This is a genomic window from uncultured Rikenella sp., assembly GCF_947628055.1.
Classification (GTDB): Bacteria; Bacteroidota; Bacteroidia; order Bacteroidales; family Rikenellaceae; genus Rikenella.
Map to the genome: position 1 here is coordinate 1 of NZ_CANQYJ010000006.1, position 40607 is coordinate 40607.

Consider the following 40607-nt stretch of genomic DNA (forward strand, 5'->3'; position numbering starts at 1 on the left):
AAATTTAAATTTAATAAAAATGTTAACGTTGGTATTTATAAATTGTAAAAAACTAATTGAAAATATTAAGAAAGAAGATGATTAAAATAGAAAATATTAAAAGGAGGTGAATAATAATGAAGAATAAAACTTACGATGTCTTAAAATACATTGCACAAGTTTTTTTACCAGCATTAACCGTATTTGTTGGCGTAGTGCTAAAATGTTTTAATTGTAGTTTTACTGATATTGTAATTACAATTATGACAGCTTTCGACGCATTTTTAGGCTCAGCATTGATGATATCAAATGCTAATTATAATAAGAAAGAAGGTAATTAATAATGGAAGAAATTAAAAATATAGAAACAGAAGAAATTGAACTTACAGAAGAACAAGAAAAAGAATTTTCAAATGGTAAAGGTGATGAAACAGAAGTTTTGGAGGTGGAATCTAATGAGTAATTCAAGTTTAGCAACAGTAAAAGTTCCAGCAAGCACTTCTAATTATACAAAAGGAAGAAGCGGAAGAAAGATAGAAATGATTGCTATTCATCATATGGCTGGTGTTTTAACCGCTCAACAATGCGGTAATATTTTTAAACAAGTTAATAGAGGAGCTTCTACCCATTATGGAGTTGGGAAAAATGGTGAAATAGGTCAATACGTAGATGAAAGTGATACAGCATGGGCAAATTCAAACTGGGATAGTAATTGTAAATCAGTAACAATTGAAACATCAAATTCTCAAACTGGTGGTAATTGGCCTGTATCAGATGTAACATTAAAATCATTAATTAAATTAGTGGCTGATATTGCTAAAAGAAATAATATTACTTTAGTTAAAGGAAAGACTTTAGTATGGCATAGAATGTATGCAGCAACTACTTGTCCAGGAGACTACTTATTATCTAAAATAGATTATATTATTTCTGAAGCAAATAAAATTAATAATGGTGGAAGTGTTCCACAACCTACACCAACTCCAACACCACAACCAAGTAGTCAAACTGTAAATGTTACATATCGAGTAAAAACTAAAAAACACGGTTGGTTACCAGAAGTTAAAAACTTAACTGACTATGCTGGATATGAAAATAGCCCTGTTACTGATGTTGCTATTAAAGTAGATAAAGGCTCTATTAAATATAGAGTTCATGTTAGAGGTGGTAATTGGTTACCATATGTAACAGGATACAATATAAACGATATTCAAAATGGTTATGCTGGAAATGGACGTGAAATAGACGCAATTCAAGTTTACTATTACACACCAGATGATATAAGACCATTCAAGAAAGCAAAATACAAAGTCAACAATTATTCATTTCAAAAAGATACTGAAACAACTAATGGACAAGATGGTTACGCAGGCGTTTATGGTGTAAATGTTACTAAATTCCAAATAGTAATAGAATAAGACTTTTTTATAAAGTCTTTTTTTTTATTCTTAAAAAGTATAAAAAATATATAAAAAAAGTATTTACAAAATATAAAAAAAGTAGTATAATCTTATAAACGGAGGTGATTAAAATGAATGATAAGAAATTGAGAATAGTCAGTCGAAAAATTGAAAAACTTAATTTTAAAATCAAGTTATACAAAAACAAAATTGACTATTTAAAATTCAAGAAATATCAAATACAAAGTGAAATTGACATTGAAAAAATGCAAAAAAACAAAAAGTAAAGGAGGAAGAAATGATACATATTAAATTGCCTGATGAATTAATTTTAGAATTAAGAAAAGAAGCAAATGAAAAAGGTTTATCATTAAACGCTTATGTAAGAATGCTATTAATTGAAAGACCGAAAAAATGACAAAAGAAGAATATTTAAAAAAACTAGAGGTATTTAATTATACTGTCTATATGCACAAAAACAAAATAAATGGTAAAGTTTATATTGGTATTACAAAAAGAAATCCTAAATACAGATGGAATAATGGTAAAGGGTATTACAATCAAGTATTTAAAAAAGCAATTGATATTTATGGATGGGATAATTTTGAACATATTATATTATTTACTAATTTATCTAAAGAAGAAGCAGAACAAAAAGAAATTGAATTAATAAAAAAATATAATTCTTCAAATAGCAAATATGGTTATAATATTTCAAAAGGTGGATTAGTTAATAATGGTGTTCCTTGTAAAGAAGAAACAAAAAGAAAAATAAGTGTTTCTAATAAAGGAGAAAAAAATGGTATGTATCATAAAAAACATACTGAAAACTCTTTGATAAAAATATCAAATGCTAGTAAAAAGCTATGGCAAAATGAAGAACATAAAAAGAAAATGTCTGAAAAAATGAAAGGAAATGCTTATAGATTTAAAAAAGGAAATATTCCATGGAACAAAGGAAAAAAATGTAAACCAGCAATAAATAGAAAAAAAGTTCAATGTATTGAAACAGGAGAAATATTTAATTCTATTGCAGAAGCAGAAAAAATAAAAAATACAAATAATATAAGTTGTTGTTGTAGTGGAAAAAGAAAATCAACAAAAGGTTATCATTGGAGATATTATGAAGAATAAGATAATAGAACAATTAAAATATTTCAATGGTGTTAGTTTTAATGAAAAAAATCATACTTATAAATTAAAAGATTATCAATTTGGAATATCAGTAACTCAACTTATAGAAAGTTATGCAAACGAATTTAACGTAGAAGAAGTTGCTTCTAGAATTGCTATAAGAGATAATACGACTACATTTGAAATTTTAAAAAAATGGAAAATTGAAAATCAAGAAGCGTGTCTAAAGGGTTCTAAAATACACGTAGAGGCTCAAAATATATGGAAAGGTATAAATATACCTTTAAATATAAAAAAATGCCATACGGGGCTTAAAAATGCTATTAATAGTGGTGTTAAACAAGCAAAACAATTTTATCAAGATTATAAAAATGTTTATGATATGTTATATGATGAATTTATAGTGTGGTCTAAAGAATATGATATAGCAGGTTCAATTGATGGAATTATGTATAATAAATTAACACAACAATGTTGCATTTTGGATTTTAAAACTAATAAAAAATTAGAATTTATTTCAAAATATAAAAAAAAGATGAAAATACCATTACAAAAATTAGATGATTGCAATGGACAACATTATTTTATACAATTAAGTATTTATAAATTTTTGATTGAAAAATATACCAACATAAAAGTTGATGAATTATTTATTGTTTATTTTGATACAAATATTGATAATTATCAAATTATCGAAGTACCTTATTTAAAAAAAGAGGTAGAAAAAATATTAAATTTAAGGAGGGCTAACAAAATGGCAAAAATGATTTTGGTTATGGGAGAACCAGCAAGTGGTAAAACTGTATCACTTAGAAATATCCCAAAAAATGAACTTTATTACATTGACTGTGATAAAAAAGGATTAAACTACAAAGGTTGGAGAAATGACTTTAATGAAGAAAAGAAAAACTTTTGTAGAACTAATAATGGAGAAGATGTAAAAAAAATATTAGAGGGCATATCAAATTCAAGAGATGATATTAAATATATTGCTGTTGATACTATTAATTCTATAATGATTGCCGATGAAATGGTTAGAATGAAAGGCAAAAATTATAACGAATGGCAAGATTTAGCAAAATGTATTTTTGAATTAATTGATGTAGTTCCAGGATTAAGAGATGACTTAACCGTTATATTTTTAGGACACACGCAAACTGATGATGAGGGCTTTACTAGATTATTGACTAATGGACGTAAACTTAACAAAATAGGACTTGAAAAATATTTTGACACAGTTTTAATTGCTAAAAATATTGATGGAAAATATCAATTTGAAACTACTTCATCAACATCTACTGCTAGAGTACCAATGGGAAGTTTTGAAGGACAACAATATGTTGATAATGATTTATATGAAGTTATTAAAGAATTAAAAGAATTTTAGAAAGTGAGGAAAAAGAAAATGGAAAGAATTAATAATTGGGAAGAAATTGAAGAAAAGGGAACAAGTGATTTTATAAGACTAAGTGCAGGAGGATATATTGGCATTATTAAAAGTGCTGAAGAACATACAAGTGAAAGTGGAAATAAATCTTTGAAAATTGAATGTGATATTGCCGAGGGAAATTTTAAAGACTATTTTCAAAAAAGTTATGATAACAACCCTAATGCTGATAAAAAATGGGATAATAATAGCACTAGATATTTAGGATTAGGTGAAAGTTCATTACCATTTTTAAAAGGTTTTATTACAAGTGTTGAAAAGTCTAATACAGGCTATACTTGGAATTGGGATGAAAAAAGTTTAGTTGGCAAAAAAGTTGGAATTGTTTATCAATACGAAGAATATGAAAAACAAGATGGTTCAACAGCTATTAAAACAAAATTAAATCAATTTAGAAGTCTTGATAAACTTGATGAAGTAAATAAAAATGAAAGAATTACTAAAAATGTTAAATTACTAAATGGAAATTATATTCCTATTGATAATTATAATGGAAATCAAAGTCAAGCAAGTCAAGAAAATTCCGAATTAAGAATTGCTGATGATGAATTACCTTTTTAAATTAGAATATTTTTAATATTCTTTTTTAAAAACTATTTACAATGAGGTACAATTATGGTACACTGATATTACAGTAGATAGGAGGTGAACAATGAAAAACAAGCAACATTTGATATTTCAAAAAAATGCTGATAAAACAAGAAATCGTGTTATTATTCCACAATTCTTTATTAATAAATATGGTAGAAGATTTTATATGGAAATTAACGAAGACGAAATTATTTTAAGACCAGTTGGAAAGAAAGAAGGGAAATAATGACAGAGAAACAATTATTTGCTAAAGAAACATTTGTTGACCTTTTTTCTAAAAGTGGTGTTGACCGAATATCAAGAGAAGATGAATTATTTATTGAAGCAAAAAAACTTGGCATTGAAAAAAGATTTAAGGAAAGCTTAAAAAAATATGAGACATTGCTTAAAGATAAGATATCTTTAGACGACAATATAAAACTTCCAAAATGCAAATATGATATTGAAAGTTACAATATGTTAAATTACACTTGCAACATTCATGGCATAACAGATGGAAGCAATTATAAATTCTCATATATTCCAGTTTTACCAGTTGAAAGGTATATCAATAAAGAAACTGAAAAGGAAAAAGTTAAAATAATATTTTACAAAGAAAATGAATGGAAAGAACTTATCGTTGACCGAAGTCAACTTGCAATTAGTCAAAAAATACTTTTATTAAGTGATTATGGGCTTGATGTTAATAGTGAAAATGTAAAATATTATATACGTTATTTCAATGATATACTTAATACTAACGACATAAAAAAAATGGATAGTGTATCTCATATTGGTTGGAAAGAAAGCTTATTTATTCCTTACGACAGTTATGGAATATTTGACGGAGTTGAAGATTTTAAAAAAATCTATCAAGCAATATCAACTAAAGGAAACTATGAAAAATGGAAAGATGTTATAAAAGACTTAAGGAAAAACAAAATAATAAAATTGCTTATGGCTGTAACACTTGCAAGCCCTTTACTTGAAAAATTAAGCTTGCAACCATATATAGTCAACTTGTGGAGTTCTTTAAGTGGAAATGGTAAGACTTTATCTTGCATGGTAGCAATGAGTATTTGGGGAAACCCAGAAATAGGAGCTTTAAGAATGTCAAGCAATAACACACAAAATTATTATATAACCATAGCTTCATTTATGAGAAATATGACTTGTTATTTTGATGAATTACAAATAGTTAAAAATTCAAAATATCTTGATATGGAAAGCCTAGTCATGGACTTATGCAACGGAACTGAAAAAGGTCGATTAAATAAGAATAGTCAAGTAAAAGAAGTTAAGACGTGGTTTAATAATTTCTTATTTACTAGCAACAACCGTATTGTAGATGAAAACGCAGGAGAACAATTATATAACAGAGTTATTGATTTAGAAATTGGAGAAAAAATAATCGAAAATGGGCAAGAAATAGCTAGAATTATAAAAAATAATTATGGTTTTGCTGGTAAGGAATATATTAAATATATTCAAACAACAGGATTTGATGAAATATCAAAAAGATTTAACGAGATATATAGTGAAATAATGGAAAATACTAATTCAACAAGTAAGCAAGCTAGTTCACTAGCAAGCATATTACTAGCTAATGAATTAGGGAATAAATGTATATTCCAAGATGATTACATTTTACAACCAAAAGACATATATGAATATATCAATGATGAAAAAGAAATTAAAACTTCTATTAAGGCAAGAAATTATATTGTTAACGTAATAAATGCTAACGAAAAAAGATTTGCCGACCAAAATTATGGCGAGTCTTGGGGAATTATTACTGAAACTAATATATGTTGTATTAATTCTGAAATTCTATTTAGGGAATTAAAAAAAGGTGGATTTGAATTTAATACGGTAAAAAAAGAATGGGCTGAAATGGGTTTTTTAGAAAGGAATTCACAAGGAAGATATATTCATAATACACAAGTTAGAAGCAGAAAAGGTACATTTGTTCGATTAAATTTATAAAAAAACTAACGATGTTAGGGGAAAAATAACGTAAAAATAGGGCTTAAACCCAGTGTTTTAGGGAAAAACTAACAAACTAACAAAAAAATGGGGTATACACTATATATATAAAATAAAAAAATGCGTATTCTATATAATAGTGTATATGTTAAAAAGTGTTAGAGGCGTTAGAGTATTAGTATTTAAGGGAAAAATATGTTAGTTCTATGTTAGTTATATGTTAGTTATTAATAAAAAATGTTAGTTTTTTATATAATATATACTATTTACTATATATTTATATTAATAAAAAGGAGGATAAATGAAAGTAAAATTAACTAATAAACTAAATAATAATATTATTTATTGTGAATTAACTAATAATAATATTTCAATTTTAAATTCATATAAAATAAAAAGTAAAAAAGAAATGAAAATATTTTTAGAAGTTTTACCATTATATACAATAAAAAGAAATATTAATTCTTGCTTAAATGAATGGGTGGCTCATAATAGATTATATAAATTAGGTTTATTTAAAGAACATACTATAAATACTGATTTATCTAAAAATGAAAGTATTTTAAGAAGAATTGGATATTATTTATTAAGTAGAGGAGGCAAAAAATGATAACTTATTTTTTAATAAAATATTTATTAATTGACAATATAATACTTGAAATTAAAAAGGGAAATTATTTTAATAAAATATTTAGTATAATTTGCTTTCCAATAACATTAATTTTAATTGTATTAGGAATTGTGGCAGATTTAATTATACTTCCGTTTTATTTAATAATGATGTTTATAATTATTATTTTAAATGTGAAAGGAAATGATGAAGATGGAAAATAAAATAATAACAATTTATGAATTAATGGGGCTTATTAAAGATGGTAAAGCACCTAAAAAAAGTTTTTTACAATGGTTCTGAATATAAATTTTGCAAAGATATTGGAGATTATAGAAGATTAGGTTGGGAACATTGTTTAATTATTAAAGATATTTTTAAATATGATAGTCATTTTCATAATTCTTTATACAATATTATAAATGATACAGTTGAAATTCTACCAGAAGAAAATGATGAGTGGGAAGATATAGAAGAATTAGCGGAATATACTTACACAGAAAACTATACTAAAGAATCAATAGAATACAATAGAAAAGTAATTAATCAACTTATCAAAAATCAAAAATACTTAAAAGAAAGACTTGATAATGTAAAAGATGATGTTGTGTTTGATTATTGGAAAGATAAGGTAGTTGGTAAAGATGAATAATGATGGTATAAATATTTATGAAGATAAATGGGTGAATAGTGAAATAACTTGGCTGAAAATAGATAGACCTGAAAGTCCCAAAGATATTAAAGCATTTTTAAAACTAGCAAATATTACAATAGGAATCACTAAAAAAATTAATTGGTTTCAAAGGTTAATGTATAAATTATTCTTTGGAATTGAAGCAGAAAAGTTGGAGAGTAAAGATGAAAAATGATTTTATTCAATGGTTTGATGATAGCTATAAAGATTATTTACAATCTTATGAAGATGATGATATAAAACAAGCATATTCTAAAGAAGATTATAGATTTATATTTTTAAGTAGTTATATTTTTAATGTTATTACTTATGATGATGAATTAGATTTACAATTTGGTAAAAAAATATATGAAGTAATGAAGGCAATACAAGATAGAACTACATTTGAATATATAACAGAACCTGATAATTATAGAAATTATATATTAGTTTGCAATTTATTAAATAGATTTGAACTGATTGATTGGGGAACTAGCATAAGAGGTGCTTGGTTTAGTAAAAATGAGATAGAAAAAGTTGCAGGTTGTTGGGAATTAGATGGTAAAGTTGTTTATAAAAATCCTGTTATCTCTATAAAAGAACTTATTAAATGGTTAGAAATAGAAAAGTTGGAGGAAAAATAAAATGAAATTAGCAATAATTATATTTGCAATTAGTGCATTAATATTTTTTAGAAAAATTAATCTTGATTTATCAGATGTGTTTAATGGTGTATACAAATTTTGGAGAATAGCAAAAATGATTTCACTTTTTGCAATGATAGGCAGTTTTATTGCTATTGTAGTTATGTGGTAGAAAGGAAAAAATAAAATGGAAAATAATGATTATTATGAACCTACAATTAAAACATCAAGAGTTGACGAAATAACAAAAGAACAAGCATTAAAATTATTAGATACAATAACTAAAGATAGAAATAATTTAAAAAATGAAAAACAACAACTTATTTCTTTTTTGAAGAGTGAAATAGCCACTAAAAATGAAATACTAGATAAAAAGCAAAAGTATGATAATAATTATTATATTATTTGTGGCGAAAGAAGTGAATGTCATAGAATATTAGATTTTGTTAATAAAGGTGGTAAAGATGAGTGAAATAAGATTAATAAATAAAGAATTAGGAGAAATAAAAATAGATGATAAAGGTTATTTTGCTATTCCTGATGATATTTATAATGCTATTGAACAATTACAACAAGAAAATGAAGAATTAAAAATGAATTTATTTAGTCCTGACCAAGTTGAATTTAATTGTCCTAAATGCGGTGAAAAATTTACTACCAATTATTCTAGGGAAGTATATGACTTAAAATATATTTTAACTGAATTTGAAAAGTGGCTTGAAGAAAATTATTGTTTGTATATTCCTGAAATTAAGCAAAATTCGGCAATAGGAAAAGTTTATGACAAATTACAAGAATTAAAAAATAAAAAAATTGATTAATTTTAAAAAATATGTTATAATTAATATGTCGAGATAGATTAAAAGCATTTAATGATGTCTAGGACTATCTCGACAATAAACCCTAGATGTCATTAAGTGCTTTTATTTTATCTCTAGGAAAAGGAGATATGTATATGCAAGAAATATGGAAAGATGTAAAAGGATTTGAAGGACTTTATCAAGTTAGTAATATGGGAAATGTTAAATCTTTAGGTAGAAAAGTTTATAATTATTTTCAAAAAGAAAGAATTTTACAACCTGCTAAAATAAATGGGTATTTACGAGTTGCTCTATTTAAAGATAGCCATTGTAAAAATTATTTAGTTCATAGGTTAGTAGCAGAACATTTTATTACTAATCCTGATAATAAGCCACAAATTAATCATAAAGACGGAAACAAAGAAAATAATGTGTGGACTAATTTAGAGTGGACAACGGCTAGTGAAAATCAAAAACACGCATTTAAAAATGGCTTAGGAAAACCATTATGGACAAATAAATTTGGTGGTAATCACCCAACATCTAAAAAAGTAATACAATATTCAAAAGATATGAAATTTATTAAATTATGGAATTCTGTAATAGAAGCAGAAAAAGAATTAAAAATCGGCAGTTCTTCTATATCAAATTGTTGTAGTGGAAGATATAAAACTGCTGGTGGATATATATGGAAATATGAAATATTAGAAAGAGGTAAAAATTAATATGGTAGAAAAATTAGAAAAATTAACAGATAAGTATCCAATTTTAAATTATATATTAGATTTATTTACAATAATACTAATTGCTATTATTATTGGTATTTTATTTATTATTCCATTTTTTATAGAGTACATACTAAAAGCAGGTAAATATGAATATGTAGATATAAATAATAATAGAGGTTATGCTGAAATATGTTATTACGGTAATGCACAGTTAACTTGCCGTACAAATGACGGTAAAATTATCACAGTTTTAGAATTTAAAAAAATATATTAGAAAGAGGTAAAAATGGAAATGCTTAAAGTTTTAGAATTATTTGGAGGAATTGGTGCTTGTAGTAATGCTTTAAAAAGACTTAATATACCATTTGAAATAGTTGATTATGTAGAAATAGATAAATATACAGTTAAATCATTTAATGCTATATATGGTACTAATTTTGAACCACAAGACATAACTACTTGGGATAAAGATATTGAAGTTGATTTAATTATGCACGGAAGCCCTTGTCAAGATTTCTCATTAGCAGGTAAACAAGCAGGTGGAGATGAAGGAAGTGGGACAAGAAGTTCTTTGATGTATGAAACATTAAGAATAGTTGAAAAGTTAAGACCAAAATACGTTGTTTGGGAAAACGTAAAGAATGTTTTAAGTGAAAAACATAGACACAATTTTGATAATTATTTAGCAAAAATGGAATGCTTAGGATATACAAATTATTATCAAGTGCTTAATGCTAAAGACTATGGTATTCCGCAAAATCGTGAAAGAGTATTTACAGTTAGTATTTTAGGTAATGAAAGTTTTGAATTTCCACCAAAGCAAGAACTTAAATTAAAACTTAAAGATATGCTTGAAGATGAAGTTGATGAAAAATATTACTTAAGTGATGAAATAACTAATAGAATTAAATATAAATTTAATAATGAGAATGATATTTTAGGCGGTATGCAAGAACACCAAAGTATTAAAAAAGATGGAATATGTACTACTCTAACAAGTTCTATGGGTACAGGTGGGGGATATGTTCCGATGGTATCAAGAAAGTATGGCATATTCGATACTGAAAAATCAACTCATCAAGCAGGAAGCGTATATGATGATAACGGCTTAAGTCCTACGCTTGATACTATGCAAGGTGGTTGGAGGCAACCATGTATTGAAAATAATTTAAAAATTAGGAAATTAACACCTAAGGAATGTTGGAGATTAATGGGTTTTGATGATGAAGATTTTGAAAAAGCAGAACAAGTCAATAGTGACACTCAATTATATAAGCAGGCTGGAAATAGTATTGTTGTAAATGTACTTGTAGAAATATTTAAAAATTTATTTGATAAGGAAGGTGAAATAAAATGAAAGATAATAAAATAAGATTTTGGTTAGACGGATGTGATATATCATTTATTGCAGAAGCTCCTAAAGATATTACTTTAGAACAATTATTAAAACAATGTGATAGGATAAAGCCAAATTGGTGTGCTTGTGGAATTAGAAGTATTGATGATGATGAAATCAAATTAGATACGGAAATTATTATTGATTATAATAATATTTATAAAGTAAATGATGATGTTAGTTGTGAAATAAAGGAAGTGAAAGATAATGAAATATGATGAAAAAGATATTGAAGAGCTTTTAAATACTGAGGAAAATAAATTGCAAATAGAAACACAGTCAAATCTTGCAACAATAATTCAATTATTGTGTCAAAAGAAAATTATTGCTGAAGAAGAATTTATCGAAACGAACAATAAAATGAAAGAAATTATAAAGACAAATATAAAAGAAAAAATAAAACAAATATTGGAAAAAATGGAGGAATAGTATGGTTAAAAAACAAAAATGTTATATTGTAATTGATGAAAATGATGAAGTAAAAGGCGTTTTAAGTACATTTGAAAAAGCAAAAATGTGTGCTGGTACTTACGGGTTAAATGAGCATTATATTAAAATTGGTTATTTTTTAGGGTGAAATATGCAATACTATTACGATTTAGAAATTAATTTACTTGCTTGCTTATTACTTAAACCAGAACTAATGGATAAAATAAGAGTTGAAGATAAGCATTTTATAAAACATCAAAGACTTTGGAAATTTATGAAAGCATTTTATGAAAAATACAAAACTTTCAATACTGTACTAATGCATCAAGTTTGCAAAGATAAATATCAAATAATGAAATATATTGAATGGCTTCTTGACGTGCCTGTAATGTCATTTGACTTTGAAAAATATCAAGATGAATTAATTCGACAATATAACCAAAATAAAAAAGATAAATGGCTAATTGATAAAATATATGATTTAGCAAATAATTTATATGTTGGAAATATTTCTATTGAAGAATTCAAAAATGAGGTGCAAAAAGCCGAAGAAAATGCTATAATAATATTTAAAGAGGAGGAATGAAAAATGTATTTAAAATTAGACTTTGAACAATTAAAACAAATTGAAAAAGCAACTGAGATAACATGCACTGATTATGATTTATATGGCAACTTTTTGCCAGTAGAAAGTGTCATGTCAATTGTGGAAGATTTACTTTGGGAAATTGACCGCTTGCAAGAAGAATACGACGATTTACAAGAAGACATGAAAAATAATTATAGACCACTTGAGACATTAAGCCTTGATGACGTTTATGAATGAAGATATTTTGATATATCTTTTTTTTATGCTATAATTTATCTAGGTGATAAAAATGGAAATAACCAGAGGGGATACTAAATATTTTAAGTTTCAACGCAAAAGAAAACATGATAGCGAAGTAATAGAAGATTTACCCAATAAATTATATTTTACAATTAAATATAGTAACACTGATGAAAATATATTAATTCAAAAAACACTTAAAAATGGAATAAAATATAACACAAATGATAAATATTATTATATAACTATAAATCCAGAAGATACAAATAACTTGCCGTATGGCAAATACTACTATGACATTGAAGTTATTAAAGACAACAACTACAAACAAACAATTGCAATTGGTGAAATAAATATCACAAGTGAAGTTACTTTTTATGGAAATGAGGGTTGAAAATGGAAGACAAATGTATTGAAGAAATAACTACTCTTGAAGAAGTTGAAGTTATTGACAACACGGTCGATACAAGTCAATTTATTACAAAAGACGTTGATAATTTAACACACTATACCACTACAACTGATTTGGAAAATAATTACGTAAAAAATGAGAATATTGAGGACTTCATTAAAAAAGATGTCAATGACTTGCAAAATTACACTAAAACTACTGACTTAAAACAGGAATATGCTAAAAAGAGTGAAATACCTAGTTTAGAAAACTACTATAAAAAAACAGAAACTTATTCTAATACAGAAATTGATGAAAAAATAAGTGATGAAACAAGTGATTTATTGCAAGGACTATCAAGAGAATTAAAACCTGACGAAGAAAATGGTGGCTTTAGTTCTCAAACAACTGTTAGTATTAAAAATAAAAGTGGTGCTACTGAATTAATTATGGAGATTGATAACTTAGACATCACAACTGATGTTGCTACTAACTCTGTATTGGGAACATTAAAAGGGCAAGATTTGGAAGATAGAGTTAAAAAATTAGAAGAAAAACCAATTAAAGTAATAGAAATTAGTTCGAAAATGACAAAAGATAATAAAGAAAATCATGTTTATCCTGATTTAGAATTAAACGAAGACCAATTTCAAATTGTTTTAAACAACAATATTTCAATTCTAAAAGTAAATTACAACATAACTAACCCAAGCAATGGAACTGAAACCGATACATTAGTTTTTTATACAACAATAGATGATGAAAAGGTGGTTAGTGGAAGAAATACCGTTGACACAATTAAAATAAATGCTATTAGAAGAAATAACGAAGGCATTTTGGTATATCATGGTGAAATGATTGGAGATGGCATTAATTATTATAAAAAAGTGACGTTACAAGCAACATATATTCCAAATACGCCAGTTGCGTCAGCCTCTAATTTATGGGGCTAATGAATGAATAACATATTAATACTGGCAGATAGCCGACAACAAAAGGATAAATATATAACAGATCATTTCAATAAAAATTTAATTATGTGGGTTCGCGCGGGTTTACCAAGTGGCGATTATATGGCCGTGAGATATAATGATGGGTTTGTAAAAGATTACTCGATAATAATAGACACAAAAAAAGACGTTGAAGAAATGGCACATAATTTATGCAATACAACAGAACACGAAAGAATTAAAAGAGAAATATCTAAGGCTAGAGAATTAGGCTGTGAAAGATTTATATTTCTTATATGTGACAATAAAATAAAAGGCATTAATGATTTAATTAATTGGCAAAGCAATAAAACTAAAGTAAAAGGCATAACACTTGCTAAAATAATGCAAACAATGGCTAAAAAATACAAAATTGAATTTATTTTTACTTCTAAAGAAATGGCTGGCTCTAGGATATTTGAAATTTTAAACAAAAAGTGATATAATTTAATTGACATAAGTAATAAAAAGGGAAAAACCATGTTTCTAACAATTTTTTTCATTCACCTTAACTTTACTTACCTTATGTCAGCTCCCTTTTTAGATAGGCTTTTATACCCTATCTTTTTTATTGAAAAAATATTAAAAAAATGGTAATATATTTAAAAAGTTGAAAAAGGGTGATACAAATGAAACAAAATATTTTAACAACTTCTAGGCTAACCGATTTATAGGACGGTTTGCCTTTTTTTACTTTTTTGAACGGAGGTGAAAAATGGAAACTGATTTTAGTGAATGCTCATTTATAGAAAACGAAATGAAGTATTACACATACGAGGATTTTTGCAAATACAGATATGCTATAAAAAGACTTTTTAATTTATTATCTAAAAATGGAAAGATTTTCTATAAATATTATGTATATGCTAATATTCATATGAATACAACTTGCAAGGATAGAATTTGGGATTTTCTTAATGGATATGATGAAACTGGGTATGAATTAATGCGTATTGCAAGATTTTATAAATCTATGTGATTTTATTAAAAACAAAAAATATGCTATAATTTAAATAGTCTTAAAAAAAGTAGGTGATTAAATGGCAAAAAGCAAGGCTAATGAATGGCTTGAGCAAGACAAACTGACCTTGCTTGAAGCATGGGCTAGAGACGGGCTTACTAACGAACAAATTGCAAATAATATGGGAATAAACGCTTCTACATTGTATGATTATATAAACAAATACGACAAGATTTCCAATGCCTTAAAAAAAGGTAAAGAAGTTGTAGACATTGAAGTTGAAAATGCTTTATATAAAAATGCAACTGGTTTTTGGTATGATGATGTTGTTGTATCAACAAAAAAAGAAGTATTATACGAAAATGGCAAGAGAATAAAAGAAATAAGTGAACCAGTTAGCGTTACTATTAGAAAGTTTAAACCAGCGGAAACTACTGCACAAATATTTTGGCTAAAGAATAGAAAGCCTAAAGAATGGCGAGACAAGGTTGTTTATGAAGGAGAAACAAAAACTGATGGTGTTATAAAAGATTTAGTGGAGGCTTTAAACAATGTCAAAAACTCTAAATGAGATGTTAAATCCAAAACAAATAGATTTTATGTTAGCAGATGATAAAGTTATCAATTTGTTAACTGGCTCAGTTCGTAGTGGCAAAACTTATGTTTCTTTATTAAAATGGGCAATATTCGTTGCTAGTATGCCAATAAATAGCGAGTTTCTTATGACTGGTAAGACTATCACTTCATTAAAGCGTAATTGTCTTGGTTTGTTACAAGATTTAGTAGGTAAGAATTTTACTTATTCTACTTCACAAAAAATGGGTGTATTATTTGGACGTAAAGTATGGCTAGAGGGTGCTAATGATGAAAGAGCCGAAAGCAAAATACGTGGTATGACATTGGCAGGTGCTTATGTTGACGAATTGACGCAAATACCTTTTGAATTTTATTCTATGTTACTTTCTCGTTTGTCTGTTAAGGGTGCGAAGTTATATGCAACGACTAACCCTGATAGTCCAACGCACTGGGTTAAGGAACTTATCATTGATAATGACGAAATAGAAAAGGCTATTTGGAATTTTAGTTTTGATGATAATGAGATACTTAAAAGAGAAAATGAGGATTATTTTAATAACTTAAAACAACAATACCAATCAATGGGTGGTGTGTTTTATGAACGATTTATTCTTGGCTTATGGGTTATGGCTGAAGGTATTATATATAAGCAATTTGCCAATAATCCTGAAATGTTTATAAGAGATGAGGCTGTAGATAAAAATGGAAATAAACTTAATTTCTTAATTGTGTCAATAGGTATAGACTATGGGGCAACAAGAGGACAAACTACATTTAAAGCAACAGGAATAACACCATATTTCAAAGAGGTGTGGTGTTTAGATGAAGTAAATCTTGAAGGACTTTATACACCCGAAGAAATATATGAAGAATTTGATAAATTTTATTATAAAATTGTAAAAGAATATGGAAAATGTACGCACGCATGGGGTGATTGGGGCTCGTTGGGCGAAGTGCTTTCTTTTGGCTTAAATAGGCATTTACAACAGAAAGGAATACCATTAAAAATAGAAAATTGTATTAAATTACAAATTAACGATAGAATATATTTAGACTGTTATTTATTTGCGAATTCTCGTATGTTTATATTAAGAAAATGCGAATATTTAATTAATTCATATAAACAAGCGGTTTGGGACGAAAAACATGAAGATTGTCGGCTCGACGATGGTAGTTTTGATGTGGACTCGCTTGATGCTCATGAGTATAGTATATCGGCTTGGTATGATAAGTTAATGACTAATATTAACCCATTTTGATAGATTTTAATTTTAATGCTATAATTTAATAAAAGGAGAATTGCTATGAAAGATAAAAAAGTTTTAGATTGGCTTGAAAAAAATATGAATAAGCAACATTTATTTTATTTTAGAGATAATGATAACGATGAAAATATTATCGATTGTTATTTTAAAAAAAATAATAAACATTTTTGTATTTTTTATCGTCAAGTAATTTTAAAATGTATTGACGAAAATATAGAAATTTCTAATTAGGAGGCTAAAATATGAAATTAGAAATAAAAATAGATAGATATGGAACTTGCGAATATTTTAAAATAGATGGCAAAAAATATGGAAAAGGTATAATTGGTTATCAAGTGTTTCATAATGCTGGAGAAAAACCACTTGTTATTATTCAAGCAAGAGTTGATGAATGCATTATAGATAGTGAAGATAATAGACTTTATTTAGATAATTTAAACAAAAAAGGCTTGTTTAAAAAATTAATTGATAAGATAAGAGGTGTAAAATGAAATTAGAAAAGTTTTTACAAGATAATTATAATTACAATCCTGAAATAAAAGACCAAGTACAAAGTTATTATGAAACATGGAAATCGTGGTATCAAGGCGATACGAAGTTTCATCATTATTTTATTTATAATGGTAAAAATAAAATACCACAAACACGATATACAATGAACATGGCTAAGCAAATAAGTGAAGATTGGTCAGATATTTTATGGAGTGAAAAATGTAAAATATCAATGACAAATGATAATTCGCAAGACCAATTTGATGACTTAACTAATAAATTAGATTTATATACAGTTATTAATCAAGCTTTAGAAAAATCAGGAGCTTTAGGCACAGTTGCTACAGTTACAAGCGTTTATGATATCATTCAAAATGAAGACGCCATGACTTTAGACGTTAGTGAGGCCAAGACTAGAGTTGATATAGTAGATTTTGACTGGATTTTTCCACTTACTTGGAATAATAAAGAAGTAACAGAATGCGCTTTCGGTAGTGTGGAATATATTAAAGGACAAAAATATGTTGTATTATCAGTTCATAAATTAAATGACCAAGGAAATTATGTTATTTACAATCATTTATTTAGAGATAATAACCAAACATTGACGGAAGTTGAAATGGACGATACAGCTAAAGAGTTTGATACAATGAGCAATGTTAAATGGTTTAGTATATTTAAACCTTTACTTACTAACAATTTATTCAGCAATTCACCTTTTGGAATACCTCATTTTGCAAATGCTATTGATAATTTAAAAGCAGTTGACCTTTGTTTTGATGCTATTAAAAATGAAATTAATGATGGACGTAAAAGAATATTTGCACGTGCCGATATGTTTAATTATGATGATGGCAAGCAAAAATTAGTATTTGACCCTAACGATACAAGTATTTATCAATTACCTAATGGAGCAAGTAAAGATGATTTAATACAATCAGACAGTGATACATTAAGAACTGATAGTCAAATAGGAGCATTAAATACTGAATTGAATTTATTAGGAAATCAGGTTGGGTTTGGAGAAAATCATTACCATTTTGATGGAACTAATTTAAGTACAGCAACAGCAGTTATTAGTAGTAATTCTAAATTATTTAGAAGAAAGAAAAAACTTGAAATTGGTTATGAAAGTTCTATTTATGATTTGGTAAATGCTATTTGTTATGCTTCTAGTAAATTTGGACAATATAATATTGATACTGCTGATATGGTTATTCAATTTGACGATAGCATTATTGAAGATAAAGAAGCAGAAAGCGCAAGAGCCAAAGGGGAAGTTACTCTTGGTTTAATTTCTAAAGTAGAATATCGTATGCGTATCTTTGGGGAAACCGAGGAGATTGCAAAACAAAAAATTGCTGATATTCAAGAAGAAACTTTAGACATACAAGATATGCTTGGATTAAATGAAGAAGAAGAAAATCAAGATAATCAGCAAAATGATAATAAAAATGGTGGTGAGCAATAATGGGTAGATGGGTTACAATAAATGGTGCTCACGTTTGGCTTGAAGAAGGTCAAAGTCCTATGGACGCTTTTATTAGGCAAAAAGGTGGAATAAACCCTCAAAGAAAAAAAATGGACGAAGAGTTAGAATTATTAGAAGCATATTATCAAGACGCTGAAACAGAAGAAGAAAGACAAAAATATAAAGAAAAAATTGATAAGTTAAAAGATAAAATGTACGAAGAAGATATGAAAAACTGGGACAAAAATTTGGGGAATGAAATTGTTAGTAATGTAACTTCTAATATTGGGCAAGATAATCCTAATATAAGAACTTTTAGTGATAAAATTGCAAATCAAAGCAAAGAAAGTGCTATTGTATTTGATGATAATGGTAAAGAGATTATGTTTAAAGATGGAGAACAATACAAAGTACAATTTAGAGGGCAAGAATTAAATCAATTAAAAGATATGAATTTTACGCATAATCATCCTACAACTCATATGTACGATACAATGTTTTCTAAACAAGATTTAATTTTTATGTATGATAATGATTTAAAATCAATGTCAGCAATAAATAAAAATGGTACAATAATTACTTTAACAAGAGATAAAAGTATTATAACTGATGACCAACATAAACCAGGATTTTTGGCAGGAGATTTTCAAAGGCAAAAAGAAAGTTTGGGAAGACAAGCAGGAGGAAGTTTAGAAAAATTAGATGAAGCAGGTGAACAAATGAGTAATTGGCTTGAACAAAATGCTGAAAAATATGGTTTTAGATATAAAAGGCAAAACCGATAGGAGGTGTTCCTATTGATAGATGAACAACAAATAGAGCAATTAATTGAAAGATTAGTTGATAGAATAGAACAAGCCAATCTTGCCTTTTTAGAAGAAATTGGAAAATCAATAAAACAACTAGGTAAGTTAATGCCTAGTAAAGCTCAACAGTTAATAAATATTTTGAAATATGGTTCAAATTATAATGATATTGTTTATAAAATATCACAAATAACTAATTTAAATATAAAAGATATTGATGAGATATTTCATGCTTTTGCAGAAAAAGATAGATTATTTTATAAACAATTTTATGAATACAGAAATTTATCGTTTACCACTTATAGGGAAAACCGTGCTTTAGTAACACAAGTTCAAGCATTGGCTAATATAACTAAAAACGAGTTAGCAAACTTTATGAATACTCGGGCATTGGGCTATTCTGTAAGAGATTTAAATGGTAATGTCGTTTTTAAAGGTTTAAGAGAAGTCTATACGCAAGTTTTAGATGAAGCAATATTGAATGTTGGACAGGGAAAAAGCACCTTTGATACTGCTATGCGAAATACTTTAAAGCAACTTGGAGGTAGTGGACTTAAAACAGTTGATTACAAAGGACGTTCAATGCGATTAGACAGTGCAATTCGTATGAATATGCAAGGTGCATTAAGAAATTTACATAATGAGACGCAAAAAATATATGGTGCTGAATTTGACTCTGATGGTATAGAAATTAGTGTACACTTAAATCCAGCACCAGACCATGCTGAAGTACAAGGACGGCAATTTAGTAATGAAGAATTTAATAAATTTCAAAATGATATTGATGCTGTTGATTATAAAGGGAAATTATTTACTTCTGAATTTGAAGGCAAAGACAGGCGTGCTATTAGTGAATATAATTGTTACCATTATATATTTAGTATTATACTAGGTGTATCACAGCCACAATATAGTAACGAACAATTGCAAAATATTATTAATGAGAATAACAAAACTATTAATATTGATGGAAAAGAATACACCAAATATGAATGTACACAACTTCAAAGAAAATATGAAACAGCCATTCGTAAGCAAAAAGATATACAAATACTAGCCAAAGCAAGTGGTAATGATAATTTAGTTTTAGAAAGCCAACAAAATATTACGCAATTAACTAATAAATATCGTGAAATAAGCAAAAAGGCTAATTTACCTACTAAAGTAGATAGACTGAGAGTCAGTGGATATAAAAGAGTTGCAATTAAAAAATAAATATTATATAATTTATATAGCCTTTTGGCAATGATATTATTTCTTTAGGAAATAATTAAAAGAACTATTTAATTTAGTTCTTTTTTTAATTTAAAAAAATATAAAAAAAATATAAAAAAAATATAAAAAAAGTATTTACATTATATTTTTTTTGTGTTATTATTAATACATAGAAAGAGAGAGATGAAAAAATGAAAAATGAAAGAATTTGCGCATTAGTTAAAAATGTAATTGGGGGTAAAATAATAAGCTATAGCTTATGTAATACTATTTATGATAATGAAGAAGATTTTCTATATTATGGAAGAGAAACTTATGAAACAGTGAATAAATTTGATGCTGAAGAGTTTGAAGAATTGCTAAAAAATAATGATTATGATTATTTAAAAACTGTTAATGATTTGCATTATGAAAAAGTTGATAAATTATTAAAAGGCTTTTAGAAAGGAGTAAAATTATGTACGAAGTTGAATGCTTAGATTTAGAAACTAAGAAAGAATTTAAAAAGACTTTTTGGAATTATCATTTATTTAATAAATTTATAAATAAATGTAAACGTTCTAAAAAGATTAAAATTATAAGTATAATTAATAATGAAAAAATGTATGATTAATAGGAGGAAAAAATGAAAAAGTTAAGATTAAAAAGTTGGGTTAAAAATTTATTAATAATGGTATTATTTTATTCTACAATTATTTTAGGGGTTTTATCTATTAGTTGGCGAGCTAATCAAATAGATAATATTAATAATATTCAAGAGGTAAGATAACATGGCAAAAGAATTTGAAGAAATGATAAAGTGTCCACATTGTGGATATAACAATAAAAAATACAATGCTTATAAATACGGCACTTGTACTGGTTGTAAAAAAACCTTTAGATAATAGAGTTAGATTTCATTACGAAATGTATAAAAAATTGATGATGTGGAGGAAGAAATGAAAAAGAAAAAGTTAAGATTAAAAGATGATATTAAAATTTATATTATAGAATTTATAATGATATTTAGCTTGGCAACATTAATTTACATAACAGTAATTGCAAAAACAATTGAATGTGATACTAGTTGTTATAGTGAGGAGGCTTTAAGATGAAAATATACATAATTAAAGGCAATAATAATGAAGTTTATGAAGATTATTATGAATGGATACAAAGTGTTTATTTGAATAAAGAAAATGCTGAAAAGGAAATTGAAGTATTAAAAAAGAAATATGAAGAAAATAATTATTATATAGAAGAATACGAAATTAAAGATAGAATGGAGAATATAAATGAAAATAACAAACAAAAATAAATTATTAAAAGAATGCTGTAATTTTTTTGAAAAAGGCAATGGGCAAGATGCTGGTATATTTTTAAGTAAACTATGTTTTGCATATTTAACTTTATATAAAGTTACTAAAGAAGAATTTTTAAAATCTTTAAGTAATTCGATTGATATTATTAATAAGGAGATACAAGATGGTAATAACAATAATAATTAGTTTACTAATCGGTTACTTTATAGGAATGATTAGTTGCATAATGCAAGTTATGTATATGGAAAAGAGAGAAAATAAAAATATAAAGGAGATATTAGATAATGAGTGATGAAGAAATAAAGAAATTTTTTAATAAAATGGAAGATAAAATAATACTTTTAGCAACACCAGATTATGATTACAAAGAAGATTGGGCTTATTTTAAAATAGGGGATATTGAAAAATTAGTTGATATATGTAGAAATTTGTTATTTAAAATAGAAGATCTGAATGCAAACAAAAACAGCTAATTTTGAAAAATTTAAAATCTATGCTATAATTTCTTTAGATAGGAAAGAGGTTATAATATGGACTGGAATAGCATATTGACAATTGGTTTGGCAGTTATAACCATACTGAATTTCGCTTTTGGAAGAGGGGACAAATCGAAAAGTGATACAGCCGATAGAAACTATAGGCAAGGAATACTAGACCAACAGCTTAAAGACATAAAGGAAGATTTGGAAGACATTAAAAGCACGCTCGGAAAGTTAGATGACCAGATAAGTAATAAGATTAAAGAAGCTATTTCCAACCACATAAAAGAGTATCACAAGGGAGGTAGAAGAAATGAATCTTGAAAAAAAAGTAAATAAGATAGAGAAGAGAGTCGAAAATGAAGTTAGCGTTGCCATGGATATATTAAATGATTATAAAAAGCAGAATAAAAGATTGTTTATTATAATCTTAGTGTTATGTGCAATGTTAACGGCGGTTACTTGTTATACAATTTATTTATTAAATGATATTGAAGTTGTTGAGACAACTGAAACAATAGAAGATTATGATGTTAGTCAAAATAGTGGCGATGGTGGTAACAATAATTTTATAAATGGTAATGAAAACGAGGTTAATAATTAATGGCAAGACAACGTATAAAATATACAAAAACTACAAAAACCACTAAAAGAAAAACAAGAAAATCAAAACAAAAGAGATGTAAATCTTGTGGTCGCTACATGTGAGGTGCTTTATGTTTGATTTTACAAAAGAAGAATATGAACGTATTAAAGAAAAAGCAATGCTTAACGATGAGTTATCTAAAATCTTAGAAATGAAAATAAAAAAATGTTCTAATGTTGAAATAGCACTAGCAATTCCAATGAGTGAACGAACATTAAGTAGAAGAATAAAATTATTAATAAAAAAAATAAAAAAAGTCTTATGACTTCTTTTTTTGGCAAAAAAGTGGCAAAAAAGTGGCAAAAAAGTGGCAAAAAAGCGGCAATTTATTATTGAAAAAATATAATAAAATTTAATCATGAAAGGAGATAAAAGGCATTTATTAAAACATTTGTCATTTATCTTCTTTTATTATTTTGGAGATGATAAAAATGTATAATAATCAGTTTGGTTATAACCCTTATATGCAACCATTTAATAACAACTTTAATCAACCTCTGCAAAATTCTGCAGTGAATACACAGAGTTCTGCAGTCAATTCTGCAGTGTCTAGCAGACAAGTACTAAATGGAAAATTAGTTGACAGTATAGACGTTGTCAAAGCTATTGATATTCCTTTAGATGGCTCAGTAAGTTATTTTCCATTAACAAATAACAGTGCTATTGTTACTAAGCAATTATTAACTGACGGTACAAGTAAGACAACTATTTATAAACCTATTGAAGAAAAAGAAACACCAAAAGTTCAATATGTTACTATGGACGATTTAAAGAAATCTATTAAAGAGATTGATTTAAGTGAAATAGACGATTTAAAAGATGAAATAAAAGACTTAAAAGCAGAAATAAAAAAGATAAAAAAAGGTGATTAATATGAACAACCCATTACAAATATTAAAAGCAATTAAAAATCCTAAACAATTTGCTATGAATATGATAAAAAAAAGTGGAAACCCTATTTTTAACAATTTAACCGATATGGCTGAAAAAGGAGATACACAAGGTTTACAAAACTTTGCTAGAAATATCTTTAAAGAACATGGAGCTGATTTTGACAAAGAGTTCCAAGAATTTATGAGTACTTTTAAAAATTAGTTTTTATGGTTTTATAAATAATTTGCAACCCCATAATCTAATTTAAGAAAGGAGAAATAAATTATGCGTGGAGAAGGTTATTCTTTAGCTGATATTGCAGCTGCTACTGGAAACAGTGGAAACAATGGTGGCAATAATGGTTTTGGCAATGGTGAAGGAGCATGGTAGAAATCTGCCATGGGTAAATCGAGGTATTAAACGGGAAGGCTGAAATGCTAATCCGAACCGAAGGCTATACAAAGTATAGTCAGGGGCAGAGCATAGGTAGTGAAAAGATATAATCTACCCACGAGACCTCGACAAGTGTTGATTATTATCCCCTAATATGTTACAATATTGTTAGGTGATAATATGAAAAAAGGAAAGTTTTATACATTAGAAGATTATGAAATAACAAAAGATGGACAAATTATAAATAAACATAATAATCATATACTTAAACCTCAACCAAATGGGAAAGGATATTTAAGAGTTATTATAGGACACAAAAGATATTTTGTTCATAGACTTGTTGCTGAAAAATATTTAGAAAATAAAGACAATAAACCACAAATAAACCATAAAGATGGTAATAAATTAAATAATTCTATTTATAATCTTGAATTTGTAACAAATCAAGAAAATAGAAATCATGCAATAAAAAATGGATTGCATTTATGTGGTGAAAAATGTTCTTATTCTAAGTTAAAAGAAAAAGAAGTTATTTATATTTTAAATAATTTACAAAAAACAAATAGTGAATTATCTAAAATGTTTAATGTATCAAGAGCAACAATAAACGATATAAGAAAAGGTAAAACTTGGAAACATTTGAAAAGATATGCCGAACTATAACGAATAAGTAAGTTATAGAAGTATGAGATAAAAAACTTATACGATAACATAATGGGATTATTATTTTCTTAATCTTTGCGTTTCTTGGCTGGGGTCGTAACGGCTTTGGTGGAAACAACGGAAGTGGAACAGATGGGAGTGGTGCTGCTATGAATTATGTTTTATCTAGCGACTTCGCAACACTTCAAAGACTACTATCTGATGGATTTAATACTGTAAATAGCGGTATAAACCAAGTAAATCAAGGTATTTGTAACTTAGGTTATAGTACACTTGAAAACTTTAATACTACAAACATGGGTGTTGCTACTGGCTTTGCTAATCTAAACAATGCTTTATGTAACCAGTCATTCCAAATTGAAAGAGGAATTACTGGACTTGGAACGCAATTACAAGGTTGTTGCTGTGATTTAAGACAACAAATTGCTGATACATCTTGCGCTACTTTAGGAGCAATTAAAGATGTAAATTATGGTATTGCAATGCAAACAAACGCATTACAACAAACATTATGCAATAGTACACGTGATATAATTGATAATCAAAATGCTAATTATCGTGCTTTACATGACGAAATTACTGCAAATAGAATCGAAGATAAGAACGCTCAAATCACTGCTCAACAAAATGAGATTAATGCTCTTAGATTATCTGCAAGCCAAGCACAACAAAATGAATACTTATTAAATCAATTGCGTACTGGATGCCCAGTAAATGCACAATTGGTTTGTGGAAACACACCTATTCCAGTTCAATATATTGGTGCTGGTTGTGGCTGTAACAACGGTTGTGGTTCATATTATTAGACCATATTGCTGAAATTAGCAAAATGGTAGTAAGACCTATTTTATAGGAACTCATAACGAGAACTTGCAAAAATGTGAGAAATCACGTAAAAAATCATGCAAAAGTGTGATTTTAGGGTATAGCAAGTCTATACCCTTTTTATTTAGACAAAAAATGCAAAAATTGTCTTAATAATTTAAAAACATGACAAAATGTCTAATAAAAAAGTAAAAAATACATAAAAAATGTTAAAATTGACTATTTTATGTGAAAAAATCACATTAAATGGTTAAAAAAAGAAAGGAATGATAAAAAAATGATACAAAGTTATATTAATACTTTAACAACTTTACCTACAAATTCATCTTCTGTTACATTTCAAACTGACTGTATAAGAACAAATAGTTGTGGTTGTAATAATTGTCGTAGTTGGCTATGTCATAATTCAGGTAGTGCTGGATATAATATTGTTGAAGGTGGGCTTTATGAAATTGATTTCAATGCAACTGTTTCGAGTGCTACTGCTGGCGTTGTTGCTTTTGGATTATTTAATAACGGTGAATTAATACCAGGCACGTTGATGGCAGAGACTCTAGGAGCAGCTAACGATTATGTTAATATTGGAATTGATAAAAAAATTCGTGTATGTTGCAAAGGCAATGCTAATATAACTGTTCAAGCTATTCCAACTGTTCCAACTGCTGATACACCAACTACACCAATAACTACTCAAGTTCCTATTATCTTATCAGCTAATTTTAGCTTAACAAGATTAAATGGATAATGATTATAAATACAATAATTTTATCATTGATTTAATAAATGTTTTATCGTTTGCTGTTGGGTTACAAAACATTGAACTTAATAATAAGCAAATACAAGATTTACAAGAACATTTAAATAATCAAGATAAACAGTATGAAAAAATTATTGCACTTTTAGAAGAAAATAAAACGACCGAAAGGAGTTAGTTATGGAAGATAAAAATAGTGAAAAAGATTTAATTTGTAAAGTAAATGAACAAGTTGAAAAATCAATTGAAGAAATAATTGACAGTGGAGTTACACCAACTAATTTAGATAATTTAGGTAAATTGGTTGATATCCACAAAGACTTAAAAAATGAAGAATATTGGAAAGCAAAGGAGGAAAATTTTATGAGATATGGAAATTATGGTAGAGATAGCTATGGAGAATATGGTGAAGATAGCTATGGAAGAAGAAGTCGTGACAGTAGAGGAAGATATATGGACAGCTATGGACGCAGAGGTGTAAAAGGCACTGGTAGAGGACGTTATCGTGGTGAAGAATTAATGGACGAAATGTATGACGCTTATAATGACTATATGGACAGCAATGAATATGGAAACTATGGAACTAGTGAAAATATGCAAAAAATAGAAATTATGGCGGATAGTTTAATGGACTTCATTCATCACATTAAAAAAGAAGCTAAGACACCTGAAGAAAAACAACTTATTGATGAAAAATTAAAAGAAATTGGTAGAATGTAATGGCTTATAGATATTATAATGCCAATGCTGTTGGAAATATAGCAATGGACTGTACTATAAGAGCGATTTCATGTGCCACTGGAAAATCATGGGATTATGTTTACGAACATCTTAGTGATTTAGCCCAAGAACGTGGAACAATGATGGATAATTCCGAGTTTATAATTAATTATTTAGATAGAAGGTACGAAAAAATACCTGTCTATGGTGAAACGGTTGGAGAATTATCCGAAATGTATCCTAACAATATTTTACTTATCACAATGGAAGGACATATCACCTGTTCAAAATATGGGACGATATATGATATTTGGGATTGCAGACGTAGACAAGCAGAGTATGCTTGGCTTATAAATTAGAAAAATGCACAATTAAAATGAAAAATTTGCATAAAAATTGCAAAAATGCACAATAAATTGTAAAAAATTGTGTATTTTTTATGTTTTTGACATTTTTTAAATTTTACAATATAATTTACTTAAGGTTTAAAAAACCATATATCAATTCACACGGCGTTCGTGACGTCGATATATAATAACGATAGGAGGAGATATTTATATGCGTGAATTTTTAAAGGATTTAAATTTAGACCAAGAAGTAATTGATAAAATTATGAAAGAAATGGGAACTAAAATTGAAGATAGTAAAGGAAAAGATGAAAAAATTACGGATTTAGAAGCCGAAATTATTCAATTAAAAAAAGATAAAAAAGCTTTGAAAACTGAAAATGATAAACTTAACTTAACTATTGAAGAAAATAATAAATCTTTGGAAAATTTACAAACAATAACAAATGAAAATAAAAACCTTAAAGCAGAAATTCAAATGAGTGGAAGCGAAGTTAAAAAGGAATTTAGCAAATTTGTTATGAGTGAAGTTATGTCTAAAGTTGATGATAAGACAGACTTTGAAACTGCACTTGAAAATTACAAAAAAGAATGTCCGCAATACTTCGGAGAGACTGTAGTTAAAAAAGTGCAAAGTTCACCTAGTGTAGGTACTGGTGAAAATCATCAAACTACTACAAATGATATTATGAATAATATCTTGCGTGGTAAATAATAATTAGAAAAGGAGATAAGATTAAAAATGGCTGTAAAAGGAATTGAAAGAGCAGACGTTGAAAAATTAATTGAACCTCAAGTAGCAAATGAAATCTTTGAAGGTACAATTAGAGACAGTAAACTATTACCCCTTATGACTAAGTTGCCAAACATGACTAGTGATAAGACAAAATTACGTATTTTAGACACTCTTCCTATTGTTTCATTTGTTGACGAAACAAATAAAAATGGTCGTAAAAGTGTTACTAAAATGGCTTGGAAAGATAAATATATTAATGCTGCCGAATTAGCAGTTATCGTTCCAATTAAAGAAAACTTATTAAATGATGCCTCAGTTGATATTTGGGCACAAGTTAGACCTAGAATTACTGAAGCATTTGCAAGCAAAATTGATAATGCAATTTTAAATGGTACTAACAAACCAACCGATTGGGAACAAGGTATTGCACAACAAATAGAAACTGCTAATGCTTATGCTGAAGAAACTGACAATTTCTATAAAGATATTGATGGCGCTATGACCAAGGTTGAAACAAGTGGTTATAATGTTACTGGTATTTTAGGAGGCCTTGAATTAAAGAGCAAATTTAGAAATATGCTTGATAATACTGGACAACCTATTCAAAATACTGAAATTGGTGCTTTACCAAGAAATTATGTAGATAATGGTGCTTGGGATAAAAAAAATCTTGATTTAATCTTAGGTGATTTCAAACAAGCAGTATATTCTATTAGACAAGATGTTACATTTAAAGTATTAGATCAAGCAGTTATTCAAGATCCAGATACTGATGCAATTGTTTACAATTTAGCACAAGATGATATGGTAGCATTACGTGTTACAATGAGATTAGGTTGGGCATTACCTAACCCTGTAAACATTGAAAACACTACTGAAACACGTTTCCCATTTGCAAGTGTTAAAAAAAAAGTAGATTAGACATTAGCACTATTGTAAAAGTTATTGATGGCGACACTAATTTGTTAAATAAAGATGTAAAAGATTTACAAGAAAATGTTGCTATTGATAGTGAAGGAAATGTTACAGGAACATTAAAATATGTTGATAGTTACCCTAATTTTTCAAGTGTTGAAAGTGAACAAAAAGGGAACTACTTAGCAATAAAATTTGAAGAAGCAACGCAAGGCAAGACAGTTAAAGTTAAATTAACTAAAGAAAGTACTTTAGATAGTGATGGACAATTAGTTTTATTGGTTACTGATACAAGTAAAAATAAGCCATTAGTTGTTACTGTTGATAATGAAGAAAGTTATCAACTTAACTTAAGTAAATTAACTTTAAGCCCTGCACCTATTGTTTATTCAAGTAGAAAAACTAAAATAAAATCATTTAATGAATAGATAGGAGGGCATTTATGAAATTTGAAAACCAATATCTAACTTACAACGAGTATAGATTACTAGGTGGGAAAATGGAACAAATGCCTTTTAATCTATTAGAATTTGAAGCTAGAAAAATAATTGATGGAAGAACTCAAAAAAGATTAATTGGTGTCGAAGAGATACCACAAGAAGTTAAATTGTGTGTGAATAAAATGGTTAATACTATCGAAAGTTACATTAGTGCCACTAACATAGATACTTCCGACGGTATTAATAAATGCAATATTGCAAGTGAAAATATTGATGGTTATAGTGTTAGTTATGTTACTGCAGACCAAGTATTAGCAAATACACAAACAATAATTAAATCTAAACAAGTTGAACTAGAAGATATTATGATGAATTATTTAATAGGGTGCGTTGTAAATAACGAACATATTATGTATAATGGGGTATCTTAATGCTAGTTAATAGTGGTTTAACGGTTTATCATAAATATTATGATGAAACTGAAAAATTAGAAAAATGGGAAAGATTTAATTATGATAATGTTTGGTGGTTTGGTGGTAAGGGTGCTGGTATTAATAAAGGATACGAAAATGCTAACGACGTTCAAATTAGGATATTTTATGAAACTAATAAAAATCTTGATATTGAAAACTTTAGTATTGGTGATATATTGATACAAGGCTTAATATTTAAAGACATAAACACTCAACAAGAATTAGACCAAGAAAACATTTACAATATTACTTCTTTAAACAATAATACGTTTGGCAACAACCCACATATACACATCGGTGGCAAATAATGGGTTATGTAAAACTTAATTCTATTGATAAAATAAAAAAAAGATTAGGATTAGAAATAAATGGGCCAGTACAAGCATTCTTTACAGAAACTTGTTATAATCATATGGATAAATATGTTCCAATGGATAAAGGTAATTTAAGAACTATTGTTGATTTAGAAGATAGTAGTATTACTTATGAAAGCCCTTATGCACGTTATCAATATTATGGAGAACGTGAAGATGGAAGCCATAAAGTAAGGAATTATACTACACCAGGAACAGGTCCTTATTGGGATAGACGTATGGTAAGTGCTGAAATAGGTCAAGTTGTTAAAGAAGTACAAGATTATGTTAATCAAGGAGGCAAATAATGGATATTGATTATAAAGAAACTAGAATATCAAAATTAAGAGATTATTTATTTCAAGTTATTGATAATATAGCTAAAGATAAAAAATATCAAATAAATGCTGATATGCTTGGAAAAGATGTTGAAAGTTATTCTTTAGATAAAATACCAAATGCTAGTACAGTCGAGAGATGGATAACAGGGCTTGAGATACACAGAGATGTATTTTCATTTAGAAGTCGTAAGGCTTATTCACAAGACACAATTAATAATCTTACTAACATAGGTTTTTTTGAAATATTTGAAGCTTCAATTAAAAAAAATAATGATAATAAAATTCTACCAGATATAAAAGGTATAGAAAGTGTTAGTTGTTTAAATTGTGGAACAATGAACAATGCAAATACTAACACAGCTGAATTTGATATACAAATTCAAATAACATATAGAGAGGAGAAATAATTATGAATGATACTGGTTATATTAAAATGAACCGTGATGAGTGGGTCACTTATCTTGATACTACTCCATATAAAACTGAAACTTGGGAAAAACTTGGAGTTGGAATCACCGAACTAGCCATCGAACAAAATCCAAGTATAGAGTCTGAAAAATGGATAATCGAGCGTACGTCTCGCCACATTCACGAAAGTAATGAAAAAACTAGTAGTGTATCGCAAAGTATTTACACTAACGACCCTTGTTATAAATTTATCGAGGCTGGTCGTGATAAATTAAATTATCGTACACACATTCTTGACATTGATATGACAAGAAAAAGTGAAAGTGGTGATAAATTCTATGCAGAGAAAAGTGATGGGTTAATTGCTGTTACATCATGGATGGGTGAAAACGCCACTGTGGAATTTGACCTTTATTGGGAAGGAGATAAAGAAGTCGGCTATGTAACATTAGAAGCTGGAAAACCAACATTTACAAAAGGTGATTACAGCGCCCCCTAGTAGAGCCGTAATTGCTTCAAATGTTTCTAGAAAAAGTGTTACTAAAAAATGGGATACACAAGAAACAGAAACCGAAGAAAATAACGACGGCTTAGATAATAAAGAAAACGAGATGTAAAACCTTAAAGGGTGGGTAGGATAAACCCACTCTTTTATTATTAAATAGAAAGAAGGAGGATTAAACACTATGGCAGATGTTAATCAAAAAGAAGAAAATTTTATTCAATTAAAGAAAGATAATATTTTAAAAATAAGAATTAAAGATAGTGAGGGAAATGACACAGGAGAACATTTAGAGTTTGATTTAGAAGACATTGAACTTCCTTTAAAATTAAATCAATGTGACGCTAAACATAAAAAAAATTTAGTTGACTTACAAAATAGATATAAAATAATTGATAATCAAGAAGATAAAAAAGGCAAATTTATTTTATCTTGGAAAGAAGAAGAAAAAATAAAGGCATTAAAAGAGTTTTATGAAAAAGAAATGGAAGCCCTTGATTTGTTTTTAGGAAAAGGTGGAACTAAAAAATTATTAAACGGTAGAAATCCGTACATTTCAATGTATAATGATATTGCTGAAATAATTGAACCTATTTTACCTAAATTAAAAGTAAGAAGTGAGGATATTAAAAATAAAATAGTAAGTAAATATGGAAAAGCTCAAGAAGAAAATAATGTATTGAAATAATGAACTATCCTGAATATGTAGAAATTGATGGGCAACGTTTTAAAATTAATACTGATTTTAGAGTTGCCTTAAAATGCAATAAAATTGCACAAGATGACACAATTCAAGATTATGAAAGAGCCTTAGCTATTATTTATTTATTATTTGGTGAAGTTGTTTTTGAAAAAACAGAATACCAAGAAAAATTTTTAGAACTTGCTCAAAAATATTTATCTTGTGGAAAAGAAATAAAGCCAACAAATGAAGAACCTGATTTTGATTTTGAACAAGATATGGAACTTGTTAGAATTAGCTTTATAAGTGATTACGGTGGTTTAGATATAAAAAATACAACTATGCACTTTTGGGAATTTATGGACAGAATAAATGGACTCTCTAATAGTGAAATGGGCAATTGTTGTATTTTAAATAGAGTAAGAAATTTAAGAAATTTTAATACTAAAAATATCAAAGACCCTAAAGAAAAGAAAAAAATTATTGAAGCTAAAAAACAAGTTGCATTAAAGAAAAAAGAAAAGAAAAGAATTTTAACTGAAGAAGAAAAAAATAATATCAATGACTTTATGAAAATGGCTGGCATAGAGAGGGAGTGATAATTTGAATACAGATGGAAAAATTGTAATAGGAACTGGATTAGATAATAAACAATTTGAAAAAGACGTACAAAATTTAGAAAAAAAGTTAAATGAAACAGAGAAAAAAAATAAACCAACAATAGATTTAAAATTATCTACTGAAACATTCAAAAAAAATTTAAAAAATATTAAAGATAAAATAAAAACTGAATTTGAAAAAATAAATCCAGAAATTAAACCAGAAGTAAAAGAACCTAAAGAAAAAAATATATGGGCTGATTATGAACCTCCAGAATTTACAGATGAAATAAGTTTTGATGAACAAATTGAACATTTAAAAGGAAAAATTGAAGAAATAAGAGTTATGCTTCAAAAACCTACTAATTTTAACCTAACCATGGAAGATGTTGAAAAATTAGGTGTAGAAGAAGAAAAACTAACAAATCAACTTATTCAATTAGAAAAAAAACAACAAAAATTTAATCAAGAAATAAATAACGGTAAAAAAAATACTGATAGTTTATCAAATTCAATGGGTGGAGTATTAAAAAAAGTTGCAAAATGGACTTTAGCAATTTTTAGTGTTAGAAGTGCTTATATGTTTGTTAGACAGGCTGTTAGTACAATTTCACAATATAACGAAGATTTGGCTAATGATTTAGAATATATAAGATATGCACTTGCTAGCGTTTTAGAACCAGTAATTAGGGCTATTGTAAATCTGGTAGCAAGACTATTGCAATATGTTAATTATTTGTGGAAATCATGGTTTGGTAAAGATTTATTTAAAAGTGCAAAAGACTTTGAAAGCATGAAAAATTCATCATCGGCTGTTGCTAAAAATACAAAAGAAATAAAGAAAAATTTAGCTGGATTTGATGAAATGAATATATTGGAAGATACAAGCACAACAGATAATAATGCAGCAAGTAATGTTGCTAGTCCAACTTTTGATTTAACATCTATGGAAAATTTTGAACCTCCAGCATGGTTAGAAACAATAAAAAATTGGGGTCAATGGATAATTGACCATTGGAAATTAGTATTAGGAATTATAGCTGGAACTGGTGCTGTTTTCTTAGGTATAAAACTTGCTAAATTTTTAAGTCAAGCAAAAGGAGTTAATAAAGAGGTTGGAGGTTGGAGTTCAACGTTTAAAGGCTTTTTTGATGGCTTAGGCAAAGCTGCTGAGTCAATAGCAATTTTAGGTGGCTTAACATTAGTAATTGACTCTATAACAAAATTAATTGATACTTTTAGCCAAAGTGGTTTAACTTTAGGAGAAGTTGCTGGTTTATTAGGTATTGTTCTAGGTGAATTAACTGTAACTTTTGGTTTATTACTAGGTGCTATGACATTAATGACACCTAGTTGGCAAAGCATTGCGGCAGCAGCAGTTATTTTTGGAGGTTTTGCTTTAGTAATAAATCAAGTTACTCATTTACTTGAAGTATTTTCAAAAAGTGGTTTAGAGTTGGGTGACGTAATAGATTTATTATCAGGTATAATGCTAACCATTATTGGTTTAATGGGTTCAATTGTTTTACTAGGGCCAGCAATGACTGCAGGGTTAGTTCCATTTTTAGGTGTTGTTGGAGGAATATCAGCTATTTTATTAGTTATGGCTGCTACATTGCCAATAATATTGGAAGCATGTGCTAAATTTATTAATGATATAGGGCCATTTGTTATAAAACTTATAAAAACAATAAATCAATCTATAAATGCAACTATTGAAGTTTTAGGAAAAGTTTTGCCACCTATTATTCAATCTGTTGGAAATTTATTTACTACAATATTTAGTGGAGTGTCAAAAGTAATAGAAACTATTGGTGGAATGATAATTGGAATATTATCATCAGCACAACAACTTGTTGTTACAGTTTTATCTTCAATTCTGTATTTCATAAATGAATTAGGTCCAGCAACTAATAATTTTGTAGATAACATAATAACTGCTACAACTAAATTAATTAATTTTATAATTAGTGGTATTGAATATTTAGTAAATACTGTTGTTATAGGAGGTATTAATAAAATAATACAAGGTGTAAATGCACTTTCTGGAATTATAGGAATTTCAATACCTTTAGTTCCTGAACTTCAAATACCTAGATTTGTTCCTAGATTGGCAAAAGGTGGAGTCATTTCACAACCTGGCAGAGGTGTACCAGTAGGTTATGGACAGGCAATAGCTGGAGAAGGTGGAACAAGTGGTTCCCGTGAAGGTGTCATACCATTAACAGACGCACAACAAATGGCTTTACTTGGTGAGTCAATAGGCAAATATGTTAATATTAATTTAACTAATATAACTAAATTAGATAATAGACAAATTGCAAAAGAACAAAAAAGAATTAGTGTGCAAAATGATTTTGCTTTTAATAGATAGGAGATGATGAAATGCTCATAAATAAAGATAGCCTTAAAGTTAGAGGTATAGATAATTTTACAAGTTATATAACCGAAGTTGAATATGGCTATAATAAACTATGGGGTTCCGATAGTGGACGTAATTTAGCTGGAACAAATTCTGGTACTCTTGTCGGAATATTTCCTAAAATTAAAGTTAGTTTTAGAAAATTATCACAACAAGAATTAGAAGCTATTGCTCCTATTTTGGATAATGCTACACAATGGGTTACTTATTATGACCCTGTATTAAAAAGACTTTATGAAATGGATACATATACAGGAGACTGGGCTACTGCTAATAGAAATACATTTTCAAATGTTGCACACGCAAACGAAAGCTTTGATATAAGTTTTATAGCTAATAGAAAGAGGCCAAGTAGATGAGAAAACATAGTGAAGAATTTAAAAATAAAATTAATTTAATAGGTAGAGAATTAGATAGCAAATTAACTTTTGGTGAAACAGAATTAGGTAACGAGCAATTAAATGCCGTTACCCCTGTTTTACAAAGTTCATTATTAAAATCAGTAATGAAAGAACTTGATATTGATAGTAATATAGATATACCTGTAGGAACTATTGTTAATTATAAATTTGGCGTTTTATTGGACAGTGGAGATTATGAATATCTTGACTATGGAAATTATCAAATTTATTCTAGTGAAAAGCAAGAAGATAATAACGCATATAACATTGTGGCTTATGATAAAATGCTAAATTCTATGGTTGAATACACTAAGTTAAAAAAAGAAAATGTTAAATTTCCCATTTCTATACGTGATTATATAACATATCTTTGTGAAGATATAGGTTTAGAATTTAAAAATAAAGAAGATGAGTTTGCAAATTATAATAGAATGATAGAAAGTGACTTATATGCTGGCTTAGGTTATACATATAGAGACATATTTGATGAATTGGCACAAGTTACGGCTAGTAATATTATCATTAATGAAAATGACGAAGTTGAAATAAAATATATAACTAGTACGGGTGAAATTGAAACTACTAGTTCAAATAATAACAATATTATTGAAGTTGATAACATACCAAAGCAAAATGCTAGAAGTCTAATTGTGTATGGCAACAGTTTCCAAGAAACAGGAAATTTGAAAAATTTATTTAATTATAGAGATACTAATTATGTTGAAGAAGGATATACTATAAATTCTAATGGTTGGATTACAATAAAAAAATTTAATCCTATTCTTGAATATTATGATTTTTCTACGCATGATTTAAATATAAAACAAGACACTGATTATTTAATTGTATTAGAAGTAAAATCAGTTTCTGGTACAGGACGAATTTATCCTGTTAGTACTAATATTAATGCACAATTTGATACAGAAGTATATTATGATTTTAGTGAATTAAAAGAAGGCGACGTTAAAGTTAATCTTATACATAGTAACAAAGATTATAAACCTGGAGATTTAGATCATCAATACGGTTTAAGAACTCATACTGATTTTAATGAAGAACAAGATGGAGAATTGATATTTAGACTATCTGTATTAGAAGATACTTCAATAACACCAGAGCAATTTATGTATGAACCATATGGAGCAATGCCAAGTCCTGAATTTCCAAGTGAAATAAAATGCGTTCAAGGTAATTTACAATTAGTAGACATTGGTAAGAATATATTTAATGATAAACAAGCAACAGTTGTTCTATCAAGTGGTGCTGATGCTTCGACTTTACCTACAGGAGTAAAATTAACAGCAAATAAGACAAATTTAGAAATTTCATGTATTGCATATAAATTAGATGATTTAACCAATTTTGTTGGAAAAACTGTAAGAATGAAAGCAAATTTTTCTTATACAAAAAATATTCATCCAAGATATAATCTAGGATTATGTGATGCAACAGGCAATATCAGACAATCTATTGTATATTCAGATAATAGTGGTGAAACAATTTCTCTTGTTGTCCCAGATGATTTAGGTGAAACAAAATATTTATGTGTATGGCTATATCTTAATTTTAATAGGGATAGAGAATATGATATTGGTGATACATGTGAATTTAATGAATTAATTGTTACAATAGATAATGAAGATATGACTTATGAACCATACCAAAAAACCGAAACATATATAGATATTGGTAACAATAAATTAAATTCAATAAATGATGTTGCTGATGAACATGATTTAATTAGCGGTAAAGGTATTAAAAGAATAGGCGAATGTGTTCTTACTGGTGATGAAAGTATAATTTTTGAAAAAGATGGCTATATTAGAGCAAGAATTAAAATAGATAATTCTAGCAAAGAGGGCTCAAGAAAACCAATAATATCTAATTATTTTAAATATGCTTTAGCGGTTAATGATGAGGGAACTGGATTTATGGCTAGTGGATGTTTTTACTTTTATTTGCCAAAGGAATATACAACTAAAGCACAATATAAGCAATGGTTAAAAGATAGATACAACGAAGGCAATCCAGTTATATTTAAATGGATATTAGAAACTCCACAAGAATTTACAACAGAACCAGTTAATATCCAATTAAGAAAAGGCTATAATAAAATTGAAATTAATGATAAAAACGAGTTGATAAACAAATTAGATTTAACTTACCGATTAGAAGACGACACTATAGACGAAGAATACCTAAAAGATGTAAATGTTAAATTTGGTGAAAAATATGGTCCAATTAATAGCATTGTTTTAAGCCGAAGTGCTGGAGCTGACAATATTTATTTACAAGACGAACAAAGTGTTGCCGACAATGGTTTGTGTGAATTAAAAATAAGCGATAATCAAATAATGAATTTTAACGACCGAAGTGATTATTTACCTGATATATTAAATAAATTAAATGGCTTAGAATATTACATAAATGACTTTTCTAGCACTGGAATTTGTTATTATGAAATTGCTGATAGATATAATGTTAGCATTGGTGAAAATACCTATCAATGTATTATATTTAATGATGAAATAAATATAACACAAGGCTTAGAAGAAACGATTTATACAGAATTGCCAGAACAGGCAGAAACCGATTATACAAAAGCTGATAAGACCGATAGGAAAATAAACCAAACTTATATAATTGTGGATAAACAAAATCAAACAATAGAAAGTGTTGTATCACAAACTGACACATTTAACGAAAGAATAACTAAAACTGAACAAGATGTCGAAGGTATACGTCAATTAGTTGAAGGAGTTTATGATTATACACGCGAAACAAGTGGGAACAATAAATTAACTGTAGAGCAAGCACAGGAAGGTAATTTATTAGAACTTCATATAACAGGTGAAGTAGAATTATTATATCCACAAGATGATTTATACCCAGAAGATACATTATATCCTTTAGATAGCTATTTAATAGTTGAAAATGATAAAGAAGAAAAAAGAAAATTCCATTTGCCTAATAATGATAGTTATTTATATTTATATACTTATAATGACATAAGTGATGAGTTTGTAATTGAAAATATATACAATGAAAATTCAAAACAATATGAAAGAAAAGCTAAGATAATTAGACGAGTTAAAGTGGAAGATGACGGAACTAGAAGTCGTTTAATAGAACCTGTTGAAGAAGATTATGGTATTGTAAATATAACTTTATTTAAAGGAAAAAATACAATCTATTTAGAAAGTTTTGAAGGACTAAATTATTTTGTTAAATATGCTATTATAAATGAAATTGTTGACGAATACGCAACAAAGATTGAACTTAGTACTGAAATAACACAAACTGAAGAACAAATTCAATCAGTTGCTAGTCTTAAAGTAGATAATTCAATATTTGAAAGTTACAGAACCCAAACAGCAAAATTAATTGAAGATAAAGTTAGCAATGCTGATTTTACAACATATAGGACACAAACGGATACTGAATTATCTAATAAAGTTCAAAAAGGCAATGTTGTATCTGAAGTTAATCAGTCGGCTGATTTAGTGTCAATTAAAGCTAATCGATTTGAACTACAATCAACAAATACTCAAATTACTAAAGAAGGTAGTTTTACAACTAAAAATGGTACTTTCACTAACTGTACCATTGATGGTGGTAGTTTAAAATTATCAAATGGAGCAACAGTTGTTGGAGATAATGGCTTAGCAACAAATTTAATATATCCTGGTTATGTTAGAGGTAGATATACAACTGGTGGTGGCGATTTTGTTCCACTTGGTCATGTTGGTGGTGGAGACGACGCAAATTCACAAAGAAATGCTATGATGTTTACATTTAGACTTCCAGATAACTTTACAATAAAAAGTGCTAAAATTTTACTTTTACATGCACCTATAAGTTGGGTTAATTTTGAAAGTAATCCAATAACGGGATATTCAAGAAATTTGAAATTATATAAATTATCTAGTTTTAATTTAACTTACAATCAAGGAACAGGTGGAATATATTCTAATTCGGTGGGAACTGAAATACCAAATGCGTTTGGTGCAAATGGTTTTACTGGAAGTTCTAGTACTGCAACTTATGCAACTAGTATTGATATAACATCACAAATATCTAAAACAGGATTAAATCAATTATTTATAAGAACTTCTGATGGCATGCAAACATCAAACGCAACAATATTTGGTAGAACTGGTGGTGTAACTGGATATTTAGAAATTATAGGTTTTATGAACTTTTAGGCGAATTTTTATTTATATGTTATAATTAAATTAGAAAGGAAAGTGATAAAAATGAATTTTAAAAATATCAATTGGGGGGGGGGCAATAGTTATAATTTAATTATTTGTTGCCCTATGGTAACATTATGAGTTTTGTAAAAAAAGAATGGCATAATAAAGGCGAAAGTGTAAAAACACCGATAAGTGCTGATGGTTTGAATGATTTAGAAAATAGAATTAACAACGGTTTTAATAGTTCAGAAACAAGCGTTTTAAAAAAGACTGTTAAATGCCAAACCTGGGGTTGGATAAACGAAATTACTGTTGATATGAGTGACACATATCTTGGAATTATGCAA

At 27.6% G+C, this 40607-nt stretch carries 63 protein-coding genes; all 63 read left to right on the plus strand.

The window, feature by feature from the left end; genetic code table 11:
- Positions 1-116: 116 nt before the first annotated feature.
- Positions 117-320, plus strand: coding sequence for a phage holin (locus Q0Z93_RS01015; protein ID WP_298061688.1), 204 nt, complete (start codon positions 117-119; stop codon positions 318-320).
- Between the two features lie 114 nt (positions 321-434).
- Positions 435-1397 (plus strand): peptidoglycan recognition family protein, encoded by a 963-nt coding sequence (locus Q0Z93_RS01020; protein WP_298061690.1) that lies wholly within the window; start codon positions 435-437, stop codon positions 1395-1397.
- A 396-nt stretch (positions 1398-1793) separates the two neighbouring features.
- Positions 1794-2513 carry an NUMOD3 domain-containing DNA-binding protein gene (locus Q0Z93_RS01025; protein ID WP_298061692.1) on the plus strand — a complete coding sequence of 240 codons (720 nt, stop codon included), beginning with the start codon at positions 1794-1796 and terminating at the stop codon, positions 2511-2513.
- Complete coding sequence (locus tag Q0Z93_RS01030; RefSeq protein WP_298061695.1) at positions 2503-3900, plus strand: AAA family ATPase; 1398 nt, start codon at positions 2503-2505, stop codon at positions 3898-3900. Before Q0Z93_RS01025 ends, Q0Z93_RS01030 begins: the two co-directional genes overlap by 11 nt.
- A gap of 18 nt (positions 3901-3918) precedes the next feature.
- A complete protein-coding gene (locus Q0Z93_RS01035; protein ID WP_298061697.1) occupies positions 3919-4521 on the plus strand; it encodes a hypothetical protein in 603 nt (200 codons plus the stop codon).
- 91 nt (positions 4522-4612) lie between these two features.
- The gene (locus Q0Z93_RS01040) at positions 4613-4777 is read left to right on the plus strand and encodes a hypothetical protein (protein ID WP_298061699.1); all 165 of its coding nucleotides are present in this window, start codon (positions 4613-4615) and stop codon (positions 4775-4777) included.
- Positions 4777-6516 carry a DUF927 domain-containing protein gene (locus tag Q0Z93_RS01045; RefSeq protein WP_298061701.1) on the plus strand — a complete coding sequence of 580 codons (1740 nt, stop codon included), beginning with the start codon at positions 4777-4779 and terminating at the stop codon, positions 6514-6516. Before Q0Z93_RS01040 ends, Q0Z93_RS01045 begins: the two co-directional genes overlap by 1 nt.
- Before the next feature lie 301 nt (positions 6517-6817).
- Positions 6818-7126, plus strand: a complete 309-nt coding sequence (locus Q0Z93_RS01050; RefSeq protein WP_298061702.1) for a hypothetical protein — start codon at positions 6818-6820, stop codon at positions 7124-7126.
- 262 nt (positions 7127-7388) lie between these two features.
- Positions 7389-7778: a hypothetical protein gene (locus Q0Z93_RS01055; RefSeq protein ID WP_298061705.1), complete on the plus strand. Its 390-nt coding sequence runs from the start codon at positions 7389-7391 to the stop codon at positions 7776-7778.
- Positions 7771-7995, plus strand: a complete 225-nt coding sequence (locus Q0Z93_RS01060; RefSeq protein ID WP_298061707.1) for a hypothetical protein — start codon at positions 7771-7773, stop codon at positions 7993-7995. Before Q0Z93_RS01055 ends, Q0Z93_RS01060 begins: the two co-directional genes overlap by 8 nt.
- Positions 7985-8443 (plus strand): hypothetical protein, encoded by a 459-nt coding sequence (locus tag Q0Z93_RS01065; protein ID WP_298061709.1) that lies wholly within the window; start codon positions 7985-7987, stop codon positions 8441-8443. Before Q0Z93_RS01060 ends, Q0Z93_RS01065 begins: the two co-directional genes overlap by 11 nt.
- Position 8444: 1 nt before the next feature.
- Positions 8445-8615 (plus strand): hypothetical protein, encoded by a 171-nt coding sequence (locus Q0Z93_RS01070; RefSeq protein ID WP_298061711.1) that lies wholly within the window; start codon positions 8445-8447, stop codon positions 8613-8615.
- 15 nt (positions 8616-8630) lie between these two features.
- Positions 8631-8915 carry a hypothetical protein gene (locus Q0Z93_RS01075; RefSeq protein ID WP_298061713.1) on the plus strand — a complete coding sequence of 95 codons (285 nt, stop codon included), beginning with the start codon at positions 8631-8633 and terminating at the stop codon, positions 8913-8915.
- Positions 8908-9264 (plus strand): hypothetical protein, encoded by a 357-nt coding sequence (locus tag Q0Z93_RS01080; protein WP_298061715.1) that lies wholly within the window; start codon positions 8908-8910, stop codon positions 9262-9264. The genes Q0Z93_RS01075 and Q0Z93_RS01080 overlap by 8 nt, the downstream gene beginning before the upstream one ends.
- A gap of 128 nt (positions 9265-9392) precedes the next feature.
- On the plus strand, positions 9393-9968 hold the full coding sequence (locus Q0Z93_RS01085) for an NUMOD4 domain-containing protein (RefSeq protein ID WP_298061717.1): 576 nt from the start codon (positions 9393-9395) through the stop codon (positions 9966-9968).
- 1 nt (position 9969) lies between these two features.
- The gene (locus Q0Z93_RS01090; protein WP_298061719.1) at positions 9970-10245 is read left to right on the plus strand and encodes a hypothetical protein; all 276 of its coding nucleotides are present in this window, start codon (positions 9970-9972) and stop codon (positions 10243-10245) included.
- A gap of 12 nt (positions 10246-10257) precedes the next feature.
- Positions 10258-11328 carry a DNA cytosine methyltransferase gene (locus tag Q0Z93_RS01095; RefSeq protein WP_298061721.1) on the plus strand — a complete coding sequence of 357 codons (1071 nt, stop codon included), beginning with the start codon at positions 10258-10260 and terminating at the stop codon, positions 11326-11328.
- Positions 11325-11585: a hypothetical protein gene (locus tag Q0Z93_RS01100; RefSeq protein ID WP_298061723.1), complete on the plus strand. Its 261-nt coding sequence runs from the start codon at positions 11325-11327 to the stop codon at positions 11583-11585. The genes Q0Z93_RS01095 and Q0Z93_RS01100 overlap by 4 nt, the downstream gene beginning before the upstream one ends.
- Positions 11575-11796 carry a hypothetical protein gene (locus Q0Z93_RS01105; protein ID WP_298061725.1) on the plus strand — a complete coding sequence of 74 codons (222 nt, stop codon included), beginning with the start codon at positions 11575-11577 and terminating at the stop codon, positions 11794-11796. The genes Q0Z93_RS01100 and Q0Z93_RS01105 overlap by 11 nt, the downstream gene beginning before the upstream one ends.
- A 1-nt stretch (position 11797) precedes the next feature.
- Positions 11798-11944 (plus strand): hypothetical protein, encoded by a 147-nt coding sequence (locus tag Q0Z93_RS01110; protein ID WP_298061727.1) that lies wholly within the window; start codon positions 11798-11800, stop codon positions 11942-11944.
- Between the two features lie 3 nt (positions 11945-11947).
- Positions 11948-12382, plus strand: a complete 435-nt coding sequence (locus Q0Z93_RS01115) for a DnaB-like helicase N-terminal domain-containing protein (RefSeq protein ID WP_298061729.1) — start codon at positions 11948-11950, stop codon at positions 12380-12382.
- Between the two features lie 3 nt (positions 12383-12385).
- Positions 12386-12622, plus strand: coding sequence for a hypothetical protein (locus Q0Z93_RS01120; protein ID WP_298061731.1), 237 nt, complete (start codon positions 12386-12388; stop codon positions 12620-12622).
- A 52-nt stretch (positions 12623-12674) separates the two neighbouring features.
- Positions 12675-13019 (plus strand): hypothetical protein, encoded by a 345-nt coding sequence (locus Q0Z93_RS01125; protein WP_298061733.1) that lies wholly within the window; start codon positions 12675-12677, stop codon positions 13017-13019.
- A gap of 2 nt (positions 13020-13021) precedes the next feature.
- Positions 13022-13969 carry a hypothetical protein gene (locus Q0Z93_RS01130; RefSeq protein WP_298061735.1) on the plus strand — a complete coding sequence of 316 codons (948 nt, stop codon included), beginning with the start codon at positions 13022-13024 and terminating at the stop codon, positions 13967-13969.
- 3 nt (positions 13970-13972) lie between these two features.
- Positions 13973-14446, plus strand: coding sequence for an ERCC4 domain-containing protein (locus Q0Z93_RS01135; protein WP_298061737.1), 474 nt, complete (start codon positions 13973-13975; stop codon positions 14444-14446).
- Between the two features lie 599 nt (positions 14447-15045).
- Positions 15046-15537, plus strand: a complete 492-nt coding sequence (locus tag Q0Z93_RS01140) for a hypothetical protein (RefSeq protein WP_298061741.1) — start codon at positions 15046-15048, stop codon at positions 15535-15537.
- Positions 15518-16801 carry a PBSX family phage terminase large subunit gene (locus tag Q0Z93_RS01145; protein WP_298061743.1) on the plus strand — a complete coding sequence of 428 codons (1284 nt, stop codon included), beginning with the start codon at positions 15518-15520 and terminating at the stop codon, positions 16799-16801. The genes Q0Z93_RS01140 and Q0Z93_RS01145 overlap by 20 nt, the downstream gene beginning before the upstream one ends.
- A gap of 45 nt (positions 16802-16846) precedes the next feature.
- Complete coding sequence (locus Q0Z93_RS01150; protein ID WP_298061745.1) at positions 16847-17038, plus strand: hypothetical protein; 192 nt, start codon at positions 16847-16849, stop codon at positions 17036-17038.
- Positions 17039-17049: 11 nt separating this feature from the next.
- The gene (locus tag Q0Z93_RS01155) at positions 17050-17298 is read left to right on the plus strand and encodes a hypothetical protein (RefSeq protein WP_298061746.1); all 249 of its coding nucleotides are present in this window, start codon (positions 17050-17052) and stop codon (positions 17296-17298) included.
- Positions 17295-18770: a phage portal protein gene (locus Q0Z93_RS01160; RefSeq protein WP_298061748.1), complete on the plus strand. Its 1476-nt coding sequence runs from the start codon at positions 17295-17297 to the stop codon at positions 18768-18770. The genes Q0Z93_RS01155 and Q0Z93_RS01160 overlap by 4 nt, the downstream gene beginning before the upstream one ends.
- Positions 18770-19555, plus strand: coding sequence for a hypothetical protein (locus Q0Z93_RS01165; protein WP_298061750.1), 786 nt, complete (start codon positions 18770-18772; stop codon positions 19553-19555). The genes Q0Z93_RS01160 and Q0Z93_RS01165 overlap by 1 nt, the downstream gene beginning before the upstream one ends.
- 12 nt (positions 19556-19567) lie before the next feature.
- Positions 19568-20791 carry a phage minor capsid protein gene (locus tag Q0Z93_RS01170; RefSeq protein ID WP_298061752.1) on the plus strand — a complete coding sequence of 408 codons (1224 nt, stop codon included), beginning with the start codon at positions 19568-19570 and terminating at the stop codon, positions 20789-20791.
- A 191-nt stretch (positions 20792-20982) separates the two neighbouring features.
- Entirely contained in the window at positions 20983-21234 is a 252-nt protein-coding gene (locus Q0Z93_RS01175) for a hypothetical protein (protein ID WP_298061755.1), read from the plus strand.
- 182 nt (positions 21235-21416) lie between these two features.
- Positions 21417-21560 (plus strand): hypothetical protein, encoded by a 144-nt coding sequence (locus Q0Z93_RS01180; protein ID WP_298061757.1) that lies wholly within the window; start codon positions 21417-21419, stop codon positions 21558-21560.
- Between the two features lie 157 nt (positions 21561-21717).
- Positions 21718-21885 carry a hypothetical protein gene (locus Q0Z93_RS01185; RefSeq protein WP_298061758.1) on the plus strand — a complete coding sequence of 56 codons (168 nt, stop codon included), beginning with the start codon at positions 21718-21720 and terminating at the stop codon, positions 21883-21885.
- Entirely contained in the window at positions 21882-22088 is a 207-nt protein-coding gene (locus tag Q0Z93_RS01190) for a hypothetical protein (protein ID WP_298061761.1), read from the plus strand. The genes Q0Z93_RS01185 and Q0Z93_RS01190 overlap by 4 nt, the downstream gene beginning before the upstream one ends.
- On the plus strand, positions 22066-22278 hold the full coding sequence (locus tag Q0Z93_RS01195; protein WP_298061763.1) for a hypothetical protein: 213 nt from the start codon (positions 22066-22068) through the stop codon (positions 22276-22278). Before Q0Z93_RS01190 ends, Q0Z93_RS01195 begins: the two co-directional genes overlap by 23 nt.
- Positions 22279-22376: 98 nt before the next feature.
- The gene (locus tag Q0Z93_RS01200) at positions 22377-22565 is read left to right on the plus strand and encodes a hypothetical protein (protein WP_298061765.1); all 189 of its coding nucleotides are present in this window, start codon (positions 22377-22379) and stop codon (positions 22563-22565) included.
- Between the two features lie 57 nt (positions 22566-22622).
- A complete protein-coding gene (locus Q0Z93_RS01205) occupies positions 22623-22895 on the plus strand; it encodes a hypothetical protein (protein WP_298061767.1) in 273 nt (90 codons plus the stop codon).
- On the plus strand, positions 22885-23175 hold the full coding sequence (locus tag Q0Z93_RS01210; RefSeq protein WP_298061769.1) for a hypothetical protein: 291 nt from the start codon (positions 22885-22887) through the stop codon (positions 23173-23175). Before Q0Z93_RS01205 ends, Q0Z93_RS01210 begins: the two co-directional genes overlap by 11 nt.
- 112 nt (positions 23176-23287) lie before the next feature.
- A complete protein-coding gene (locus tag Q0Z93_RS01215) occupies positions 23288-23482 on the plus strand; it encodes a hypothetical protein (protein ID WP_298061771.1) in 195 nt (64 codons plus the stop codon).
- Positions 23483-23633: 151 nt separating this feature from the next.
- Complete coding sequence (locus Q0Z93_RS01220; RefSeq protein ID WP_298061773.1) at positions 23634-24089, plus strand: hypothetical protein; 456 nt, start codon at positions 23634-23636, stop codon at positions 24087-24089.
- A gap of 1 nt (position 24090) precedes the next feature.
- On the plus strand, positions 24091-24312 hold the full coding sequence (locus Q0Z93_RS01225) for a hypothetical protein (RefSeq protein WP_298061774.1): 222 nt from the start codon (positions 24091-24093) through the stop codon (positions 24310-24312).
- A gap of 351 nt (positions 24313-24663) precedes the next feature.
- Positions 24664-25146 carry an HNH endonuclease signature motif containing protein gene (locus Q0Z93_RS01230; RefSeq protein WP_298061776.1) on the plus strand — a complete coding sequence of 161 codons (483 nt, stop codon included), beginning with the start codon at positions 24664-24666 and terminating at the stop codon, positions 25144-25146.
- A gap of 149 nt (positions 25147-25295) precedes the next feature.
- Positions 25296-25952, plus strand: a complete 657-nt coding sequence (locus tag Q0Z93_RS01235; protein WP_298061778.1) for a hypothetical protein — start codon at positions 25296-25298, stop codon at positions 25950-25952.
- A 296-nt stretch (positions 25953-26248) separates the two neighbouring features.
- Positions 26249-26716 (plus strand): hypothetical protein, encoded by a 468-nt coding sequence (locus Q0Z93_RS01240; RefSeq protein ID WP_298061780.1) that lies wholly within the window; start codon positions 26249-26251, stop codon positions 26714-26716.
- Complete coding sequence (locus tag Q0Z93_RS01245; protein WP_298061782.1) at positions 26709-26903, plus strand: hypothetical protein; 195 nt, start codon at positions 26709-26711, stop codon at positions 26901-26903. The genes Q0Z93_RS01240 and Q0Z93_RS01245 overlap by 8 nt, the downstream gene beginning before the upstream one ends.
- A gap of 2 nt (positions 26904-26905) precedes the next feature.
- Complete coding sequence (locus Q0Z93_RS01250; RefSeq protein ID WP_298061784.1) at positions 26906-27445, plus strand: hypothetical protein; 540 nt, start codon at positions 26906-26908, stop codon at positions 27443-27445.
- On the plus strand, positions 27445-27804 hold the full coding sequence (locus tag Q0Z93_RS01255; protein WP_298061785.1) for a hypothetical protein: 360 nt from the start codon (positions 27445-27447) through the stop codon (positions 27802-27804). Before Q0Z93_RS01250 ends, Q0Z93_RS01255 begins: the two co-directional genes overlap by 1 nt.
- Positions 27805-28003: 199 nt before the next feature.
- The gene (locus Q0Z93_RS01260) at positions 28004-28507 is read left to right on the plus strand and encodes a hypothetical protein (protein ID WP_298061787.1); all 504 of its coding nucleotides are present in this window, start codon (positions 28004-28006) and stop codon (positions 28505-28507) included.
- 27 nt (positions 28508-28534) lie between these two features.
- The gene (locus Q0Z93_RS01265) at positions 28535-29449 is read left to right on the plus strand and encodes a phage major capsid protein (RefSeq protein WP_298061790.1); all 915 of its coding nucleotides are present in this window, start codon (positions 28535-28537) and stop codon (positions 29447-29449) included.
- Positions 29450-29490: 41 nt separating this feature from the next.
- Entirely contained in the window at positions 29491-29871 is a 381-nt protein-coding gene (locus Q0Z93_RS01270) for a hypothetical protein (RefSeq protein ID WP_298061792.1), read from the plus strand.
- A gap of 14 nt (positions 29872-29885) precedes the next feature.
- Entirely contained in the window at positions 29886-30314 is a 429-nt protein-coding gene (locus tag Q0Z93_RS01275; RefSeq protein WP_298061794.1) for a hypothetical protein, read from the plus strand.
- Positions 30314-30664, plus strand: a complete 351-nt coding sequence (locus tag Q0Z93_RS01280) for a DUF6751 family protein (protein WP_298061796.1) — start codon at positions 30314-30316, stop codon at positions 30662-30664. The genes Q0Z93_RS01275 and Q0Z93_RS01280 overlap by 1 nt, the downstream gene beginning before the upstream one ends.
- A complete protein-coding gene (locus Q0Z93_RS01285) occupies positions 30664-31017 on the plus strand; it encodes a minor capsid protein (protein WP_298061798.1) in 354 nt (117 codons plus the stop codon). The genes Q0Z93_RS01280 and Q0Z93_RS01285 overlap by 1 nt, the downstream gene beginning before the upstream one ends.
- Positions 31017-31457 carry a hypothetical protein gene (locus Q0Z93_RS01290; protein WP_298061800.1) on the plus strand — a complete coding sequence of 147 codons (441 nt, stop codon included), beginning with the start codon at positions 31017-31019 and terminating at the stop codon, positions 31455-31457. The genes Q0Z93_RS01285 and Q0Z93_RS01290 overlap by 1 nt, the downstream gene beginning before the upstream one ends.
- Before the next feature lie 2 nt (positions 31458-31459).
- Positions 31460-31957 (plus strand): hypothetical protein, encoded by a 498-nt coding sequence (locus tag Q0Z93_RS01295; RefSeq protein WP_298061801.1) that lies wholly within the window; start codon positions 31460-31462, stop codon positions 31955-31957.
- Positions 31958-32144: 187 nt separating this feature from the next.
- Positions 32145-32648, plus strand: coding sequence for a hypothetical protein (locus Q0Z93_RS01300; protein WP_298061803.1), 504 nt, complete (start codon positions 32145-32147; stop codon positions 32646-32648).
- Positions 32648-33241, plus strand: a complete 594-nt coding sequence (locus tag Q0Z93_RS01305) for a Gp15 family bacteriophage protein (RefSeq protein WP_298061805.1) — start codon at positions 32648-32650, stop codon at positions 33239-33241. Before Q0Z93_RS01300 ends, Q0Z93_RS01305 begins: the two co-directional genes overlap by 1 nt.
- Positions 33242-33245: 4 nt before the next feature.
- Positions 33246-35615 (plus strand): hypothetical protein, encoded by a 2370-nt coding sequence (locus tag Q0Z93_RS01310; RefSeq protein ID WP_298061807.1) that lies wholly within the window; start codon positions 33246-33248, stop codon positions 35613-35615.
- A gap of 11 nt (positions 35616-35626) precedes the next feature.
- Positions 35627-36022, plus strand: a complete 396-nt coding sequence (locus Q0Z93_RS01315; protein ID WP_298061808.1) for a hypothetical protein — start codon at positions 35627-35629, stop codon at positions 36020-36022.
- Positions 36019-40269 (plus strand): hypothetical protein, encoded by a 4251-nt coding sequence (locus tag Q0Z93_RS01320; RefSeq protein WP_298061810.1) that lies wholly within the window; start codon positions 36019-36021, stop codon positions 40267-40269. The genes Q0Z93_RS01315 and Q0Z93_RS01320 overlap by 4 nt, the downstream gene beginning before the upstream one ends.
- Before the next feature lie 125 nt (positions 40270-40394).
- The coding region (locus Q0Z93_RS01325; RefSeq protein ID WP_298061812.1) for a hypothetical protein at positions 40395-40607 on the plus strand (213 nt) is incomplete at its 3' end.

Bases quoted from the DNA above. Each gene is read 5' to 3' on its own strand.
- Q0Z93_RS01110 (WP_298061727.1), top strand. From the start codon at position 11,798: ATGGTTAAAAAACAAAAATGTTATATTGTAATTGATGAAAATGATGAA.
- Q0Z93_RS01095 (WP_298061721.1), top strand. From the start codon at position 10,258: ATGGAAATGCTTAAAGTTTTAGAATTATTTGGAGGAATTGGTGCTTGT.
- Q0Z93_RS01030 (WP_298061695.1), top strand. From the start codon at position 2,503: ATGAAGAATAAGATAATAGAACAATTAAAATATTTCAATGGTGTTAGT.
- Q0Z93_RS01025 (WP_298061692.1), top strand. From the start codon at position 1,794: ATGACAAAAGAAGAATATTTAAAAAAACTAGAGGTATTTAATTATACT.
- Q0Z93_RS01050 (WP_298061702.1), top strand. From the start codon at position 6,818: ATGAAAGTAAAATTAACTAATAAACTAAATAATAATATTATTTATTGT.
- Q0Z93_RS01320 (WP_298061810.1), top strand. From the start codon at position 36,019: ATGAGAAAACATAGTGAAGAATTTAAAAATAAAATTAATTTAATAGGT.
- Q0Z93_RS01075 (WP_298061713.1), top strand. From the start codon at position 8,631: ATGGAAAATAATGATTATTATGAACCTACAATTAAAACATCAAGAGTT.
- Q0Z93_RS01060 (WP_298061707.1), top strand. From the start codon at position 7,771: ATGAATAATGATGGTATAAATATTTATGAAGATAAATGGGTGAATAGT.
- Q0Z93_RS01070 (WP_298061711.1), top strand. From the start codon at position 8,445: ATGAAATTAGCAATAATTATATTTGCAATTAGTGCATTAATATTTTTT.
- Q0Z93_RS01240 (WP_298061780.1), top strand. From the start codon at position 26,249: ATGATACAAAGTTATATTAATACTTTAACAACTTTACCTACAAATTCA.
- Q0Z93_RS01285 (WP_298061798.1), top strand. From the start codon at position 30,664: ATGGGTTATGTAAAACTTAATTCTATTGATAAAATAAAAAAAAGATTA.
- Q0Z93_RS01055 (WP_298061705.1), top strand. From the start codon at position 7,389: ATGGTAAAGCACCTAAAAAAAGTTTTTTACAATGGTTCTGAATATAAA.
- Q0Z93_RS01205 (WP_298061767.1), top strand. From the start codon at position 22,623: ATGGACTGGAATAGCATATTGACAATTGGTTTGGCAGTTATAACCATA.
- Q0Z93_RS01135 (WP_298061737.1), top strand. From the start codon at position 13,973: ATGAATAACATATTAATACTGGCAGATAGCCGACAACAAAAGGATAAA.
- Q0Z93_RS01245 (WP_298061782.1), top strand. From the start codon at position 26,709: ATGGATAATGATTATAAATACAATAATTTTATCATTGATTTAATAAAT.
- Q0Z93_RS01090 (WP_298061719.1), top strand. From the start codon at position 9,970: ATGGTAGAAAAATTAGAAAAATTAACAGATAAGTATCCAATTTTAAAT.
- Q0Z93_RS01200 (WP_298061765.1), top strand. From the start codon at position 22,377: ATGAGTGATGAAGAAATAAAGAAATTTTTTAATAAAATGGAAGATAAA.
- Q0Z93_RS01235 (WP_298061778.1), top strand. From the start codon at position 25,296: ATGAATTATGTTTTATCTAGCGACTTCGCAACACTTCAAAGACTACTA.
- Q0Z93_RS01155 (WP_298061746.1), top strand. From the start codon at position 17,050: ATGAAATTAGAAATAAAAATAGATAGATATGGAACTTGCGAATATTTT.
- Q0Z93_RS01315 (WP_298061808.1), top strand. From the start codon at position 35,627: ATGCTCATAAATAAAGATAGCCTTAAAGTTAGAGGTATAGATAATTTT.
- Q0Z93_RS01100 (WP_298061723.1), top strand. From the start codon at position 11,325: ATGAAAGATAATAAAATAAGATTTTGGTTAGACGGATGTGATATATCA.
- Q0Z93_RS01145 (WP_298061743.1), top strand. From the start codon at position 15,518: ATGTCAAAAACTCTAAATGAGATGTTAAATCCAAAACAAATAGATTTT.
- Q0Z93_RS01115 (WP_298061729.1), top strand. From the start codon at position 11,948: ATGCAATACTATTACGATTTAGAAATTAATTTACTTGCTTGCTTATTA.
- Q0Z93_RS01150 (WP_298061745.1), top strand. From the start codon at position 16,847: ATGAAAGATAAAAAAGTTTTAGATTGGCTTGAAAAAAATATGAATAAG.
- Q0Z93_RS01165 (WP_298061750.1), top strand. From the start codon at position 18,770: ATGGGTAGATGGGTTACAATAAATGGTGCTCACGTTTGGCTTGAAGAA.
- Q0Z93_RS01120 (WP_298061731.1), top strand. From the start codon at position 12,386: ATGTATTTAAAATTAGACTTTGAACAATTAAAACAAATTGAAAAAGCA.
- Q0Z93_RS01080 (WP_298061715.1), top strand. From the start codon at position 8,908: ATGAGTGAAATAAGATTAATAAATAAAGAATTAGGAGAAATAAAAATA.
- Q0Z93_RS01190 (WP_298061761.1), top strand. From the start codon at position 21,882: ATGAAAATATACATAATTAAAGGCAATAATAATGAAGTTTATGAAGAT.
- Q0Z93_RS01265 (WP_298061790.1), top strand. From the start codon at position 28,535: ATGGCTGTAAAAGGAATTGAAAGAGCAGACGTTGAAAAATTAATTGAA.
- Q0Z93_RS01015 (WP_298061688.1), top strand. From the start codon at position 117: ATGAAGAATAAAACTTACGATGTCTTAAAATACATTGCACAAGTTTTT.
- Q0Z93_RS01035 (WP_298061697.1), top strand. From the start codon at position 3,919: ATGGAAAGAATTAATAATTGGGAAGAAATTGAAGAAAAGGGAACAAGT.
- Q0Z93_RS01125 (WP_298061733.1), top strand. From the start codon at position 12,675: ATGGAAATAACCAGAGGGGATACTAAATATTTTAAGTTTCAACGCAAA.
- Q0Z93_RS01020 (WP_298061690.1), top strand. From the start codon at position 435: ATGAGTAATTCAAGTTTAGCAACAGTAAAAGTTCCAGCAAGCACTTCT.
- Q0Z93_RS01180 (WP_298061757.1), top strand. From the start codon at position 21,417: ATGAAAAAGTTAAGATTAAAAAGTTGGGTTAAAAATTTATTAATAATG.
- Q0Z93_RS01305 (WP_298061805.1), top strand. From the start codon at position 32,648: ATGAACTATCCTGAATATGTAGAAATTGATGGGCAACGTTTTAAAATT.
- Q0Z93_RS01300 (WP_298061803.1), top strand. From the start codon at position 32,145: ATGGCAGATGTTAATCAAAAAGAAGAAAATTTTATTCAATTAAAGAAA.
- Q0Z93_RS01280 (WP_298061796.1), top strand. From the start codon at position 30,314: ATGCTAGTTAATAGTGGTTTAACGGTTTATCATAAATATTATGATGAA.
- Q0Z93_RS01105 (WP_298061725.1), top strand. From the start codon at position 11,575: ATGAAATATGATGAAAAAGATATTGAAGAGCTTTTAAATACTGAGGAA.
- Q0Z93_RS01225 (WP_298061774.1), top strand. From the start codon at position 24,091: ATGAACAACCCATTACAAATATTAAAAGCAATTAAAAATCCTAAACAA.
- Q0Z93_RS01295 (WP_298061801.1), top strand. From the start codon at position 31,460: ATGAATGATACTGGTTATATTAAAATGAACCGTGATGAGTGGGTCACT.
- Q0Z93_RS01130 (WP_298061735.1), top strand. From the start codon at position 13,022: ATGGAAGACAAATGTATTGAAGAAATAACTACTCTTGAAGAAGTTGAA.
- Q0Z93_RS01045 (WP_298061701.1), top strand. From the start codon at position 4,777: ATGACAGAGAAACAATTATTTGCTAAAGAAACATTTGTTGACCTTTTT.
- Q0Z93_RS01230 (WP_298061776.1), top strand. From the start codon at position 24,664: ATGAAAAAAGGAAAGTTTTATACATTAGAAGATTATGAAATAACAAAA.
- Q0Z93_RS01290 (WP_298061800.1), top strand. From the start codon at position 31,017: ATGGATATTGATTATAAAGAAACTAGAATATCAAAATTAAGAGATTAT.
- Q0Z93_RS01275 (WP_298061794.1), top strand. From the start codon at position 29,886: ATGAAATTTGAAAACCAATATCTAACTTACAACGAGTATAGATTACTA.
- Q0Z93_RS01065 (WP_298061709.1), top strand. From the start codon at position 7,985: ATGAAAAATGATTTTATTCAATGGTTTGATGATAGCTATAAAGATTAT.
- Q0Z93_RS01140 (WP_298061741.1), top strand. From the start codon at position 15,046: ATGGCAAAAAGCAAGGCTAATGAATGGCTTGAGCAAGACAAACTGACC.
- Q0Z93_RS01210 (WP_298061769.1), top strand. From the start codon at position 22,885: ATGAATCTTGAAAAAAAAGTAAATAAGATAGAGAAGAGAGTCGAAAAT.
- Q0Z93_RS01250 (WP_298061784.1), top strand. From the start codon at position 26,906: ATGGAAGATAAAAATAGTGAAAAAGATTTAATTTGTAAAGTAAATGAA.
- Q0Z93_RS01195 (WP_298061763.1), top strand. From the start codon at position 22,066: ATGAAAATAACAAACAAAAATAAATTATTAAAAGAATGCTGTAATTTT.
- Q0Z93_RS01040 (WP_298061699.1), top strand. From the start codon at position 4,613: ATGAAAAACAAGCAACATTTGATATTTCAAAAAAATGCTGATAAAACA.
- Q0Z93_RS01260 (WP_298061787.1), top strand. From the start codon at position 28,004: ATGCGTGAATTTTTAAAGGATTTAAATTTAGACCAAGAAGTAATTGAT.
- Q0Z93_RS01175 (WP_298061755.1), top strand. From the start codon at position 20,983: ATGAAAAATGAAAGAATTTGCGCATTAGTTAAAAATGTAATTGGGGGT.
- Q0Z93_RS01255 (WP_298061785.1), top strand. From the start codon at position 27,445: ATGGCTTATAGATATTATAATGCCAATGCTGTTGGAAATATAGCAATG.
- Q0Z93_RS01085 (WP_298061717.1), top strand. From the start codon at position 9,393: ATGTATATGCAAGAAATATGGAAAGATGTAAAAGGATTTGAAGGACTT.
- Q0Z93_RS01160 (WP_298061748.1), top strand. From the start codon at position 17,295: ATGAAATTAGAAAAGTTTTTACAAGATAATTATAATTACAATCCTGAA.
- Q0Z93_RS01215 (WP_298061771.1), top strand. From the start codon at position 23,288: ATGTTTGATTTTACAAAAGAAGAATATGAACGTATTAAAGAAAAAGCA.